The organism is Ferruginibacter sp. SUN002 (assembly GCF_050611725.1).
Classification (GTDB): domain Bacteria; phylum Bacteroidota; class Bacteroidia; order Chitinophagales; family Chitinophagaceae; genus Ferruginibacter.
In genome coordinates, this window is sequence record NZ_JBODJB010000001.1 from 1,470,343 (window position 1) to 1,528,013 (window position 57,671).

The window sequence follows — 57,671 nt, forward strand, 5'->3', positions numbered from 1 at the left end:
CAACTGCTGAATTATTTGCTATTGCAATACGTAACGCATTGGAAAACAAGAGTATCAATAGCCTTTTCCTGAGAAGTAGGATTGCAAATAAAAAATAGTCCAACAAATTAAAAAACTTCCAACTAAGAACTAAAAACTCAGAACTTCTTTGTACCTTCGCCGCTCATAAAAAATTAAATAATGAAAACGATTACAATCGAAGGACAAATCAGGACCGATTTTGGCAAAGCAGCCACCCGCCAACTTCGCTCTGAGGAAAAAGTGCCAGCTGTAATTTACGGAGGTGCTACCGAAATCAATTTTGCTGCTCCTGCAACAGCTTTCAAAAATGTAGTGTACACGCCAGAATTTATGGTTGTTGAAGCTAAAATTGATGGTAAATCTTACAAATGCGTTTTGAAAGATTTGCAATTTGACAAAGTATCTGATAAATTGATACATGTTGACCTTTTAGAATTAGTTGACGATAAAAAAGTAACGGTTACATTACCGCTTAAATTTGTAGGTTCTCCTGCAGGTGTTAAAGCCGGGGGTAAACTGGTTACTAAAATCAAAAGTCTTAAAGTAAAATTATTACCAAAATATCTTCGTGAAAATATCGAAATGGATATTTCTTCATTGGAATTAAATGGTAATGTAAGAGTATCTGATGTTATTGCTGAAAATATGGAAATCATGAACTCTCCACGTATTCCTATTGCATCGGTTACTATGACGCGTCAGTTGAAGCAAGAAGAAGCTGCTGCTCCTAAAGCTGCTGCCGGTGCCGCTGCTCCAGCTGCTGCTGCAAAAAAATAATCTGAACAGATTAATATATTTGAATGCTCCCCAATATATTGGGGAGCATTTTTTATAACTATACCCCCCAACAACTATAAACTTTACATACCTTTGCCACCTTAAATTTATATTATGGGAATGGATAGAAATACGGTTATTGGTTTTGTGCTGATTGGTGTACTGATGATGGGGATGTTTTATTTTAATAGCCGCGGTGATAAGGCAAGACAAGCAGAAGCTCAAAGAATAGCCGATTCGATCGCTAAAACTAAGCCAAAAGTTGATACAGCTTTAGCAAGAGTTGAAGCAGCGAAGTTAGATACAGCAAAGAAAATTCAGCAAGCAGGAAATTTTCCACCTGCAGTGAGTGTTCCAGAAGCATTAACAGTTCTTGAAAACGAAGTAGTAAAGATATCTTTTACAAATAAAGGTGGCCAACCTAAAATTGTAGAATTAAAGAGCTTTAAAAAATTTGACGGTAAACCGCTAATCTTACAAAGTGGCGACTTTAACAAGATCTCTTATAAAATTAAATCCGGGGATCAATCAGGAGTAGCTGAAACAAACGATCTGAGTTTTGCAATATCTACCAAAACAGAAAATGCTGATAAAAGTCAAACGATTATTTACAGTATCAAGGACTCTTCAGGTAGAGAGGTGCAGCATAAATATACATTGTACCCCAATAAGTATCTACTCGATTTTACAATCGCTATGAATGCGGTTGATAAATTGGTAGATCAAAATACAGTTACTATTAACTGGCAAACACAAACACCGCAGGTTGAAAAAGATATTACTTACGAGAAGGAACAAACGCATCTTTGTCATTTAGTGGAGGATAAATTTGACTACAATATGCTTGGTGTTGCAGGTGATGATAAGAAATTTGATAAAGCTGTTGATTGGTTAGCGATAAAGCAACAGTTTTTTATATCTGCATTGGTCAATAAAAATAAATTTCAGTCTGCAGAAGTAAAATGGACTAGTCCTGATACTGCTACTCACATACTTGCGCAAACGGTTTCTACTTGCCGGGCAAATATTACTGGTGGCGTTGTCTCAATGCAATTGTACTATGGTCCCAGTGATTACAATATCTTAAAGACCTACAATAACAAAATGGAAAATATTGTACCTTATGGTACGGGTGTTTTTGCTTTTGTAAAATATATCAATCGTTATTTTTTATTACCGGTATTCGATTTCTTACGTGCCAATGTAGCAAGTTTGGGTATTGTTATTTTATTACTTACTCTTTTTATTCGTTTGCTTACATCGCCTATTCTTTACAAAAGTTATGTCAGCGGAGCAAAGATGAAGGCATTGAAACCCGAGATAGATAAACTGAAAGAGAAATTCGGTGATGATAAACAAGCTTTTGGGATGGAGCAAATGAAGCTTTGGAAAAGTGCTGGTGTAAGTCCTTTAGGAGGATGTTTACCGGCTTTATTACAGATACCGATCTTTATGTCTCTGTATTATTTCTTTCAATCAAACATTGATTTAAGGGGGCAAAATTTTCTGTGGGCAAAAGATCTTGCGGCTTACGATTCAATCTATAATTTACCTTTTAATATTCCATTCTATGGTGATCATGTAAGTTTATTTACACTTACAGCTACACTTACAAGTTTACTTATTTCTATCTATAGTATGAGTAGTATGCAGGATAATTCAAACCCTGTTATGAAATATATGCCATATATCTTCCCTGTGTTGTTATTAGGTGTTTTCAATAGGTTGCCGGCCGCATTAACATGGTACTATACAGTTTCAAATACGATTACACTTATTTTGCAGATCGTTATTCAGAAGTATATCATCAATCCGGATAAGATATTGGCTCAAATTGAAGAAAACCGTAAGAAACCTGTAAAACAAAGCAAACTACAGGAAAGGATACAGGCAATGCAGGATGCTAATCAAAAAGTACAGGACCTGAAGAAAAAAAATCAGAAATAACCTGTTAAAAATAAAGTTAAATTAAAAAGGCCTGCAACCATATTGACAAGTTGCAGGTCTTTTATATTACATACCATCAAATTTTGGCATGAGATTTTATTATCTTTAGCAAACGAAACAGTAAAAAATGAAAACGATCAAAATAATAGCTCTCATTGCAATGCTTCTTGGCACACAATTTTCAATGGCACAGAAAGTAATGTCAGAAGGGACTATTGTATACAATATTGTAATTCAAACAAATAATAAAGAGCCGCAAATGGCAGATGCCTTGGACGGTGCTACATCAACCGTTTATTTAAAAGGTGCTTTAAGCCGAACAACAATGGTTAGTGCATTGGGTACAGAGTCAACAATTCACAATAGTCAAACTGGTAACGCTGTCATCTTAAAGGAATACAGTGGCCAAAAATTGCTTATAACACTTACAAAGGAGAATTGGGTTGCGAAAAATAAGAAATACGAGGGTATGGAGTTTAAAATAACTGATGAAAAAACTACCATTGCAGGTTACAATTGTTTGAAGGCAACCGCTCAACTTAAAGACGGTACAAGTTTTCTTGTGTATTATACGCCGGATATCAATGTTTCAAATAAAGAATATGATCAAACATTTAAAAACCTACCGGGTTTGGCTTTGCAGTATGAGTATGAATCGGGAGATATAAAATTCAAATACACTGTTTCTAAAATTGACATGAGTCCGCTATCGTCAAATTTGTTTGAGTTCCCTAAATCGGGGTACAGAACGATGACCTATGAAGAAAGTCAGAATAAAAAGTAAAATATTAGGCTAATAAAAAATCCCGATTTTAAAATCGGGATTTTTTATTATATAAATTAGATGATTATTTTTTAATGATCAATTTAACTCCTGAATATCCTTGCTTGATATCTGGCATCATTACTTTACTTTTATAAGGAATGATATAAGTTGTATTGCCTTTTTGATAAGTAACCAATGATGTATTCATCATACCAGTAGAAAATCTTTTACTAGAAGATAATAATGTACCTCTGTAAGAAAGCCCAGTTTTAAGATTATAAGACATTGCATTCCTTAACGAAGTACCATTGGTATTAACGTTAATTACGGCCTTAGTTTTGTTCCTTTTTCCAAATCCTCTATCAGCCAATACGGCATTAGCGGACCCAAAGAGAACGACCAAAATAAGCAATCTTTTAGCGAACTTGTACATTTTACAGTATTTACGTTACAAATATAACAGTTTTTTTTACAAATCAACAAACCTTGTACCAAGATTTTTGACATTTTCTTAACTATTTTTCAAAAATTGGGCCAAATTCTTGACTTTTACTTTAAAATGGTGTACTTTACAGAAACCCATTAGCACATGAGCAAATATCCAAATCGAGAAAACCGGGACGAATTACGAGAATTGTTGGAACAATACGATAACCTCAAATCCGGAAGAAATCACTCCTTTATAGACGAAGATGCTTTTGAAATGATTATCAATCATTTTGATGAAAAAGACGAACTCCTCAATGCATTGGAGGCTGCTGAATTTGCAGTAGAGCAATATCCCTATTCTTCCTCACTTTTATTGAAAAAAGCAGATCTGCTGATTGCTGATAAACAATACAGAGAATCATTGAATATTTTAGAACAAGCAGAAATATTAGATAGTAGTGATATTAATTTATATATTTTAAAAACGGATGCTTATTTGGCATTAGATCAGCAGGAAAAAGCAGCTGCAGTTCTTGAAACAGCATTGGATTATTTTGATGGTGAAGAAAAAATTGAATTGTTATTTGAGTTGGCAGATGTATATGATGACTATGAAAATTTCGATAAAGTATTTGATTGTTTGATGATGGTATTGGAGTTAGATTCCAGTAATGAAGAGGCATTGTATAAAATTTGTTTCTGGACAGATTTTACCGGAAGAAATGAAGAAGGCATTCGTTTACATCAAAAAATAATTGAAGAAAGTCCATTTAATGAATTAGCGTGGTTCAATCTGGCAGCAGCTTATCAAGGGATAAAATTGTATGAAAAAGCAATTGATGCTTATCAATATGCAGTTGCAATCGATGAGAAATTTGATTACGCATATCGCAATATGGGAGATGCTTATTTGCGTTTAAGAAAATACAAAGAAGCAATTGAAGTGTTGCAAAAAGTTTTAGAATTAGCAAGACCTGAAGATGTTATCTACGAAGCGATTGCACATTGTTATGATAAATTAAAAAATTACGCACAGGCCAGATTTCATTACAGAAAAGCAACCCATCTTAATCAGGATGATAGCCAGTTGCATTATAAAATAGCCTGCACATACATGAACGAAGGTGTTTGGGATAGTGCTATAAAAAACCTGCAAACTGCTATGCGTATTCATCGCATGCAACCCGAATATAATCTTGCTATCGGTCAATGCTATATGCAGATCGGTAAAATTGAAGAAGCCATTCAGTATTTTGGAAATGTTGTGCGTACGAAACCAAAAAACAGTAATGGATGGGTAGAGTTATTGAAATGCTTATACAGCGTAAACTGTTTTGAAGAGGGATTGGAATATGTAGAACATGCCATTCAGTTAACCAACGGTAAACTCATCTTTCATTTTTACAAAAGCGCCTTTTTATTTGCATTGCGAAAAACCAAAGAAGCCGTGATCGAATTAGAATCAGCTATGACCCAAAACCCTAAGCTCATAAAAAAGATGATCGAGTTGAATCCAGCTTTATTGCAAAATCAATCTGTAGTTGATGTTGTTGCCAGATACAAACAGAGTAAAAAATCCTAGCAACAAAATTTCAAAGTTTTTAAAAACTTCGGAAGTCTGTTGCGCTTTCATATATACTCTACATTGCCAAATTCCTTTTATCTTTGCAGCTATCAAAAAAAGTGAGCATGAATTTCAATCTTACACAAATTCCTGAAAGAGTAAAAAAACCACGTGTACATGGTATAACGATGGTGATGGATAAGGGCCTGAGTATTCAGGAAGCAAAGAATTTTATGAGCATTGGTGCTCCACATGTGGATGTAGTGAAACTGGGCTTTGGTACTGCATTTGTTACACCAAATCTTAGAGAAAAATTAGATGTCTATGCATCTTACGATATTCCTGTATATTTTGGAGGTACTTTGTTTGAAGCCTTTTTAATTCGTAATCAGTTTGATGATTATATCAGCGTTTGTAAAGAATTTGGGATAAAGCATGTAGAAGTGAGTGATGGTTCAATTTCTATTCCACATGCTGAAAAGTGCGGCTATATTGAAAAGCTTACTAAGCATTTTACAGTGTACAGCGAAGTTGGTAGTAAGGATGCTGCACATATCATTCCCCCATACAAATGGATCGAATTAATGAGTGCCGAATTGAGTGCAGGCTCAACATACGTAATTGCTGAGGCAAGAGAAGCCGGAAATGTAGGTATTTACCGCGGTAGCGGCGAGGTTAGAGAGGGCTTGGTACAGGAAATACTTACACAGATACCTGAGGAGCAAATTTTGTGGGAAGCTCCGCAAAAAGCCCAACAATTATACTTTTTGGAATTGATCGGTTGCAATGTAAACCTAGGAAATATTGCACCTACAGAAATCATAGCACTTGAAGCAATGCGTATCGGTTTAAGAGGAGATACGTTTGAACTTTATCTGAATAAATAATTTCAATGAAACTTTACGGCCTGATCGGTTATCCTTTAGGACATTCTTTTTCAAAACAATACTTCACCGAAAAGTTTGCGAAAGAAGGTATCACCGATTGTGTATTTGAAGCATTCCCTATTCCTTCAATCAATGAATTTCCTCAGTTGCTAAAAAACAATCCAAATCTAAAAGGATTGAGTGTAACCATTCCGTACAAGGAGCAGGTAATGCAGTTTGTAACTGAATTAAGTGATGAAGTGAAAGCTATTGGTGCAACCAATAGCATAAAAATTTCAGGCGATAAATTAATTGCTTACAACACAGATATAACAGGTTTTGAAAGATCTTTTAAGGAGTTAGTAAAACCTTCTCATCAAAAAGCGTTAATACTCGGTACCGGCGGGGCTTCTAAAGCGGTACAATATGTTTTTGGAAAGATGGGAATCGATTTTCTCATTGTATCACGAGTAAAGAATACAGCAAAAAATATTATTGATTATTCTATGATAGATGCCAATCTTTTGACATCACATACTATTATCGTTAATACGTCACCGTTAGGCATGTCTCCTAATGAACATACTTTTCCGGATTTACCATACGAGCTTTTAACTACGGAACATTACTTATACGACCTTGTTTATAAACCTGACGTTACACTTTTTCTGCAAAAAGGAAAAGCTTCAGGAGCTACCGTTAAGAACGGTTATGACATGCTGTTGTTACAGGCCGAAGCAAGCTGGGAGATATGGAATAAATAAATTATTTCTTGTCAGTGCAGAAAGTTCATTTTAATTATCGCTTACTCAATATATTTTTTAATGCATCCGGAACGGGCATTAATTTTTTGTTTTTATAATCGAAACAAACCATATCGGTTTGAGCATTGGCTACCAAAATGGTTGAGCTGTTTCTTTGAGTTGTTATCTTGTAAAATAATTCAAAGCCAATTTTAGATATTTCTCCACCTATAATATCGATGGTTAAAATATCTCCGTAAAAAGATTCGCTTTTGAATTCAATTGCTAATCCACTCATAATAAGCGCTGATCCGGCTACATCCAATTCCGAAAAATTATTTTGTTTCAGCCATAAAACCCTTGCCTCATGAATGATTGATACAAATGAATCATTCCCTACATGATTTCCATAATTTATATCGGTTATACGTACAGGTATTGTTATAGATGTAACAATTTTCTCCGGACTAACTATTTTGATTCTTGCCATTATTCTATTTAAAAATAAAATTATAGAATTAGATCGTAGGGATAAAATAAAACCCCACACCAGTGGGGTTTTTATGCTGATGGTAAAATAAAATCTATTCTTCTGAGAGCAATTTACTTAATTCTACAATATCCATAAAATTTGAAGGGGATGGAGCAATATTGTTATTGATCATTTTGTTTCTCCAGTTTTTAAATTTGCTTCTCCAGAAATTACTTTCGCTTACAACTTTATCTAAATACTCTTCAGCCTCAGGTTCTTTCCCATCCATATAGCCTAATAGGTTAGAAAATTTTGAAGATACTTTTACTTCTTGTCCGTTAGGTCCTATAAAACTCACATAACTATTGGGTGCATTCATCAATGATATATCATTAATAATTTCTCCGGTTGTACCCACTAACTTTTCTTTTTTATTTAATGTTGGGTCGCTGGCCAAGGGTTTTACTATTTCAGCTTTTGCGTACTGTAATTCAGGAATAATATCATCAGTATCAACGGTTGAGTTGACAATATTATCTTTTTGAATTCCAATTATATTCTTATCTGTTGGTATTGTAGTGATTTCGGTATTTTTATTCTCCGTTGAGTTATTTATGGAAGGAGCACTGGCGATACTGTTCGGAGAAGCTTTTTTAGTATCATTGTTTAACCATATTGCCGTTGTTGTAATAATTGTTAGAATACAAGCGGCTGCAGCTATTCTCCAATAAATAACTGTTGATTTTTTAGTTATGGTAAGTGCTGGTTTGTTTTTATCAATTGCATCTAATTGCTTGGCAATATTCTCCCATGCATTTATCGGAGGAGTCTCCTCATGGTCATACATTTTATTTTGCCAATTATTAGACATTATACTGTTTATTTGTGTAATAAGTTTGTTTCAATTACTTTCTTTAAAATCGATTTAGCCCTTGCTAATTGCGATTTACTAGTACCCTCGCTGATCCCTAATATTTCACTAATTTCCTTATGCGAATATCCTTCAATTACATACATATTAAACACTTGCCTGTAACCGGGGCTTATCTGCTGAATGATTTTTACAATATCTTTTTCAGCAAAATTTTCTAATACATTCCATTCTTTATCCTCAATGGTGTTCTCCTGGCTTTCAGTTACAGGGGCAAGCCTAACTTTTCTTCTGAAATACTCAATTGCTGTATTCACAAAAATACGACGCATCCAGCCCTCAAAAGAACCATCGCCTCGATATTTTTCAAGATTACTAAAGACTTTTACAAAGCCTTCTTGTAATAAATCCTGAGCATCTTCATTATTTCCACTATAACGCATGCACACAGCATACATTTTGGGAGCAAAACGAGTATACAATAACTCTTGCATTTTTCTGTTCCCTTTTATGCATTCCTTTATTAAGTCGTTTTCCGGTACAATATGGTTGCTTGTGCTACTCAATTTTTTTTAATTATTACAACAATTCGTTATAACATCAATGTTTACACATGGATTTATACACTTTGTAAAAAGCTGATTAGTTGTTTTATCGCTTTTTTCCGATGACTGTATATGTTTTTTTCCTCAATAGTCATTTCGGCAAATGATCTAAAGCTTCCTTCGGGCATAAAGACAGAGTCATATCCAAAACCCTTGCCTCCACGACGTTCTTTCAAAATTGTACCCTCACAGGTAGCCTCAAACTGATTCTCTTTCCCATTAATTATCAATGAAATGATTGTCCTAAACCGGGCTTTCCTGTCCTCTATATCAACCATCTTTCTTAATAGTTTTTCAATATTGTCTTCATTACTTGCTTTTTCTCCTGCATACCTTGCACTTCTTACTCCTGGCTCTCCATTTAATGCAAATACCTCCAGGCCAGTGTCTTCGCTGAAACAGTCGCCTTTTGTAAGTCGATAAATTGTAGAGGATTTTTCTAAAGCGTTTGCTTCAAGGGTTTCATGCGGCTCAGGAATGTCAATGTTGATTCCTGCTTCTTTTAAAGATAAAATATTAAACTGATTGTTTAATATTTTTCTTACTTCTTCAATTTTATTTTGATTATTTGTCGCAAATATTAATGTATTCATTAATGCAAAAGTATTCAAATACCGAAAACCTGCTTCAAACAATTCCAAAGTTTAACCTTTTCAACTTTATCTTTTTCCAATGCACTAAGTGTTGGTGCAGATAAATACACCTGGTTATTATAGCGTTGTATCTGATAATCAGGAAATTGTATCGGCAGTTCCAAACTTGCTGCGGTAACGCCGAAAAGCAATACCGTATTAGCTTTTAATTCCGATGCAATGGACTGATAAGTAACTTCTTTATTTTTTTCAACATTTAAAATAGCTACATCTTCCATACTTAATTTACAGGCCGACAATATTCCTAACAAAAAATTCAATGCCTCATCAGGTAAATGAATGGCTTCTTTACTGCTAATAACTATTGCTATTCCTTTTTTGTTATTACCCAAAAAAGAAAATGTTGCTTTGGATGAAACAGTTTTCTTTTTTTCGATATTGATATCAACCAACGATCTTTTATAAAGTTCTTGTACCAAAACAGGCTCCAATTTTATATCATTTAAACTCATATTTGGCCAGGTTTACCTTGCGTTTTTTTTGTACATTTGTAGCAAAAATAAGGATTATGATTGCAGCGGCAGATTTTAATATCACACTTACAAAAGAAAGCAGGTTAAAGGATTTCAATGTAAAAGAAATTCCGTTTGGAAAATATTTCACTGATCATATGCTGGTGGTCGATTATGCAGATGGCGAGTGGAAGACCCCTCAAATAATGCCTTATGGACCGTTGCAAATGTCTCCTGCATCGTCTGTGCTACATTATGGTCAGGCAATTTTCGAAGGTATTAAAGCGTACAAGTTCGCTGATGGTAATGTTTATATTTTCCGTCCGGAAGATAATTTCAAACGTTTCAATATTTCTGCCGAAAGAATGATGATGCCAGAAGTTCCAGAAGAGATCTTCATGGAAGGAATGCGTAAACTCATCAGCATCGATAATAAATGGATACCACAAAAAGCAGATCATGCTTTATACATTCGTCCTTTTATGATCGGTACAGAGGAGGCACTGGGGGTGAAGCCGAGCAGTTCGTATAAATTTATGATCTTGTTGAGCCCTACTGGTCCGTATTACTCTGCGCCAATGCGGATTAAAGTAGAAGAATATTATGTACGAGCAGTTAAAGGCGGTGTAGGTTCTGCAAAATGTGCAGGTAATTATGCTGCATCGTTGTATGCTGCAACTGAAGCTAACAGGCAAGGGTTTGACCAGGTTTTATGGACAGATGCCCATGAACACAAATATGTACATGAGTGCGGAACAATGAATGTGTTTTTTATTATTGGAAATACAGCCATTACTCCTGATTTAGAAGAAGGAACAACATTGGCCGGAGTTACCAGAGATAGTGTTATTACCATGTTACGTGAAGCAGGTTTGAAAGTAGAAGAAAGACCTTTAAATATTGAAGAAGCCGTAGAAGCCTATAAAGCGGGAACACTTAAAGAGGTATTTGGTACAGGAACTGCTGCAACCATTTCACCTATTAAAGAATTGGTTTACAAAGGGTTTTCTATGCAATTCGATCTGGCAAAATGGACGGTTTCACCGGAATTAAAGAAGAAATTAGACGGAATCCGTAACGGTGATGTGCCGGACACACATGGATGGCTTTATAAAGTGTAGTTTTCAACATCAAAAATACTCCCGAAACCGCCTACTATGGCGGTTTTTCGTTAAATATTAAGAAAATCGCATTTTTTTTAATTTTTAATTTTTAGTTTTTAATTATTTCCCTACCTTTGCCGTCCTAAAAATAAAGGGTTTACAATGCCTACAATACAACAGTTAGTAAGAAAAGGAAGAGAAATTATTAAAGCAAAAAGCAAATCAAGAGCTTTGGATGCATGTCCACAACGTCGTGGTGTATGTACAAGGGTGTATACAACTACGCCTAAAAAACCAAACTCGGCTTTGCGTAAAGTTGCTAAAGTACGTTTAACCAATAAAATTGAGGTTATTGCCTATATTCCGGGTGAAGGACACAATTTACAGGAACACAGTATCGTATTGATCCGTGGTGGAAGGGTAAAAGATTTACCGGGTGTACGTTATCATATTGTACGTGGTAGTCTTGATACTGCTGGTGTAAAAGATCGTAAACAAAGCCGTAGTAAATACGGAACTAAAAAAGCTAAAAAATAATAGCACATAAATTTTTAAAAAACGGTTGAGTAAAGTTTTAATACTTGAAGAAAATCAGCCTAAAATCAAAATTAAACAATGCGTAAATCACAACCGAAGAAGATTCCTTTAGCACCAGATCCAAAGTTTAACGACAAATTGGTTACCCGTTTTGTAAACAACTTAATGTGGAATGGTAAAAAAAGTGGAGCTTATATCATTTTTTATGATGCTTTAGATAAAGTAACTAAAATAACCAACGAAAACGGTTATGAAGTTTGGAAAAAAGCATTGGCTAATATCACTCCGGGTGTTGAGGTTCGTAGTCGCCGTATTGGTGGTGCTACTTTCCAAATTCCTGCTGAGGTTCGTGCCGACAGAAAAATCTCTTTAAGCATTAAATGGATGGTACGTTACAGTCGTGAAAGAAACGGACGTAGCATGGCTGATAAATTAGCAAATGAGATCGTAGCTGCAAGTAAAGGTGAAGGTGCATCTTTCAAAAAGAAAGAAGATACACATCGTATGGCAGAAGCTAACAAAGCGTTTGCTCACTTCAGAATCTAAGTTTACAACTAACTACTTATAAAAAATCCTCCGGTAATTATCGGAGGATTTTTGTTTTACGAATTAAGAATACATTATTTCAAGGTAAATATTCCTGAATAATTTTTGGGTTCAGAATAAAGTGTCAGACCAAACGCTTCCCATTCTAATTGTCCATATACAGAATACTTAAATTGATTTATACTATCTGTAGGATTGACCATAACCGCAAAGGGAACCCAATGGTTAAAATAACTGCTACCTTCTGTGACTGAAAAAGCTTGTACAGGAACATTGGTTTTATTCGTTTTTTCTTTCCCGTACTGAATGCCTAATTTATATTTTGACTTTTCTAAATCTACAAATAGAACAGACATTGTGCCAAAAGCAATGCTATCCTGAGAAATAAAATTCCATTTATTGGGTTCAGCTTTTGCAGAGGTATTATTAATACGTGTAGTAAATAACACGAGCCCAAACACAAAAACTAAAGCATAGAATAATCCCCATTTTGCTTTTATAACTTTTGCTACACAGTAACAGAAATAAATAAAGCAAAATGACAAACCAATTGTTAGTATCCATAGTATAAAAAATATGTATTGCATAATAATTTCATTTTTATTGGATTTTGCGTCGGTGGCATCTCTTTTTCTAACGTAAGTATATTAGACGTGTGTGACTATATGGTTCATTCATTCACAATATTTTCCCATTCAGTAAGCTTTTTTTCACTGATATGATGAGTATCTCCCTCTCTAGTTAAAATGCTAAAAAAGCCTCCGTAGTGACTAATTTTTATCGGAACCTTTGTTCCACCTTTTAAAATCAGTATTCCAAATTTATGTCCCTTCCATAATATCATTTGGTGCTTTATTCCGACGTCACTAAAAACATTCTCATCATCAGCATCCTCAGCAATTTTATAGCAATTTCTAAATGAAAATTCGGTATATCGCTTAACAAAATCTTCTTCTGATAATATATCATTTGTTGTATCAGTTTTATTTATTCCTACACATATTTCAGAAACTATATCAGATAGTTTTCCCAGCGAAATTTTAAATTTCGAAGACTCCATACTCTGTGATACAAATTTTATCCATTCTTGGTGTTTCTTCTCATTTAATAAGTAAAGATTATTTTTATCTAAAGTAAAAAAGCAAGGAGATGAACTAACAGTAATGGGTATCTTCATCCCATTTTTCAAAACGAGTACTCCATAGTAGCCGCCAATCTCATTTAATGAAAAGCCAGGAGTTGTTTCCATGTCATTCAATAAATTATTTGAGCTATCAATTGTCAAACAATCTCTAAATGAAAATGAGGCGTAATCCTTAGTGAATTCATCTGGAGTTGTAATATGATTTGTATCTTTTGGTATCAGGCCGATACAAATTTTTGAAACCATATCTGACAATAGCTCTCCTTGATTTTGAGCATTGCAAAATAAATTAGGAACAACTGATAATAATGCTAATAACATTGCTTTCATAGTTGCCAATTTAATTATCCTCTATGCCACGAACAGGAATTTTTATTTTGTATTTTTTTCTTGCAATTTTCAATTCGCCTCTAGTGCAATTTAATCTGCAGTTATTGCTTTTTTCTGTTTTTCGAGTAACTAAAATCGCTTTAAATCCATGACCGGAGAAAATTTTCTGTCGGTCTCCATTTTTTAGTATTTTGACTTGCATTTGCTTTAAATAGATATAATCATGTTGATCTTTCAGTGCAAAAAATGCAACTTTCTTTGAGCTAATAACAAATATTCTTTCAAGTTGATTTTCTGGAATACTATCATAGCTGTAAAAAGAACAGCTGCCGTCAAGTTTAATTCTATAATCTTTTATTGTGTCAATAGTAAAAGAATCAGTAATTGTATTTTTTATTTGACAATAAGTACAATTATTAATTAGAACCAATAAGGTCAATGTTTTTATTACTTTCTTCATATTATATTAATTTAATTTCCAGAGTACAATTTTCTCGACTCCACCCTCCGCATCAAAATAGTCGCTATAATGCGAACAATCTGAAGATTTTATACAGTGAGCACCATCATATAATGTACCATGTCCTAAAGCTCCAAATTTGGATGGCCATGAAGCCTGCATCATGTATATTCCTTTTTTACCGGTAAGGTATGAATTAAAATTTGCTCCATTTGTTCCTCCTTGTGATTTACTAACCGATATTGTAGCTGGGCCAAAAGTTTTCGTCATCCAATTAAATAACTTTGCAGAACTTATAAAATAATATTTCCCATCCGCACCTTTTGATGTTTGACCGCTGATAAATGGAATAGTTACTCCAGAGTAATTTAATGCTCTTGAAACTCTTAAAGCGCAGGCATTAGCATACTTTATAGGGTTGCTATTATATGCGGTTAAAAGGCTTCCGCCAACTAATTTGTAAACATCAGGAGCCGGCATGTCACAACCAGTGATGGGGTCTTTTGGATAATTATTAAAAACATCTAACCATTTTGGTAAAGCCTGAGGTGGAAAAGTCGTTGTATTATCGTTCCACCAGTATATATCTGGATCATAATCACTAATTGTAAAATCCGGTTCCGCGTCTGTAGATGTAATAAATATTACAGGCTTTACTGGAGGCAATGTTGGATTAGCTGGTAAACATTTACATCCACCACCTCCTCCTGTCGGAGTTGTCGGAGTAGTTGGTGTTGTTGGTATTGGGGTAATTGGTGTACCTGGAGAGTTATCAATTATTGTAGGCCCACAACTTAAATCCCCGGATGTAGAAACTACCGTACCACTTTGCATATACACCACACCTGTACATTTTTTTAAAACTATTGCTGAGGTACCAGTGGTGGTAATTCCGGTTGTAGTAAGCTGTTGTGAAGCAGATAGGGTATTTTCTATTTGCGGCCTTGCACTTGTAGTAACATCATGTGTTGTTAACCTTATCTCTAATGGCCCTTTACCTAGCTTTGTTTCAACTGATCCAATATTGAATACATTTTTGTTAGTTGCTACAAAATCAGTTGCTCCGAACACGGCTGTATTTAATTCCATGAATTTAATAGCAATTAGATCCGCCGCATAAGTGTACTTATCGTAATTGCCGCCTTGTACTAACTGTGATGTAATCTGTTCGTCCTTTATTTTGAAAAGAATAAAAGAGTTCACATATTTTTTATCTTTTAGTACTAGCGGTAATAAAACAACCGTGGTGTTATTTTTTGTTTCAGATAATGTTTTATTCCAAACCGGTATACCTTCTTGATTGGCTATATCTTTAACAAAATGCCTGCTGGCATTGTGTTCCTTTAAATGGTCAGCTAATCGCTTGACGAGACCACCGGCATTAGAACTTTCATTAAAAAAATCGCTTTCAACACCTTCCGGTAAAGAAGGAGAGACTAATTCAGTCTTTTTACATGAATTAAAAAGGAGAATGATGGATGATAGGATAAGTAATTGCCATTTGTAAATAAGAATGACTTTACTTTTAATCATAATTCTGGATTTAAAAATTATTCCTCACCTGTCTAACGCCATGGATTGGATGTTCGGCGCATACGAGTTTTCATGTGTTAGTATGAAACACTTTTTCGGAATTTTAATTGAATAAGGTGGGAAAGAAGATTGAGAAGAGAATTTCAATCTGTATGTAATGTAGTAATATTTTTTATTTGAAAAAAAATATTTTTTAATGTGTACTTAAGCGATGAGAATAAATGAAAATTAAATTTTATTCTTCTTCAACTGCTGCATCAATGCTCTAATATCTTTTGGTAACTCTGCAGTTAGGTCGTGAGCATTACCCTGCTCATCTTTAAATTTTAATTGATAGGAGTGTAACGCAACTCTGTTTACAATGGGTCTTTCTTCTTCATCATGCTTACTCAGTTTGAATTTCTTTTTAAAAGAAGAAAGTAAGATTGGTTTGCCATCGCCATATAATGGGTCGCAGGCAATAGGATGGCCGATATTTTTTGAGTGTACTCTGATCTGATGCGTACGTCCTGTATGTAATTTGAATTTTACTAAACTGTATTTGCCAAAATCTTCAACCACTTCATAATCTGTTACAGAAGGCTTACCTTTTTTATTAATGACCATCTGACCTTTAAAAACAGGATTCTCCATAATACCGGCATCAATGGTACCCGATTTATTTGCCGGTGAACCATGCACCAAACCCATGTAATATTTCTCTACATCTCTTTCTTCAAATTTTTTAGAAAAATATTTATGCGTTGCTTCATCTTTTGCAAATAAGATAATGCCACTGGTTTCTCTATCTAGTCTGTGAATAGTAAATATGCTACCATATTTTTCTATTAGCTTATCTTTTAGAGAGGGCTGTGATTGTTCTCTATCGGGAATGGACAGCATTCCTGCAGGCTTGTTTACTGCAAGAAAAAAATCGTTCTCGAAAATAATATCAATGATATATTTTACAGGACGACCGACATTTTTCTGATCGTTAAAATCTTCTATCATTTTTTAGATTCAGGAGCTTTTTTATCTTTTGGTGATATCTTTTTCTGTGCCGCATTCAGGTATTTTAAAAGCCTCACTTCTTTTTCGCTTAGATGACGCCATTTACCTCTTTCAACATTTTTTTTGGTAAGTGTAGCATACATCACTCTGTCCAATCCTTTCACATCGTAACCTAAATGTTCAAAAATGCGGCGTACAATTCTGTTGCGACCACTATGTATTTCAATGCCTATAACAGACTTATCTTTTGAATCTACATAACCCAATGAATCGGCTTTTATTTCTCCGTCTTCTAATTGAAGGCCGCTTAATATTTTGTCGAAATCAGCCTTGGTTAAGGCTTTGTCTAACTTAGCTTCATACACTTTTGTGATGTTGTAACTCGGGTGAGATAATTTTTGTGTAAGATCTCCATCATTCGTTAATAATAATACGCCAGATGTGTTTCTATCTAATCTGCCAACAGGGTATATCCTTTCTGTTGTTGCATTCTTGGTAAGCTGTAAAACTGTTTTTCTACCTTGAGGATCATCGGTAGTTGTGATATAATCTTTCGGTTTGTTTAATAGAATGTAAACCAGGTTTTTGGTAACGAATAATTTCTTTCCGTTAAAAAGAATATCATCCTTTTCGTTTACTTTAAAAGCGGGCTCAAGAATGATCTTGTTGTTTACTTTTACTTTGCCGTCTTTGATAATAGCAACAGCATCTCTTCTGCTACATACCCCACAATGCGCCAGAAATTTATTAAGCGGCATTTCATTAAATTTTGCCCCTGTAGCTTGTGTTTTCTTTTCAACTGATTCAACTTTACTCTTTTGTTCAGGTTTAGTTGCACCAGTTTTGGTATGCGTTGTTTTATAACTCACCGCTTCGGCTTTCAATTTTCTCTTTTCTTCAAATCGCTTATTGATAGCTTCTGCTTTTTCTTTTTTTGCTTTCTTTTTTGATTGCCTGTATTCTTCCTTTATTACGCTATTCTTTTTGGCGTTAATAAATTTTTGAAAATTATTCGAGGACTGGCTCATAATTGTAGTAGTTTGCTGTTTTTCCAACAGTAGTGAGTTGTAAAGGTAAATTAAAAAAGTGAACCCGAGGGGATTCACTTTTTATCATCATATAACTCTAAATATAAACCTATGCTGCTTTTTTATCGCTTTTTTTCTTTTTTGATGCTTCCATTTTTTTGATCTGATCGGCTGTAAGGTGTTTTTTAATGCTGTCTTTATTTTGTGCTTTCAACGCATCTAATTGTTGCTTTCTTTCGCTACGTGTAAGATTGTCATTGTCTTTAATTGCTTGTTTTTTTGCATGAAAAGCGGCTTTATCTGCTTTGATCTTTGCAACTTGATCATCAGTTAATGCCAGATCAGTTTTCATTTTTTCTAATTTTGCAGCTGCTTTTTTATCGTGTTCTGCTTTTTTATCCTTTTTCATCTGCTCCATCTTGGCTTTTTGATCAGCAGTAAGCAAATTCATCATCTGTGCTTTTTCTTCTTTCTTAAGTGCTTCTTTTTTGTCTCTGTATTCTTTAACAGTCAGATTTTCATTTTTTGAAAGTTCCATTTTTTTAGCTTTCATCGCTTCTTTGTTGGCTTTCATCTGTTGTTTCTGGGCATCTGTAAGGTTCAGGTCTTTCATCATGCCTTTATTATTATGCATGGCATGTTGTTTATGACCGCCTTTCATCTTTTTGTCACATCCTTGCTTCTGTGCGTTAGCAGCAACTACAAAAGTTACAACTGCTAATAAGCTTAAAAGTATTTTTTTCATCGTATTTAAATTTTGTACGAAATAATAGACGGAGCATTAGTCCAAAGGTTTAACAGAGGACTTTAAAAAAATGTTAATAGGATAGGAGATTATTTTCCTTTGTTGGCAAGTTGTCCGCAGGCTGCATCAATATCTTTGCCACGGCTACGTCTTACTCTTACATTCACCCTGTTTTTAGCAAGGTGATCGGTAAAATGTTGTGTGGTATCTTCATCTGGTTTTACAAAAAGTTCGCCTTCAATAGAGTTGTATTCGATCACATTTACAAGATGTGTAGGTACCTTACGGTAGATCTTTATCAGGTCATCTGCATCTTCTATTGTATCATTTACACCCTTTAATAAAATGTATTCGAGGGTAATATCGTTCTTTGTTTTTTCGTAGAAATAATTCAATGCACTTACTAATTCCTCAATGTTGTTTGATTCATTGATGGGCATGATCTCATTTCTTTTTTTATCATTGGCGGCATGTAACGAAAGCGCTAAATTAAATCGTACGCCATCATCACCCAATTGACGGATCATTTTTGCGACTCCTGCTGTAGAAACGGTAATTCTTTTCGGGCTCATACCAAATCCGTCAACTGCAGTAATTCTTTCAATTGCCTTTAGTACGTTTTTATAATTTAGTAACGGCTCCCCCATACCCATAAAAACAATATTGGATAGTTTTTTATCGAAACTTTTTTCCGATTGTTTATTGATAAGGGCTACTTGATTGTATATTTCATCAAAATCCAGATTACGTTTACGATCCATTTTGCCGGTGGCGCAAAATTTACAGGTGAGACTGCATCCGATCTGCGATGATATACAAGCCGTATTTCTTTTTTCAGTAGGAATTAAAACGCCTTCGATCATATGGCCATCAATAGTTTCAAATCTCGATTTGATCGTTCCATCACTGCTGAATTGGGTTGCATTTACTTTTAGAGGAGTTAAATGAAAATTTTCAGTCAATTTTTGACGCAACTCTTTTGATAAATTGGTCATTTCGTCAAAGCTCTGCACATTCATCTTCCATAGCCATTCATATACTTGAATGGCACGGAATTTTTTGTCTCCCATTTTTTCAAAATACTCTTTCAGTTCGGGAAGAGAAAAATTACGAATGTTCGGTTTTGTAGCTGTGATCATATAGCTGCAAAGATACGAAGGGATTGGCTTTAGTTGCTATTTAAATAGTCATACAAATTGTCTAAAATGACCAATTCCTGTATGCCGGTGGAGAGATTTTTTACTTGGCAATAATTTTGTTCTATCTCTTTGCTGCCGATAATAATGGCGTATTGAATATTTTTTTTCTCTGCATAGCTGAATTGTTTAGTGATCTTGGCAGATTCATAAAATAATTCGCAAGCAACGCCTTTGTTTCTAATGTTTTGCATCACATTATAGGCAAAAATACTTTCGGTTTCACCCATATTAAAGAATATAGCTTTAACAGTATTTCCGATATTTTCAGGAAAGAGATTTAGTTCTTCTAATACATCATAGATCCTATCTATACCAAAACTGATACCTACTCCCGGAACACTTTCCTTCACCCCAAAAAGGCTTGTGAGGTCATCATATCTTCCTCCACCGCCAATACTGCCAATGCTTACTTCTGAGGGGGCTTTAACCTCAAAAATAATACCTGTATAATAATTTAATCCTCTGGCTAATGAAAAGTCTACTACAAGGTTTGCTGACGAAGCTTTTTTTATAACATTAGTTATTTCCTCTAGCCCCCTGTTGGCTTCGGCATTATCGGCAAACAAGGCAATGGCTTGTGCTATTTTTTCTTCATTTGTACCAGTAATATTCAAATATTGTTCAATGATATCAATTTGTTTTTCAGATAACCCTCTTTCAGATAATTCTATTTTTACTTTTTGGATGCCTATTTTATCTAATTTATCAATGGCGGTTGTGATATCAATGAGGCCATGTGGCGAGCCGCAGATATGCGCCAGAGCGGTTAGCATTTTTCTGCTGTTTATTTTCAGACTATAATCATATAGGCCTAAAGTTGTAAAAGCTTCATGATAGATATTGGCCAGTTCAGCTTCAATGATCAAAGAGTGGCTGCCTACCACATCTGCATCGCATTGAGTAAATTCACGGTAACGGCCTTTTTGAGGCCTGTCTGCCCGCCAAACAGGTTGTATTTGATAGCGTTTATACGGAAACGTTAGCTTTCCGATATTCATAGCCACATATCTTGCAAAAGGGATTGTAAGATCATATTTTAAAGCTCTTTCGGTTAACTCATTGGTTGTTTTTCCTTCCAGTAGCTTTTCAAATCCGAGTTTAGCTTTATCAATATTCTTCGGGTCGTTAAGGCCGTTGTTTAAAACTTTAAATATAAGTCTATCTCCCTCTTCGCCATATTTCCCCATTAAAGTATCAAGGTTTTCCATTGCTGGTGTTTCTAAAGGCTCAAAAGCATATTTTTCAAATACATTTTTTATAGTTGTAAGAATAAAATTACGTTTACGAATGGTGTTCGCATTAAAATCTCTGGTGCCTTGTGGAATGCCTGGCTTATTCATTCTTTTTTGTAGGGTTTAAACAGGTTGTTTTTTGAATTTATTTATGATCTGATCACAGGTTTTGTTGAGCAGATCGAACACTTTATGATATTCAGTTTCCGGCTTACTCCATGGGTCAGGAACTTCTTTGCGTTGACCCGGAAATACTTCATCTAACAATAAAAGTGCTTTTTCGTCATCAAATTTTTCTTTTGCAATATATCTAATGTCTTCCAACACATCACTCGCCATTGCATATATTTTATCAAATCTGTCAAAATCTTCCTTCACAAATGATCTTGATATTTGTTTGGTGATATTAATGCCATGTTGCATGGCTACTTTTTGTGATAGCGGATGCGGATGTTCCCCGTTATGATAACCATTCGTTCCGGCACTGTCTATTATCCAGTCTAATCCTGCATCTGCAGCTTTTTTCTGTAATATTCCTTCGGCTAAAGGACTACGACAAATATTACCAAGACAAACCATTAAAATCTTCATGTTGCAAAGATATGGTTCGTTCAATTTCAAATATTATTTAATAGTATATTATGGATTTCCGTGAGCCCTGCATCTCATTACAAACGGCGCCGGTTTTGAATTTTATTCTTTAACTCAAAACCAACCACAATGAAAAGTGAATTAATTCTGAAAAGTGATGTGCTTGACATCCTTTTTGAAGACAGAAACAAAACCTATGGAGCCTACATCTTGCGAAAATTTTATCCTAATCGAATTAAATATTCGTTGCTAATAATGTTTAGTACTGCTATTGCTTTATCATTATTCGGGTTTATTTCAAATGAACGTGCAGCAAAAGCAACCTATGCTGACAAAATTACAACGAAACTCGGCAGTATTGCTGCAGATGCCGAGCCATTGCATAAAGAGCCTCCCAAAAAAGAGAAGAAGGCTTCTGTGGTAGTGAAACAGGAAAAATTTACTGATAAGTTCGAGATAGTAAAGGATAATAAGAAAACAGATAAACTCCCCGAGGATCTTGCCAATTCGAATATCGGCAACAAAAACATTGATGATAAATCAAACAAGGGAGGGTTGGTAGGGCAAAATATTGATTCTGTTGAAAACAGCAGTTCAAATAAAAAAATAGAAGAAAAGATCGATGTTAATATTCCAACAGAAAATCCTGATAACCCGGCTATTTTTCCTGGAGGGATGAGCGCTTTGAGAGAGTTTCTAAGAAAAAATCTTGTGAATCCAAGTGAGATGGAAAGCGGAGAAGAAGTTCCTGTAAAAGTAAGATTTGTAGTAGGATTTGACGGAAAGTTAAAAGAACTTAGTATCATTGAAAGTGGGGGTAATTCATTCGATGATGAAGTACTACGGGTTGTGAAAAAAATGCCACAGTGGACTCCCGGAAACCTGAGGGGTACAAATGTTTCTACTTATGTTACCATTCCGGTAAAGTTTGTTGGTCCGGAGTAAGATATCCCTGATAATTGTAGTAATTTGCCAACTCAAAAAAAATAATATGGCCTTGGAAGAATTTGAAAAAGAAGAAATGAGTGAAAGGGAGAAAGGAATCATTCGTATGCGTACTATTACAAATTATAGTATGGGAATATTTATGATTGCTGTTGGATTCTTTTTTATGTTTCCAACAAAATATACTCAACAATATATTGATCGATACGATCCTGATATCATTAAAGTATTTGCAGTGATTTGTTGGTTGTATGGATTGTTTAGAATTTACAGAGGATACAAGAAAAACTATTTTAGAAGTTGAATCGATTAATTAAATATTTTACCATCATATCATTTTTGGTGCTATTGGTATTTGTTGTATCCTGCAATGATAGTGATGCAAACAAGGTAACGGATTCCCCTACATCAGGAACAATACACATTAGTGTGGATGAAAGTTTCCGACCTGTTATAGAAGAACAGATAAGTGCATATGAAGCTTCTTTTCCGGGTACCAAAATAATCGCTCACTACAAACCGGAAGCAGAATGCTTTAACGATTTGTACAATGATTCCTTAAACAGAATGGTAATTGTAACACGAGGGCTTACAAAAGAAGAATCCAAGGCTTTCGATGCAACATTAAATTACTCACCACTTACTGATAAAATTGCATCCGATGCTATAGCTGTAGTGGTAAATAAAAATAGCAATGATACCGTGTTTACGCTTTCGGAACTTAGAAACCTGCTTTCTGGAGCAAAGGGAAAAGAAAAAAAAGTAGTTTTTGATGGGTTGAGTGCAACCAGTTCAGTTCGATTTGCAATTGATAGCATATTGAAAGGAAAGCAATTTGACACTTCGGTTGTCAAGGCAGCAAAAAACAGTAAGGAGGTACTCGAGTATATAGCAACCGATGAACAGGCTATTGGAGTAGTAGGTATAAGCTGGATTGGTAATCCTGAGGATACCGCACAGGTAAATATGCTTAAAAAGGTAAAAATAGCATATATACAATGTAGTGTCTGTGACGAGATGCCCTATGTTAAGCCTACACAAGCGAGTATAGAAAGCAGGCGTTATCCTTTGGTACGTGGTTTGTATTATATCGTAAAAGAAAATTACAGCGGACTGGGGTCAGGTTTTGCTGCTTTTTTGCATTATGAGCGAGGACAGTTGATTTTTAGAAGGGCATATCTGGCACCAGTTATGAAGTTTGGAATAAGAAGTGTAAAGATTAACGAAACATTAAACAACGATTAGACTTTTTTCTCGTCTATATATAGGCAATATTAAATATCATTGCAAAGTTAAAAAAACAAAAAATGAGTAAGATTAAATCGGGATTATGGATTGCAGCTTCACTGTTTATTTTAAGTACGGTAAAAGCACAAAGTTTGGAAGATGGTAAGAAAATGTTCTTTTATGGAAAGTATAAAAGTGCAAAAACTATTTTTAATAAGATCAATAATGCGGATGCAACCTATTGGCTAGGGCAGATTGCTATTGCAAATGGTGATATTGCCGGAGCAAAAGCAATATATCAACAGGCACTTACAACTGCATCAAATAACCCCCTACTTATTGTTGGAATGGGGCATGTAGAACTGGCTGAAGGTAAAACGCAGGAAGCCCGTCAACGTTTTGAAACGGCCATCAGTTTAAGTAATGGTAAAAATGCTGCTGTACTCAATGCAATTGGTTTTGCGAATGTAGATATAAAAGAAGGTGATGCTGCTTATGCTATTGAAAAGTTGAAACAGGCAACAGCATTGAAAGGAATGAAGGATCCGGATGTATATATCAATTTAGGTGATGCTTACAGACGAATATCTGAAGGGGGTAATGCACAGCTTTCTTATCAAGGAGCTTTGAATTTAAATAAGAATTATGCAATAGCTTCTTATAAAATTGGTAAAATATACCAAACGCAAGGAATTAATCAGGAAGATATTTATCTTCCTAAATATGAAGAATCTATTGCAATGGATCCGGCATTTCCGGTTGTATATTACAACCTTTATAGATATTATTATGAAACCGATATCAATAAAGCGGAAACATACCTTGCCAAGTATCTTGAGGCCCAAGGGACTGATGAAGAAAATTCATGTTATTATACTGCGGCGATGAAATTAGCAGCCAAAAAATTTTCCGAAGCTATAACGGAATCCGATAAATGCATTGCGACCTCGGCAACGCCTTATCCATATATCTACCAGGTAAAGGCATTAGCATATTTTAACATGAATGATTCTGTAAACGCTAAAACTGCCTTTGAAATTTATTTCAGTAAACAAAACCCTGATAAAATCGTAGGGCAAGATTATGATAAATATGCAAGAACGCTTTTGAAGCTTCCAGGTAACGACTCAGTAGCAGCTATCTATTTTGATAAGGCAGTTGCAGCAGATACAACCGAAGCCGGAAAAGTGGCGTTATTGAAAACAGCTGCTACCACTTATGAAGCGCAAAAAAAGTATAAAGATGCAGCTAAATGGTATAATAAGCTATTGGCAGTTAAAAAATCTCCAAATAGAAATGATCTGTACAATGCAGCCGATAATTCTTTTAGATCGGGAGACTATGCCACTGCTGTAGCTGTATTTACTCAATATACTCAAAAATATCCTGAAGAAACTTATGGCTTTTATACATTGGGTAAATATAGTCGTGCTCTTGATACCAGTATGGTACTTGGCCTGGCTTTTGCTCCTTTGGAAAAAACAATTCAATTAGGTGAATTGGATACAGCAAAAAACAAGTCTTATCTTATTTATAGCTACAAGTATATGGTAGAATACTATGTAAATATTAAAAAGGATAAGGCCACAGCTATCGCATATTGCGATAAGATATTGCTGTTAGAACCTACCAATACCGAAGCAATTTCTAATAAGGCCGCAATTGGATCAATGAAAATGACACCAACAACACCGGTACAAACAACACCTACGGCACCTAGGCCTGAAATAAAGCCTGAAACTCCAAAAGTGCCTATAACAAAGGCAGTACCTAAAAAAGCAGCTCCCAAGAAAAAAACTAAATAAAATAATACAATCCCTATCTTTTAAAAGATAGGGATTTTCTTTTAGATTGTAAGTTGTTTTTTGATATACCTACCTTATTTTTGCGTATTAATTACATATATGGATTTTTTCTTACTCCAATCATCTCCGGCCAACAGTGCAGCAAATTATTTGCCAATTGGTATTCAATTGTTTTTTGCGATTGGTTTTATTGCAACAATGATGGGACTTACCCATTTTTTTGGTCCAAAAAGAAATTCAGCAGAAAAGCTTCAAAATTTTGAAAGCGGTATAGAAGTTAAGGGTAATGCCCGTCAGCCGATGGCTATTAAATATTTTTTAGTAGCCATTTTATTTGTGTTGTTTGATGTGGAAGTTATTTTCTTTTACCCATATGCGGTAAACTTTAGAGAGTTAGGGTGGGAAGGTTTTTTAGCAGTTGTGATGTTTGTTTCTGCCTTTGTAGCAGGATTAATATATATCTTTAAGAAAGGTGCTTTAAACTGGGAAGATTAAAACTTGATTAGTTAATTAGCCGATATGCTAATGTGCTGATTAAAATAGAAGGAGGATTGAAATAGCACTAATGAATAAAAAAAATCAGCAGATTAGCACATTAGCAAATCAGCACATTAAAAAATATGCGTCCGGTACAATATAATACTAAACTTAAAATGGTAGAAGCTCCAGAGAGCTTCATGGGTGATGGCTTTATGGCAACTTCTTTAGAAAAAGTTGTAGGCCTTGCTCGGAAAAACTCCATCTGGCCTTTACCGTTTGCCACCAGTTGTTGCGGAATTGAATTCATGGCAACCATGGCAAGCCATTACGATCTTGCAAGATTTGGAAGTGAACGGGTAGGGTTTTCTCCACGCCAATGCGATCTTTTGATGGTGATGGGCACAATTTCAAAAAAAATGGGACCGGTTTTGCGTCAGGTGTATTTGCAAATGGCAGAGCCACGTTGGGTTTTATCGGTTGGTGCTTGTGCATGCAGTGGTGGTATTTTTGATACTTATTCTGTATTGCAAGGCATCGATCAGGTAATACCTGTTGATGTATACGTGCCGGGTTGCCCCCCAAGACCGGAAGCAATTTTGGATGGTTTTTTAAAGATCCAGGAATTGGTAGGTAATGAAAGTTTACGTAGAAGAAATGGCGAGAAGTATAAAGATATGTTGGCAGAATACGGAATACAATAGATTAAAAATTAAAAATTAAAAATTAAAAATTTACATTCATTAAGTTCTGTAAGTTTTTATTTTTCGAATTTATTTTATGGGGTTAAGCAATGATTTTATAAAACAAAAACTAACTGAAAAGTTCGGAGATGTATTAACTGATTGGCAGGAGCCCTATGGTATGCTTACATTCACTGCTCCGAAAGATCTGAACTTAAAAATTTTACAGTTTTTGTTTGATGATGCTGAATTAAGATTTCAATTTTTAACCGATCTGCAAGCAGTGCATTATCCTGAAAGAATTGGAGAAGAATTGGCAGTAGTTTATCACTTGCATAACCTGATCGATAATGTACGTATTCGTTTCAAAGTTTTCACTTCAGTAGAAAGTCCTGATGTGTATAGTGCTACTGCATTGTATCAATCAGCAAATTTTATGGAAAGAGAAACTTACGATTTCTTCGGAGTAAATTTTGTTGGTCATCCCAATTTGATAAGAATATTGAATGTTGATGAGATGGATTATTTCCCAATGAGGAAAGAATTTCCGTTGGAAGATCAGACGAGGATTGACAAGGATGATGAGATGTTTGGAAGATGATTTGGTAATTTGGAGATTTGAAAATTTGATGATGTGTTGAGGAGGATGAATAAAGCGATGCGGTACAAGAGAGTGACACAACGATGTTGCCATGGAAAACAAATGTTGGCAAAATAAAAACAACAAAACATAATCAATACCCCTTTAGGGGATAGGGGTTAAAAATAAAAATTAATGGTAGAAACAGGAGATCATATTTTATTACCTGAAGGCTCGATAGAGAAACAAACCACCACGCTAAACCTTGGACCGACGCATCCTGCAACGCATGGCGTATTCCAGAATATTTTGGAGTTGGATGGTGAACGTATCATGAAAGCTACATCCACTGTGGGTTATATTCATAGAGCCTTTGAAAAATTAGCAGAACGCAGACCACTATATCAGATCACTCCTATTACAGACAGGTTGAATTATTGTTCATCGCCAATTAACAATATGGGATGGCATTTAACCTGCGAAAAATTATTGGGAGTGCAAACGCCAAAACGTGTTGATTATTTACGCATCATCATCATGGAGTTAGCTCGTATTAGCGATCACTTGATCTGTAATTCAATTGTAGGTGTGGATAGTGGTGCTTATTCAGGTTTCTTATACCTGATGCAATACCGTGAACTAATATATGAAATATATGAAGAAGTATGTGGGTCCCGTCTTACTACTAATATTGGGCGTATTGGCGGTTTTGAAAGGAATTTCACTAATACAGCGTTCGAAAAACTCGAAAAATTCTTAAAAGAATACCCAAAAACTTTAAAAGAGTTTGAAAACCTGTTTACCCGTAACCGTATTTTTATGGAACGTACCATTGGTTGCGGTCCTATCAGTGCTGAAAGAGCATTGAACTATGGTTTTACGGGTCCAAACTTACGTGCAGCTGGTGTTGATTACGATGTTCGTTTACACACACCGTATAGTAGTTACGAAGATTTTGATTTTACTGTTCCGGTAGGTACTACGGGTGACTGTTATGATCGTTTCTTAGTGCGTAATGATGAAATGTGGCAAAGTTTGAGCATCATTAATCAGGCATATAAAAAGGTGCAGGAATTCAAAGGTGCGGAAGCAGAGATATACCATGCTGATACACCAGCTTATTATTTGCCCGAGAAAAAAGATGTGTACACAAAAATGGAAGCGTTGATCTATCACTTTAAAATTGTGATGGGTGAAACGGAAATTCCTGCAGGTGAATTATACAGTAGTGTTGAAGGTGCAAATGGTGAGTTAGGTTTTTATTTAATTAGCGATGGCGGCCGAACGCCATACAGACTGCATTTCCGCAGACCATGTTTTATTTACTATCAAGCATATCCTGAATTGGTACAAGGTGGTATGTTGAGTGATGCTGTTATAACAATGAGTAGTTTGAACTTGATTGCGGGAGAATTAGACGCATAAAAAATTTTGAATAAAGAATTATGAGTGTTGAGTTTTCAAAAGAAAAATTAAATAAAGTAGCGGAAATTATTTCCCGTTATCCTCAGGGCAAACAAAAAAGCGCTTTGTTGCCGGTATTGCACATGGCACAGGATGAATTTGGTGGTTGGTTGGATGTGCCTGTGATGGATTATGTAGCATCTTTATTAAGTATCGAACCAATTGAAGTATATGAGGTAGCAAGCTTTTACAGTATGTATAATTTGAAACCTGTTGGCAAGTATTTATTTGAAGTGTGTCAAACAGGCCCGTGTATGCTTAATGGCAGCGACAATATCATTGATTACATCAAACAAAAGCTAAACATAGGTGTTGGTGAAACAACTGCCGATGGAATGTTTACTTTAAAAACGGTTGAATGCCTTGGTGCCTGCGGTTATGCGCCAATGATGCAGTTGGGGAAGTTTTATAGAGAACATTTAACAAAAGAAAAAGTAGATGCGATAATTGAGGAGTGCAGAAGTAAAGCGAATTAAAAAATTAATATTGATTCGAATAAATAAATATGTTGTTTTTATAATATTCTCTTTCATATTTGTTGGATGTATGCCTTTAACATCAATGCCAACTTTGAAAGGCAACGAAAATGCAGGAGAACAGAGTGGAACAGATTTTATTGAGTTGAATGATGGTAGAATTGTAATGGGTACTATTACTCAATTCAGTTTAGGTGATGTTTTAGCAAAGAGAAGAGGGAGTGTGCTTGTTGATGGTAAAAAGTATTGGTATAAGGAAGTTGCCGCAGCCCAATATCTTAACAAGTATTACCGAAAGGATACAAAAAATGGGTTTGACGAAAGAATTGTAAAAGGTAAGATAAACGTTTACAGGTTTCTTGAAATAACAAATGAAGATGCAAAAGGGGATGTTGTAAAAAGTGTATTTGATTGGTATTTTCTTCAAAAAGGAGATAAATCGCCGGTTGTGGAATTTGAGATAAAAGTGCTTGAGCAAATGATAGCAGATCATAAACCTGCTGTTGATGAAATGAAAAAATACAATGCACTTAGTAAACATGACAAAGCATCTAAAGGCGATCGGTATTTAAATAATGTTATTTCGATCTATAATAATCAATAATTGAGTGTACATGAAAATAGGGTTGTTTTATATCGCAATGATGCTTTTTACATCTACAATTTTTGCTCAGACTCCTGCTGTTGAGGCTAAGGTTTGGAAAAATGTAGAAGCTTTGAACAAGGCCATCTTTGTAAATAAAGATAGTGTGGCTTTGGCTGAGTTGGTTGCTGCTGATGTTACTTATGGTCATTCAGGGGGTAATGTAGAAGATAAAAAAACTATGATCACAAAGGCATTGGCCAATGTATCAACTTACAAAGATGTGAAGACGGAAAAAGTAAGTATCAAAGTTGTTGGAAATACAGCGGTAGTACGACATATTTTGTCTGCAACAGAAAATAAAGAAGGAAAAGAATCTTTGTTGAAATTAAATGTATTGCAAGTTTGGCAAAAATTATACGGTAAGTGGAAGATCATTGCAAGACAAAGTGTAAAAGTTCCAACGAATTAAAGAAATAATTATCAGGATCAATGGGTAGAAAATTATTATTAGATAAAGCAAATGTTCCGGGCATCCGCAGCTTCGAAGTATATCGTCGTGAAGGAGGCTATAGAAGCGTAGAAAAGGCATTGAAAATGTCAGAAGCCGATATCGTTGAAGAAGTTAAGAAAAGCGGATTACGTGGTAGAGGCGGTGCAGGTTTCCCTACAGGAATGAAATGGAGTTTCATTGCAAAACCTGAAGGCGTGCCTCGTCATTTGGTGGTGAATGCAGATGAAAGCGAACCGGGTACTTTTAAGGATAGATATTTAATGGAATTCATTCCTCATATTTTGATCGAAGGAATGATCGTTTCTTCGTTTGCGCTTGGCAGTAATGTTAGCTACATTTATATCCGTGGAGAGTATGCATGGATCGTAGATATTTTAGAAGAAGCCATTGCTGAAGCAAAACAAAATGGTTTCTTAGGTAAAAATATTTTGGGTTCTGGGTTCGATTGTGAAATATATGTACAACGTGGTGCAGGAGCTTATATCTGTGGAGAAGAAACTGCTTTGATAGAAAGTCTGGAAGGTAAAAGAGGCAATCCACGAATTAAACCGCCATTTCCTGCTGTTAAAGGTGTTTGGGAAAGACCAACTGTTGTAAATAATGTTGAAACGATTGCAGCTGTTGTTCCGATCATCAACGAAGGGGGTGAAGAATATGCAAAGATCGGAGTTGGGAAAAGTACAGGAACAAAATTAATTTCTGCCTGCGGAAATATTAATAAACCGGGTATTTATGAAATAGATATGACCATCTCTGTTGAAGAATTTATTTTCAGCGATGAGTATTGTGGAGGTATTCCCAATGGTAAAAAATTAAAGGCTTGTATTCCCGGCGGATCATCGGTTCCTATCTTACCGGCTAATTTGTTATTGACCACAGCAAAAGGAGAGAAAAGAATGATGAACTATGAAAGTCTTGCTGATGGTGGTTTTGCAACAGGTACGATGATGGGTAGTGGAGGCTTTATTGTAATGGATGAAGATCAATGTATTGTTCGTCATACATTGAGTTTAGCAAGATTCTATCATCATGAAAGCTGCGGACAGTGTAGCCCTTGCCGTGAGGGTACAGGTTGGATGGAAAAAATATTGAAGAAGATCGAATACGGAAAAGGTGAAATAAAAGATATTGATCTGTTGTGGGACATTCAACGCAAAATTGAAGGCAATACAATTTGTCCTTTAGGTGATGCAGCGGCATGGCCGGTTGCAGCAGCTATCAGGCATTTTAGAGATGAGTTTGAATGGCATGTATTGAATCCTGAAGAATCACAAAAAAGGAATTATGGGTTGGCGCATTATGCAGATCCGATTCATATTCCAACTGCGGTTTAGTTTTCACGCTAAGGTCGCAAAGGAGCGAAGGCGCAAAGAGAATATCTATGACTGAGAATGAAATATCAAAAATAGTTTTTGATTTGTGCATAATGATTCACAGAAAATACGGTCCGGGTTTATTTGAAAGTGTGTACGAAGAAATTTTTTGCTATGAATTGACTAAGATTGGAATAACATTTACTCGACAACAAGGAGTACCATTGGTACATGAGGAGATTAGGATGGAAATAGGTTTTAGGGCAGACATAATAATCGAAAATAAAGTTATTCTTGAATTGAAATCAGTAGAAGCTTTAGCTGATATTCATTACAAACAATTATTAACTTATTTGAAATTGACAAATATAAAATTAGGAATGTTAATCAATTTTAATGTTCCTCTAATTAAAGATGGGATTCATAGAATCGTAAATAAATTATAATTTAAACTTTGCGCCTTCGCTCCTCAGCGATCTTAGCGTGAAATAATAATTATGGCAGAAGAAATAAAAACTTTTAAAGTAACTATCGATAACATCACTATAGATGTTGCGCCTGGTACATCAGTATTAAATGCTGCTCGTCAAATAGGCGGCGATGTTGCACCTCCTGCAATGTGCTATTACAGTAAGTTGCAAGGTAGTGGTGGTAAATGCCGTACTTGCTTGGTGGAGGTAGCTGCAGGGTCAACTGCCGATCCAAGACCAATGCCTAAATTGGTTCCATCATGCAGAACGAATGTGATGGATGGAATGATCGTAAAAAATATTACCAGCGAAAGAGTGATTGATGCAAGAAATGGCGTGGTTGAATTTTTATTACTGAATCATCCGCTGGATTGCCCGATCTGCGACCAGGCAGGCGAATGTCACTTGCAAGATTTAGGATATAGTCACGGTAAAGAAGGAACCCGTTACGAATTTGACAGAAGAACGTTTGAAAAAGAAGATATCGGTCCTTACATTCAATTACACATGACAAGATGTATTCTTTGTTATCGTTGTACATATGTTGCCGATCAATTAACAGATAAACGTGTCCATGGCATTTTAGACAGAGGTGATCATGCAGAAATATCTACCTATATTTCCAAAGCAATTGATAATGATTTCAGCGGCAACATGATCGATGTTTGCCCGGTAGGCGCATTGACAGATAAAACATTCCGTTTCAAAAACAGGGTTTGGTTTACTAAACCCGTAGATGCTCACAGAGATTGTACCAATCCTGATTGCTGCGGTAAAGCAACGTTGTGGTTACGTGGAGAAGAAGTGTTTAGAGTTACTGCCCGTAAAGATGAATGGGGTGAAGTACAAAGCTATGATGGTAAGTCTGGTTGGATCTGTAATACCTGTCGTTTTGATACAAAGAAAACAAGCGATTGGGTAATTGAAGGACCAACAAAAGTTAATCGTCATTCAGTGATTTCTCAAGGTCATTATGTAAATACCATAAAACCTAAAGAAACAGTACAAGCGGTAATGGGAGGCAGGGCACCTAAATTATTGATGGATATACATAATGTTAGCGAAGTAAATAAGTTGGATGTTGAATTGAGCAAGATCAATGGTCCTGCTCATTCTGATACATTTAAAAAAGATTAAGAGAAAATTTTAATAAAAGGATATGCTTTTAGCAATTGATTGGATTTTAATTATTGAAAAATTAGCGCTGATAGTAGTGGTGGTAATGTCATCATTAGTAATTGCTATGTATGCAACCTGGGCTGAGAGAAAAGTAGCAGCGATTATGCAAGATAGACGTGGCCCTAACAGAGCCGGACCATTTGGTTTGTTGCAACCTGCTGCAGACGGGTTGAAATTATTTTTCAAAGAAGAGATCATTCCTAATTTTTCATCCAAATTTCTATTCATCCTTGGGCCGTGCTTGGCAATGCTAACAGCAATGATGACAGGCGCCGTTATTCCATGGGGAGATAAAGTTCATTTCTTTGGCAGAGATATTTCCTTGCAGATCACAGATGTGAATATTGGAATATTGTATGTGTTTGGTGTTGTAAGTATGGGTGTGTATGGAATTATGATCGGTAGCTGGGCAAGCAATAATAAATTTTCCCTGATGGGTGGTTTACGAGCAGCATCGCAGATCATTAGCTACGAATTGGCAATGGGAGTTGCATTGATTGCCTTACTAATGGTAACGGGTACGCTTAGCCTAAAAACAATGGTAGGTTTTCAAATGGACGGTTACTGGAATATTTTTAAACAACCACTTGGTTTCCTCATATTTTTGATCTGTGTTTTCGCTGAATGTAATCGTACACCATTTGATTTGCCTGAAGCCGAAAATGAATTGATCGGCGGATATCATACAGAGTATTCTTCAATGAAACTTGGCTTCTTCTTGTTTGCAGAATACATTAATATGTTCATCAGTAGTTCGGTAATGGTGAGTTTGTTTTTCGGTGGCTATGATATTCCTTTTGTGAATGATGTTCATTTGGCTGAGCAGATAGGAACTAACTGGACTGCCTTGTTGCATACATTCTGCTTCCTTGGTAAAGCAGTATGTTTCCTATTCTTATTCATGTGGGTAAGATGGACGATCCCGAGATTTCGTTACGATCAATTAATGAATTTAGGTTGGAAAATATTATTGCCTTTGGCATTGGTAAATATGTTGGTAACGGGTGCTCTTGTATTGTTACAACAAAACAACTGGCATTTTTAAACAATAAAAGATATTTGCGCAACTTTAGTGTTGCTCTAATAAAAAATATATGCAAGCATTAACGAATAAAGTAAAGCAGGTTAATCGAAAGCCGATGAGTTTCATGGAGCGACTTTATCTGCCTGCTATTTTTAAAGGAATGGCCATTACTTTTGGTCATATGTTTAAAAAGAGGCCAACGGTTAACTATCCTGAAAAAACAAGACCCTTTAGTCCTGTATTCAGAGGATTACATATTTTGAACAGAGACGAAGAAGGAAGAGAAAATTGTACTGCTTGTGGATTGTGTGCAGTAGCCTGTCCGGCAGAAGCCATTACTATGGAAGCTGCAGAAAGAAAAGTTGGGGAAGAAAATTTATACAGAGAAGAAAAGTATGCAGCGAAGTATGAGATCAATATGCTGCGTTGTATATTCTGTGGTTTGTGTGAAGAGGCTTGTCCGAAAGATGCTATCTATTTAAGTGAAACTTTTGCTCCGGCAAATTACCAGCGTAAAGGTTTTATTTATGGGAAGGAAGATCTTTTGATACCCCATCCCATCACAGAAAAAGAAGCGTACGAGAAAGCAAAAGGTGGTAGAGTGAGTGTGCGGTAATTCATATTCATAATTTATAATTCATAGTTTATAATGGGCGTAACAGAAATATTGTTTTGGTTTTTAAGTGTACTTGCTCTAGGCTCTGCTATTATGGTGGTTGCTAGTAAAAGCCCTGTACACAGTATTTTATTTTTGATCATTACTTTCTTTGCCATATCCGGTCACTATATTTTACTGAATGCTCAGTTTTTAGCTATTGTAAATATCATTGTATATGCCGGCGCAATTATGGTGTTGTTTTTATTTGTGGTGATGTTGATGAACTTGAATGCCGATTCTGAACCGCCGCAGAAAAATAAATATTTATTATACGGAGGTACCATTGCAGGTTGCAGTTTACTTTTGGTGTTAGTAGCAGCACTCAAACAAAGTGCAATAAGTTATCAACCAACGCAATTGCAGTATGGTAATTCAGGATTGATTGCTCATTTAGGACAGGCGCTTTTTACTGATTATGTTTTTCCGTTTGAAATAAGCAGTGTTTTGTTTCTCAGTGCAATGATCGGTGCTGTGATTATCTCAAAAAAGGAACCTAATTAATAAAAATTATATAGCGAAGATGATTAAAAGGTTTATAGTTATTATGCTTTCGGTAGTTGTTGTAAAAAGCAGCTCGGCACAGATTGATCTAAATAAGATATTGAATGTAGATGATATTTTGGGCAAAGTAATGCATGTAAAAAAAGGGTTTGCGCCAAAATTCTCTTTGGGAAATGTAAGCATTCCAAAGATCAATAAGGTAGGGGAGATATTTGGGTTAAAGAAAAACGAACAGATCAATAAATTATTTAAAACCTTTAAAACAGGACGAACAGTTTATAAGATTGCTTCTTATGCCGGTGGCGCTGTTGCTTTGTACGGAACAATCAAAGCGGTTGATAAGGCATCCATCGCAAAAGATTATAAAGGAGCATTGATTGGAGGATTAAGTACAATAGCTTCAGGGCTAGTAACAAAATTCCTGACTAAAGGAGCTGCTTATAAAGCAACCGATATTTTCAACGGAGTAGTTAAAAAGAAGATTAAAAATATTTTTTCAATACAACCGGCCTCTCAAACTATGGGTATGGGCTTGTATGTAAAACTATAAAATTATTATGCCGGTATATTATTACATAGTTCTAGCGATTGCATTATTCAGCATTGGTATCATTGGCGTATTAACCCGTCGTAATGCTATTATTATATTTATGTGCATCGAATTAATGTTGAACGCAGTGAATTTGTTATTGGTTGCATTTTCGAAAATGCATAACCTTGCAACTACAGCACTTAACCCTTCTGCAGCAACTGATGCTCAGGTGTTTGTTTTTTTTATCATGGTAGTAGCAGCAGCAGAGGTAAGTGTTGGATTGGCGATAATAGTAATGGCTTATAGAAATACACATTCGATAGACGTAAACTTTTTAAATAGATTGAAGAATTAAGCCCCCATCCCCTAAAGGGGAGAAAGGCAACAGAATATTTTAACAAAGAAACTAACGGATTTATTTTATTAAAACTCTTTAAATAACTCCCCTTTAGGGGATGGGGGCACATGAATAATATTTTACAAATAGTTTGGTTGATACCTGTTCTTCCCTTGATCGGCTTTTTGATCAACGGATTAGGCAGAAAGCACTTGTCAAAAACCTTGGTAGGAATTGTTGGGAGCGGAGTTATATTCGGCGCATTCCTCATCAGCCTATATGCGTTTATAAGTGTTAAGAGTGGTAATACACATCTTGCTCATTATTTTAATTTCATCAATACAGATGCTATTAAAGTTGGATTCGATTTTCAGATCGATCAACTGTCGTCTCTCTTTCTTTTGATCATTACCGGTGTTGGTTTTTTAATTCATGTCTATTCTACTTCTTATATGCATGAAGAAGACAGCAAAGACTTCGCAAAATATTTTGCCTACCTGAATTTATTTGTGTTCTCCATGTTGCTGTTAGTAATGGGTGGCAACTATATCATTATGTTCATCGGTTGGGAAGGGGTAGGTTTATGTTCTTATTTGTTAATCGGGTATTGGTTTAAAAACAATGATTATAATAATGCGGCTAAGAAGGCATTCATTATGAATCGTATTGGCGACCTGGGTTTTTTATTGGCTGTTTTTTGGCTGTTTACTAAACTAGGGACAACAGATTATCATCAGGTGTTTGCAAATATTTCTAAACTTTCAACATTTGACATTACGGGTATCACCATGTTATTATTTGTAGGAGCGACAGGTAAAAGTGCTCAGATTCCTTTATATACCTGGTTGCCTGATGCGATGGCAGGCCCAACTCCGGTGAGTGCTTTGATACATGCTGCAACCATGGTTACTGCAGGTATTTATATGATTGCACGTAGCAACGTACTATTTACAATGGCTCCTGCTACACAATGTGTAATAGCTGTTATCGGGTTGGCAACAGCAATTCTTGCAGCTACCATTGCCTTAAAGCAAAACGATATTAAAAAAGTGCTGGCATACTCTACCGTTAGTCAGTTAGGTTATATGTTTTTAGGCTTAGGTGTTGGTGCATATACCGGCGCTGTTTTTCATGTAATGACACATGCATTTTTTAAAGCGCTGTTGTTCTTAGGTGCTGGTAGTGTTATTCATGCAATGGGAGGGGAGCAGGATATGCGTAATATGGGAGGATTAAAAAAGTATATGAGCATAACTCATCTTACCTTTTTGATTGGTTGTTTGGCTATTGCAGGAATGCCTCCTTTTTCAGGTTTCTTTTCTAAAGATGAAATATTAGCCGGTGCTTATGCACACAGCCCACTACTATGGGGAGTTGGTGTGATAGGCGCATTAATGACCGCTTTTTATATGTTCCGTTTATATGCTATGACTTTCTTAGGCCAGTTCAGGGGTACTCATGATCAGGAGCACCATCTGCATGAAAGTCCGTTGGCAATTACATTGCCACTAGTTGTTCTTGCGATCCTGGCTTTTACAGGAGGGTTAATCGGTATACCGGAAGTATTCTTGCATGGTGGTCATCGCCTCGAAGCATTTCTTGAGCCGGTTTTTGCTCCGAGCAATGCTTTGGTTGAAAAACATCATTTATCTCACCAGATAGAGTATACGCTGATGGCTGTTTCTGTAGTAGGAGCACTGGTAGCCTTGATATATGCCTGGAGTAAATTCAGCAAATATCAAAAGTCTGACACAGAAGAAACAGGTATTGGAAAAGTGCTTGCTAATAAATGGTACATCGATGAATTATACAACATTGTAATTGTTAAACCTATGCAATCCATTGCAACATTCTTTGATAATATTATTGAAAAGAAAGGTATCGATGGTTTTGTAAATGGTATCGGTAAAGCGGTTAATTATAGCAGTCGTCAAATTCGTTTACTGCAAAGCGGACAAGTCGGCACTTATGTATTTTTAATGGTACTTGGTATTTTAGCATTATTTATTATTCAATTGTTTTTAGTAAAATAACTTTTTAATGTTTGGAGATTATATAACACTTCCTCATTTATTGATTTTTGTTCCGTTAATTGCGGGGCTTGTAACTTTCTTTCTTAAAAAGGAAAGTTCAGCAAAATCATCAGCTTTGTTTGCTTCTATCGTAACGCTGTTTGTGTCTGTTGCCAGTTTATATTTTGCAGATAATAAGGATCTGAGCGGTGTAAACTTCAGTTATGTTTGGCTTAAACACATTGGAAGTAGTTTTTCAGTAGCATTGGATGGCATGGGAAGATTACTGACTCTGTTGACAGCCATAGCGTTTCCTTTGATCTTTGTTGCAACGTATAAAAATTCTTATAAAAACGCCAATGTATTTTATGGACTAATGCTTTTATCTCAGTCGGGCCTCATGGGAGTGTTCTTATCGATGGATGCATTACTGTTCTATTTCTTCTGGGAGTTGGCTTTGATACCTGTTTACTTTTTATGTAGTCGTTGGGGGGGTGAAAAAAGAATACAAGCGACGTTTAAATTCTTCGTATACACTTTTGCAGGTTCGTTATTGATGTTGCTGGGCATTATTTATACTTATCTGCATACCGAGCCAACTAATGTTTCGGAACATAGTTTTGCTATGCATGCATTTTATAATGCGGCATTAAATCCACATCAGGAAAATTGGTTGTTTTGGTTATTCTTTATAGCTTTTGCAATCAAGATGCCGGTCTTTCCTTTCCATACATGGCAGCCAGGGGCTTATGAACAATCTCCAACATCTGTAACAATGGTATTAAGTGGTGTAATGGTTAAGATGGGATTGTTTGCCGTATTACGTTGGTTATTGCCGGTTTTTCCAAAAGCAGTAATACAATTCGATAATATTGTTATTGGCTTGTCAGTTATTGGAATTATTTATGCAAGTCTTATTGCAATCAAACAAAATGATCTGAAACGTTTGGTCGCTTATTCTTCTATTGCACATATAGGCTTAATGAGTGCTGCGATCTTTGCAACTAAGCAGGTTGGTATAGAAGGTGTAATGATACAGATGTTCAATCATGGTATCAATATCATTGGTTTATGGATAGTGGTAGAACTGATCGAAAAACAAACAGGTGTTCGAAAAATATCCGAGTTAGGTGGTATAGCACATAAAGCACCTGTATTAACTATCATGTTGGTGATAATTGCTTTTGCAAATATTGCATTACCATTAACCAATGCATTTGTTGGAGAGTTCATGATGTTTAATGGGTTATTTCAGTTCAATAAATGGTACACAGCATTTGCCGGTATCAGTATTATTTTGGCCGCAGTATATACATTAAATATGGTGAAAAATGTTTTTTACGGCGAAGCCAATGCACTAACTGCTGGAATGAAAGACATTTCATTGAACGAAAAAATAATATTGGCTGTGATTGTGGTAATGATATTTATTGTTGGTGTATTTCCACAACCAATGCTGGATATGACAAAGGATACTGTAACATTAATTTTATCAAAGTTTAAATAAAACAAATCTCCTTTAGGGGATAGGGCTTATGAATGCAATAATAGTAACAGCAATTTTGGGTATAGTGATGATGTTTGGAGGTATATTCTTCAAATCGAAAAGCACGCCTAAATATGTGGCAATAGCAGGTCTGATATTGGTTTTGATCGTAAACAGTCTTGAGTTAATATCAGGAGAATCTTTCTTTGAAATTAACCTTAGAGATATGCTGACCTTTAACAGTTTTAATCTCACATTTTTAACGGTAATATTTGCTGCTACACTATTGTATTTTTTATTGAACGGACGGGATATAGAAAGAGTAGGCAGCAATGTGTCGGAATATTTTGCACTTATATTTTTTGTATTGTGTGGAGTAACAATATCAGCTACCTATAACTCATTGCTTACTTTATTTTTAGGGATAGAAATAATGTCTATTCCTCTTTATATACTAACGGGAAGCGATAAACGTAATTTGAAAAGCAATGAAGCCGCCTTGAAATATTTTTTAATGGGAGCTTTTTCAACGGGTATTATGCTCATGGGTATAGCTTTTATTTATGGTGGTAATGTAGAGGGCTCCTTCTATATTAACAGTATTGGTTTAGGAGAAGGGCCAATGCCGGTAATGATTGCAGTTGGGTTGGTTTTTCTGCTGATTGCAATGTCATTTAAAGTTTCGGCTGCACCTTTCCATTTCTGGACTCCCGATGTGTATGATGGAGCTCCAACGGTTTTCACTTCTTTTATGGCAACCATTATAAAGGCTGCAGCATTTATCGCATTCATTCGTCTTTTTGAAAATGCATTCGGAAAAGTTCATGCTCAATGGCAACTATTGATTGCTTTAATAACGGCTGCAACATTATTGGTTGGTAATCTTACCGCAGTTTTTCAACAAAGTGTAAAAAGAATGTTGGCCTATTCAAGCATTGCACAGGCAGGTTTTATGTTGTTAGCGATCTTTTCGTTCAACCAGTTTGCAAAAGAAGGATTGGTATTATATACTGCTGCATACTCTTTGGCTTCAATTGGTTTGTTTGCCATTCTTATCAGAATGAATGATTATACGATCGAGGGTTTTAACGGGTTGGCAAAACAACAGCCATTGTTAGCCGTTACTGGAACTGTTTTTTTACTTTCACTTACAGGTATTCCGCTCACTGCAGGTTTTCTTGGAAAATTCTACATGCTGATGGCCGCATTAAAAGACGGACATCAAAAGTGGTTGATCATTCTAGCGGTGCTATGTGCAGCAATCAGTGCCTATTATTATTTCAGGATCATTCAGGCAATGTTCTTTAAAGAAAGTAATAATGATTCAGTTACGCAAGAGTGGGATATTAACACGGCGTTTAAGATTTTGTTAGTGCTCATTGCAGTATTGTTGATCGTTCTGGGTATTTTCCCAACAATTATTACTGATTGGTTACATTACTAAATCTCAACTGAGCCGTATTTGCCGTTTATAATTTTTTGCCGCTTTACTTGATTTACCTTTTTACCTTTAGGCAGAATTCTATTGAATGAATATAAAGGATACCATAAGGATATCATACAGTACCATCAAAAGCAACAAACTTCGTACAGTAATTACCGTTAGTATTATGGCTTTGGGTATTATGGCATTGATAGCTATCATTACTGCCGTAGAAGCTGTTAACGTAAGTCTTACACAAAGCTTCAGTACAATGGGGGCCAATTCGTTCAGTCTTCGTTTTAAGGAAAGGAATATCCGTTTTGGCGGCGACCCCAATCGGGGAGAAACCAAAAAAACAACCCGTAGTTTACTAAAGCAAAGATCTTCCAGCGAAGGAAAGCCTATCAGTTTCGATGAAGCAAGGGAATTTAAAAGTCGCTATATGTTTCCAGCGGTTGTAGGTATTGGCATTTCAGGGCCAAGTGGTATCATTGTTAACGTCGACAATAAAAAAACTAATCCGGATATCCGTGTTATTGGAGGCGACGAAAATTATCTGGCTTTGAACGGATATGAGTTGTCTGCAGGTAGAAATTTTACAGAGGCAGATGTTGAATCGGGTAGTAGTGTTTGTGTGATTGGAAATATAGTTGCACAAAAAATGTTTGGAGAGAATAATCAGCGAGCAATAAATAAACAAATAACTGTTGCAGGAAATAAATACAGGGTCATCGGTGTTACAAAAGATAAAGGCAGTAGTGCATTCATGAACGCCGATAAAATTGTGATCACAACCTACAATAATATCAGACGGGTTTATGGTACTACAGGAAAGTCGTATAATATTGCTATAATGGTATCAGATATGAAAATGATGGATGTGGCAATCGGTGAAGCTAAAGGAGCTTTTCGTCCGGTAAGAAAACTAGATGTAAAAGAAGAAGATAATTTTTATGTTGATAAAAGCGATAGCATTGCTCAATCGCTCATGACCAATCTTGGTTTTTTAAAATATGCCACCCTTGCCATTGCATTGATCACCCTCATAGGGGCGGCCATAGGCTTGATGAATATCATGTTGGTGGCCGTAAATGAACGAACAAAGGAAATAGGACTGATAAAATCACTAGGAGGCAAAGCATCGGACGTAAGAGCTCAGTTTTTGTGGGAATCTCTCTTGATTAGCCTTTTAGGAGCCATAGTTGGCATTTTATCCGGAATCATCCTAGGTAATGTAGTAGCAATTATGTTGAAAACAGGCTTTGTAATTCCTTGGGCATGGATCATTGCCGGGGTAATCATATGTTCCATAGTAGGTTTGCTGGCAGGGCTTTACCCGGCATACAAAGCTTCTAAATTAGACCCCATTGTGGCACTTCGGTACGAGTAAAAAAATACAAATTTCCATACATTTTTGTACACTTTTTTTTGAGAAAATATAATGACGAAAAAAAAACAAATCCGTACATATACTTCCATTTATTTTACTAACTTGTGTCTCTCGAAATATTAACGATAAAATTTTATTGTTGCAACGCTTTTTTTTCTTAGCATTGCGGAATAATAAATTTTTAAAAATCAGAATCTAATTTCATTAATTAAAATTTGAATGTTATGGCAGCGTCTGCAACTGTAAAACCGGCTACTTCAGTGCAAGTAAAAAAGTCTAGTAATTTAATTTCTTTGTTGGCTCCCGTGGTTTGTATAATCGTTGGTTATTTGATCTGGAGGTTTGTGCTTGGAGCTAACTCTGGGTTTACAAAACCCGATACACATGGTGGCTTTTGGCCCGAACACGATGGCCCCAAAAATGCATTAAACAAAATGTATTTGGGTGGTATCATTGTACCAATCCTGATCGGTTCATTTTTAACAATGATCACTTTTGTGGTTGAGCGTTTTTTAACTATAGGTAAAGCAACAGGTAGTGGTAACAATGCAGACTTTATCCGCAAAGTACAATATCATCTTGCAAATAAAAATGTAGATGCTGCTATTGCAGAATGCGATAAGCAAAAAGGTAGTGTTGGTAATGTAATGAAAGCCGGCTTGGGTCGTTACAAAGACATGATCAATAACACTGAGCTTTCTACAGAACAAAAAATTATGGCAATTCAGAAAGAAGTTGAAGAAGCAACTTCTTTAGAGTTACCAATGCTTGAAAAAAATCTTGTATTCTTATCTACTATTGCTTCAGTAGCAACTTTGTTAGGGTTGTTAGGAACGGTACTGGGTATGATACGTTCATTCTCTGCTTTAGGTGAAGGTGAAGGCGGTGGCGATGCTGCAAGTAAATTATCGGTAGGTATCTCAGAGGCCTTGTATAATACTGCATTAGGTATCGGTACATCTGCATTTGCGATCATTTTCTATAACATTTTTACTACTAAGATCGATGGTATTACTTATGGTATCGATGAAAGTGGATTTACTTTAACACAAAGCTTCGCATCTCTATACAAATAATTGTATGGAATAAGCATTGATTTGAATCTTAATTAAGTAAAAAAAATAAAATGGGAAGAGCCAAAATACCTCGTAAGAGTACTAATATAGACATGACGGCTATGTGTGATGTTGCATTCCTCTTACTATCATTCTTTATTCTGGCAACAAAACAAAAACCACCTGAAGCTGTCGCCGTTGCAACGCCAAACTCGGTTTCATCTGTTGCTGTTCCGGAAAACTCTCTTTTGATCACATTAACAAAAGAAGGAAAATGTTTTTTAATGTTGGGTGAAGACACAAAGAAGAAGCAGATCATTGAGAGTGTTAATTCATACAATCAATTAGGACTGTCTGATCCTCAGATAACAAGATTAGCATCAATGCCGGTATTGGGGATGCCTTTAGGCCAAATAAAAGGCTTGTTAGATCTGGGAGAAGAAATACCTCCATCAAGAATGCCGGGAATACCGATTGGAGACAGCACCAATGAATTAACTGATTGGATAAGAGGTATCAATATCGCTTATACCGGAATACCTTTAAAAGAGTTGGAAGATAAAATACTACTTAAAGGAGACCAGCAAGCCTTGTACCCGACGTTTAAAAACATCAAGCAAGCACTGAAAAAGAATAATATTTTCAAATTTAGAATTGTTACTAACGGGGAAATAGCTCCAGTTGGATCGGAGTTGTATAATAACAACAAACTTGGAGTAACAGCCACCGGTGAAAAAAAGAAATAATTCGTTAAAATAAAGAATATTTTATGGCAGAAATGGATACCTCGTCGGGTGGCGGTCACAAGAAAGGCCCCGGCGTCAAAAAATCAAAAAAATTATCTACAAGGGTAGATCTTACCCCGATGGTGGATCTTGGGTTCCTGCTCATCACATTTTTTGTGTTCACCACTACCATGGCTAAACCTACAGCTATGAATATGACTGAACCTAATGATGATGTTGATCCATCAAAACAGATGAAAGTAAAAGAATCGGCTGTGATGACCATTCTGTTAGGTAAGGCTGATAAGCTATATTATTATTATGGTTCACTGACAGCAGATAATATGTCGCAGAAATTTAAAAGCACCAATTATCGTGATATCCGTCAACTGATTCTTGATAAAAAAAGACAAGTGCCGAATGGTAATAAAGGAAAAAGCGACCTGATGTATATTATCAAGGCAGACAAGGAAAGCACTTTTAAAAATGCCATCGACGTATTGGATGAAATGACCATCAATGCTATTCCTGAAGGTCATTATGCCGAAGTTGATATTACTGATACGGAAAGAGAACTGATTAGGTTAACTGAAGTAGCAAATGGTGTTAAATAGTTTATGGAATTTAATGTAATTCGAATCTTAAAATAAAGTATTCACAATGGATGTAAAAAAGATATTGAGCTCCGATGTTCTTGACATCATATTTGATGGCAAGAATAAAGCTTATGGTGCCTATGATTTACGAAAAACGTATAATCAGCGGATGATGAAGGCTTTTGCAGTTACGGCATTGATCATTTTATTGATTTGTGTAGCAGTATATTTTGCAAGTGCTAATAAATCAACTAAGAAAAAATCTGAAACATTAACTACAAAAATGGCAGAGATCAAAAAAGATCCGCCACCACCGCCACCACCACCACCACCGCCACCGGAAACACCACCACCACCACCGGTAAAAAGCATCAAGTTTACCCCTCCGGTAATTGCACCGGATCAGGAAGTAAAGGAACCGCCACCGGATCTTGCAAAAACAGATGCTGCAATTGGAACGGAGGATAATAACCAAGGACCTCCACCTGGCGCAGGAGATGCTGGCACACCACCACCGCCTCCTCCTCCAAAGGAAGAAGAAGATTGGGATAAGAACTTTGAAAAAGTAGAGATCGAAGCAAGTTTCCCGGGTGGAGATGCTGCATGGATAAAATATCTTCAAAGACAGTTGAATGCTCAGGTAGCAGGCGATAATGATGCCCCTCCCGGCAGATATACAGCTGTTGTAAGATTCATCGTTGCTAAAGATGGTTCGGTAAGCAATGTGGAATGTGATACAGATCCGGGTTTCGGAACTTGCGAAGAAGTAATAAGAGTTATTAAGAAAGGACCAAAATGGACACCTGCTCAACAAAATGGCCGAATTGTAAATGCATATCGTAAGCAGCCTGTTGTTTTTCAGGTAAATGAAACAGAATAATATTAATGACGTTTCTGATATTAGATCCCTCTTCTTTCGAAGAGGGATCTTTGTTTTTAACAAATCAGAAAAAGTATGGAAAAGATGCGTTCCTACATCTTACCTTAAAATTATTTTATGGCAGAAATACTATCTGATAAAACAAGTGTAAGAAAAAACACAAAACGGCTCAATAAAAAAAGTACCCGTGTGGATCTAACGCCAATGGTTGACCTCGGATTTTTACTCATTACTTTTTTTGTATTTACTACAACGATGGCAAGACCAACCGCTATGAATGTGGTGGTACCCAATGATAGCGATACAACTACCCGGAAACCGGTTTGTTCAGCTTGTGTTTTAACAGCTGTACTTGTAGAGGATGATAAAATAAAATACTTTGAAGGAGATATTGCAAATACCGTTATCTATGAAACAAGCTATGAAGGCATCAGAAATATTTTAGTAAACAAAAAAAGAAAGGTAAGGGAGGTTAGGGGTAACGAAAAAGAATTTGTACTAATCATAAAACCATCGGAAAAATCGACGTTTAAAAATTTTGTGGATATTACAGATGAAGTAACGATCAATAACATCAGCCAGTATTTTATTGATGAGGCTACCGACAGAGAAATGAAACTATTATAAAAATAAATGAAAGTTTTTATCTAGTAGGTATCTTTGCCACATGAAACTTTCGGGCTGGGATGATACAATAGTTGCGCTTGCTACTGCACCGGGTATTGGTGCCATTGGTGTAATACGCCTGAGTGGTAACAATGCCATCGGTATCATCAATGATCTATTTCCCTCAAAAGATTTAAATAAACAAAAAACACATACGCTCCATGTAGGGTTTATTAAGGAAGGAGAAAAAGACATTGACGAAGTTGTTATTTCGTTATATAAAAATCCAAAAAGTTATACAGGCGAAGATGTAGTAGAGATCAGTTGCCATGGTAGCCCTTATGTACTGGAAGAGGTTTTGCAGGCTTGTATTCGCCGGGGTGCAAGATTAGCTAAACCGGGTGAGTTTACGCAAAGAGCATTTTTAAATGGCAAATTAGATCTAACGCAGGCAGAAGCGGTTGCGGATGTTATCGCCTCGGAAACAGAAGCTGTACATAATACAGCACTGCAACAAATGAAAGGCGGTTTTAGCAATGACATTAAAAGACTGAGAGAACAGTTGATCAATTTTGCCGCTTTGATAGAACTGGAATTGGATTTTGGTGAAGAAGATGTTGAGTTTGCAGACAGAACGAAATTAAAAACACTGATAGATGAGATTTTACAGGAGATCAAAAAATTGATCAACTCATTTCAGTTAGGTAATATTTTAAAGAATGGTGTAACTGCAGTAATTGCTGGCAGACCTAATGCCGGTAAATCAACACTACTCAACGCTTTGCTGAATGAAGAGAGAGCGATTGTTACAAATATTGCCGGAACCACCAGAGATACAATTGAAGAAAAATTAGTTGTCAATGGTATTATATTCAGGTTGATCGATACTGCAGGTATAAGAGAAGCTACTGATGTAATTGAAAAGATTGGCATAGAAAAATCTTTAGAGAAGATCAACAGTGCAGGAATATTGATCTATGTATTTGATGTAAATGCCAATTCTGAAATAGAGGTATTGGAAGATATTCAAAAACTAAAGAAAGATAATCAACCAATATTATTGGTAGCCAATAAAATTGATACAGTTGATAAAGCACATCTGGGTATGTTGAGTTACAGTATCAACGAAATGAATGGGAATGATTATCCCATTTTTGAAGTTTCTGCATTGAACAAAGTTCAGATCGATGATTTGAAAAGCTATTTGCCATCATTAGTTTTATCTGAAAAAATTAACACCAATCAAACCATTGTTGTTAACTCACGTCACTATGCATCTTTAAAAGAATGTGAACTGTCACTGGAAAAAGTACAGGCGGCACTTGGAACAAATGTTAGCAGTGATTTTCTCTCTCTTGACATTCGTCATGCCTTACAATCTTTAGGAGAAATAACCGGAGAAATATTACACGATAGGGATATTCTCGGAACTATTTTTGGTAAGTTCTGTATCGGAAAGTAATTTTAAATCATTGCAATATGAAAAAAATATTCAGTTTAATTATACTGTTAGTTGTTGTGTTCTTGTCAAAAGCACAAGAAGTTAAACCTTCTACAGGTACAATAAAAAGCTTCAATAATTTTCAATCAAAATATATAGCAGCAAGAAATGTAGATGTATGGTTACCTGAAGGGTATAGCCCAAAAAGAAAGTATGCAGTATTGTATATGCAAGACGGACAAATGTTATTTGATTCATCCAACAATTGGATACATCAGGAGTGGGGAGTAGATGAAACAATAGGGAAACTCATCAGCGAAAACAAGATCAAACAATGTATTGTTGTTGGAATATGGAATACAGGTCTTTACCGCCATGCAGACTATATGCCACAAAAACCTTTTGAATCTTTAACTAAGCAGCAGCAGGATAGTATCTATGCCGCCAAAAGGGTTACCGGAGAATCGATCTATAATGGAGCAACAGTGCATTCAGATAATTACTTAAAGTTTCTGGTCAAAGAACTAAAGCCATTTATTGATAGCGCTTTTTCAACCATGAAGAACAGAGAGAATACTTTTATTGCAGGTTCAAGCATGGGGGGGTTAATTTCTTTGTACGCTATTTGTGAGTATCCGAAAATATTCGGTGGTGCTGCTTGTTTATCTACACACTGGCCGGGCATTTTTACTCATATTAATAACCCGATACCAGGCTCAATCCTCAAATATTTAAAAACGCATCTTCCAGATCCCAAAAACCACAAGATCTATTTTGATTATGGAACTCTTGGTTTAGATACAATGTATAAGCCATATCAGTTGCAGGTTGATAAGCTCATGCGATCAAAAGGGTATTACATAAAAAACTGGGTTACAAAAGAGTTTCCGGAAGAGGGGCATATAGAAAGGTCTTGGGCGAAAAGACTGGATATTCCTGTAACTTTTTTATTAAAAAAGATTTCGGGTAAATAAAAACCCATTCATCCGCCGAAGGCAGACAAATGGGTGACCTATTAAATACTTCGTTTATTAGTTATCGTTATGCCGCTTTCAAATCAACTTTAAATGCAAGACTGAAATAAGAAAATGAATCTGCATTTTTATTGTTGTTAGTGAAACGCCATTCCTGACCATTGATAAATGGAGGCTGTTGATGGCTACCAACTGCTTCCCCTACACCAATGTATGTATCACTTTCTAATTTAAAACCGTAAGACTTGCCTTTATTCAAATGAAGTCCGGGTACATTAAATGCTATCCATTTGCCGGCATCAGCTTTTGCAAGTTCTACACTGGCAGTACCTAATGCAGGACCCCAGCTTTTTTGTTGTTCATCAAATGTATGTACTGTCATAACCACTTTACCTTTCTCGGTTACTACACTTGGAAATACTTCGATGGCTTCAAGATCGCCTTCTGAAGTAGCTACAAATGTTTGACCGCCTACAACATCTTTGTTATCACCGGGTAAATGGCCTATCCAACTGGTTGTGTTGTTAGTGATCTGTTCTACGCTCGGGTGTAATGAGGATTTTTTTGTGTGAGTGTCCATGGTATTAATTTTTTTAATGGTAAAAAAACATAGGATTTATATTGGTATCCTATATAACTATAAGCTACGTCAAATATTGTGCATGGGTTCACTTTTATTTGCGAAACCTATGTTAAGGTTTCTATTGATAGAATAACTGTTATCTTTACAGCCAAGTCATTATCAATTAATTAGTATAAATATTTTGAAATTTACAGCATTCGGGTTCGACCAAAGGTTATTAGAGGGAATAGAAGCATCGGGCTATGATGAAGCTACTCCGGTTCAGGAACAGGTTATTCCATTGGTTCTCAATGGATCAGATGTTATAGCATCGGCACAGACCGGAACAGGTAAAACAGCTGCTTTCTTATTACCGCTTATTAATAATATCCTTTCAAGCCCGCTGAATCATCAAAGTATTACAGCACTTGTAATTGTACCAACGAGAGAACTGGCCATTCAGATTGCTCAGCACATGGAAGGACTTTCTTATTTTACTTCTGTAAGTTCAATTGCAGTTTTTGGTGGCGGAGACGGTAATGCATTTGTGCAGGAAAAAAAAGCATTAAGCGCAGGTGCAGATGTGGTGATATGTACACCCGGGAAAATGCTGGCACATATCAATATGGGTTATGTGAAATTGCAAGGACTTCAATATTTAGTTTTAGATGAAGCAGATAGAATGTTGGATATGGGTTTTTATGATGACATCATGCGTATCATCAATGCACTACCGGCAAAAAGACAAAATCTTTTATTCTCTGCAACAATGCCTTCAAAGATCAGAGAGTTGGCAAGAAAAATTTTGCACAATCCTAAAGAGATAAATATTTCTATCAGCAAGCCAAATGAAAAAATTATTCAGATGGCATATGTAGTTTATGATACCCAGAAAATTCCTTTGGTTAAACATATTCTTCATCAAAAAGAATTTTCATCTGTACTTATTTTTTGCAGCAGCAAACTAAGTGTTAAACAGCTCAACCGTGAATTGCAAAGAACAAAGCTAGCGGTGGATGAAATACACAGCGATCTGGAACAGGAAAAAAGAGAATCTGTTTTAATGGATTTCAAAAGTGGTAAATTAAATATTTTAGTTGCTACAGATATTTTAAGCAGAGGTATTGATATTGACAACATCGGTTTAGTGATCAATTATGATGTACCGCATGATGGGGAAGATTATGTACATAGAATCGGAAGAACTGCAAGGGCTGCTGCCGATGGTACAGCCATAACTTTTATCAGCCAAAAAGAACAAAGAAAATTCGGACAGATAGAAAAGCTATTGGGTAAAGAAGTTCCAAAAGCTGAAGTGCCTCAGGAGTTTGGCGAAGTGCCTGAATATAATCCTGCAGCATTTGTCAGAAATATAAGAAGCGGTGGAAACAAAAAGCCTTTCCGACATAAGAATAATGAGAACAAAAACCGACGGACAGACAATCCTAAATCCTAAGTGTTGAGGATGTCTATTTATTGGATTCCTTATCTTCAAAAAGGCACCAATTTTTGGTTATGTATTTGCCATTTTTTTTAGCGTATTCAAGCTCGTCTTTAATATATAACGGGGTCTTCTCAATTCCATCAGGTAAATAGTTTAACCTGGCACCGGAATTCAAAATAAATACGGTATAACCATATTTAGTATTTTTAAAAGCTTCTTTTACAATCAACGAAGAGAAAAATTCAGACAATTCATCTATTTTTTTAAAAAGATCTTGTTTAGTGTAAAAATTGGCATACTGCTCAGCACCAATTGAGTCAATGGTCTTAAATTCCCCTGGAGCTAATATAGTTTGATGCAGGGTATATGTATTAAAACGTTCAAATCTTAGTCGATATGCATATTCTTTTTTCGCTTTTCGGTTAATTCCGAAATCGCTATAAAATGAATCAATATTTCCATCCACACTAACCAAGTTGCCCGGAAGAACGTTTAATGCATAGGCCTCTTCTGCAGAGGCTGCTACTTTATAAAAGGTTTTCATCTCTCTCATATCGTTGTAACTCCAATGATCCAAGATGCCAGCTTTGCTGGTATCCATTATTCCCATGATATTTGCGATGCTTTCATCGTAGGTTTTCTTGGGTTTATCTTTTTGAGGTTGTGAACAGGCACTTAAAAGGAATAAAATGCCGAAGGATAATTTGATCAAATAGGAGGGTGTACGTTCCATATATATCACAAATTAGCAATTCTACTTGAAAATCGGTTTTGAACGTATAGGCTTAGGTTGGTAAAACGCTGATTTTGAATTCCCTAAAACTCTTTGAAAATACAAAAAATGATAGTACCTTTGCCCCCGCTAAAGAGGTATTATATGCAATGCGGTAGTACAATTTAGCATATTATGAGAGCATAAATCAGTCATATCAAACCCCGAACGGCAAAAAATAGCGGTTCAACTACGGGGAAGTTATGCTCTAACAAATCAAAGGTCAAAAGTAAAAACCCAAAAATTGAGGCTTACAATTGACAAAATTTAAAATTTAACATTCAAAATTTAAAATAAAACAAAATGGGTGACTTACGTTATCAAAGAAACTTTGGGATTGCCGCTCACATTGATGCCGGTAAAACCACTACCACTGAGCGTATATTGTATTATACGGGTGTAAACCATAAAATTGGTGAAGTACACGATGGTGGTGCAACAATGGACTGGATGGCTCAAGAACAAGAAAGAGGTATTACTATTACAAGTGCTGCTACTACATGTTTCTGGAACTTTCCAATGGAACAAGGAAAAAAAGTTGCAGATACTAAGCAATACAAATTCAATATCATCGATACTCCGGGTCACGTGGATTTTACCGTAGAGGTAGAACGTTCTCTCCGTGTATTGGATGGTTTGTTAGCGTTATTCTGTGCAGTATCGGGTGTAGAACCTCAATCTGAAACAGTTTGGCGTCAGGCTAATCGTTACAAAGTACCACGTATCGGTTTTGTAAATAAAATGGATAGAAGTGGTGCTGATTTCTTGAACGTGGTAAAACAAGTTCGTGAAATGTTGGGTGCTAAAGCGGTGCCTTTACAATTACCAATCGGAGCTGAAGACAACTTCAAAGGTGTGGTTGATCTGATCACTATGAAAGGTATTGTTTGGAACGAAGAAGATAAAGGAATGACTTTTAAAGAAGTGCCTATTCCTGAAGATATGAAAGAAGAAGTAGATCAATACCGTCAGGAATTGATTGAAGCAGTAGCTGAATACGATGAAAAACTTTTGGAAAAATTCTTTGACGATCCTAATACGATCACTGAAGAAGAAGTACATGAAGCGATCCGTAAAGCAACTATCGATATTTCTATCATTCCAATGATGTGTGGTTCATCTTTCAAAAACAAAGGTGTACAAACAGCATTAGATGCGGTAGTACGTTACCTTCCCGGTCCTTTGGATATTGAAGCAGTAAAAGGCGTTAATCCTGATAATGATAAAGAAGAATTGCGTCATGCAGATCCAAAAGAACCATTCAGTGCTTTGGCATTTAAGATCATGACAGATCCTTTTGTAGGTCGTCTGGCTTTCTTCCGTGCTTATAGCGGTCGTTTAGATTCTGGTAGCTATGTTTTGAATACCCGTACAGGTAAGAAAGAACGTATCAGCCGTATTATGCAGATGCATGCAAATAAACAAAACCCGGTTGATTTTATCGAAGCTGGTGATATTGGTGCTGCGGTAGGGTTTAAAGATATCAAAACAGGAGATACTTTGTGTAACGAAGACAATCCGATCGTTTTAGAATCTATGACCTTCCCTGAACCGGTTATCTCTATCGCTGTTGAGCCAAAAACTCAGGCAGACGTTGATAAAATGGGTATGGCTATTGCGAAATTGGTTGAAGAAGATCCTACATTACGTGTACGTACAGACGAAGAAACCGGTCAAACCATTTTGAGTGGTATGGGTGAGTTACACTTAGAGATCATCATCGATCGTATGAAACGTGAGTTTAAAGTTGAGATCAATCAAGGTGCGCCAATGGTTGCTTACAAAGAAGCTTTCAGAGCAACTGTTCAACACAGAGAAACATATAAGAAACAAACGGGTGGTCGTGGTAAATTCGGTGATATCGCATTTGACCTTGGCCCTGCCGATGAAGAATGGTTGAAAGAAAATCCATTAGGTGGTATGCAGTTTGTGAACGAAATTTTCGGAGGTAGTATTCCAAAAGAATTTATTCCACCGATCATTAAAGGGTTTACATCTAGCATGACTTCGGGTGTGCTTGCAGGTTACCCTGTTGTTGATATGAAAGTTAGAGTACACGATGGTAGCTACCATGATGTGGATTCTGATGCTATCTCTTTCGAACTTTGTGCTAAACAAGGTTTCCGTGAAGCCGGCCGTAAAGCAAAACCTGTTTTACTTGAGCCGATCATGAAAGTAGAAGTATTAACGCCTGATCAATACATGGGTGATGTTACTGGAGACTTGAACCGTCGTCGTGGTATGTTAGAAGGTATGGATAGCAAACATGGTGTACAAGTAATCAAAGCTAAAGTTCCTTTAAGTGAAATGTTTGGTTACGTAACACAATTGCGTTCATTATCTTCAGGTCGTGCTACTTCAACAATGGAGTTCAGTCATTATGCACCTGCACCAAACAATGTATCTGAAGAGATCATTGCTAAATCAAAAGGTAAATTAAAAGTTGAAGACTAATTAGTTCTGCTTCACTTAACTATAAGCCCCCGATAATTATCGGGGGCTTTTTTATTATTTAGTTTAGTTTTTATGGTATAATAATTGATACTTTTGTATCAACCAATCACAATACTTTATGAAATTCATTACCACACTAATACTTGCCATCTCCATAGTAAATATCGGGTTTGCTCAGAAAAGCAAATTGGATAATGATCACGAAGCTTTTTTCAGATTTGGTGTAAAAGCGGGTGTAAACATTAATAAAATTCAAGGTAGCTCATACAAAGAAGGGTATAACTATAACTACCAAGTAGGAGGGTTTATGCAATTTAACTTTAGCCAACGATTGGGAATACAACCCGAAGTAAGCCTGGTACAAACCTCGACTGAGTTTACTGATGATAATTCAAATGTTTATAATGACTTGTTTAGAGACGGTACTCAAAAAAATGCAAAACTCGATTATCTTGAAGTGCCAATCTTACTTAACATAAATGTGGGTCCGAGTAAAAGAGTAAAACTTCAGGTGGGGCCTTCTTTTGGCAGTTTGTTGAAGGAAACAGTCGATAGTTTGAAAACACCAAGTACATTTTTTAAAAAGGCCGATATAAGCGCTATAGGTGGCTTATGGCTTCAATTGCCGTTAGTGAATTTAGGTGCCAGATATAAGATCGGGCTCAATAATATCAACAATACAGAAGTCAGCGATGAGGTATGGCGCAATCAGGCTTTTCAGATATTTATTGGAATTACCCTATAAAAAATTTGGTTTATTAAAGATATTTTCTACCTTTGCTCTACACTTCAACTATCTTAGCTAGCAAATAATTGTCCCCTTAATACAATTTTTGCCTTTAAGTTTATCCGTATCCGTTACTTGGTTCGCTAAGAGTTTCACGTATTTATTTTGGTATAATAATCCACCCATCCTTCGAAATGTCGTATGCGTAGCTATATGCTAACGCAAAAACATCCTCTATTTTTTGACTTACCACAATTTGGTTGAGATAATATTTCTCCGCCTACAACTTAACAAATTTTAATTTTTTAGCAAGATGAAGAAAAATTTGACTAAGGCGATTGTGGTTTTTTTGCTGACATTTTATGTTGGTAACTCATTCGCTCAAACACCATGGAAATGCGACGGCAGAGCCATTGGTACTTACAATCCGGGAAGCAACACTTTTACGGATGACACAAAACTTTACTCCGCAGTATTTGACGCATTGGGTAATGTAACTTATTTAGATAAACCTGCTACTACCGGAATCGGTTTAAATGCATTGGGATTTAGAAAACAAGATGGTTTCGTATATGGTATCCGTTATACCAACTATGATGGAAACCTTAATCACCTTTGTCGTATTGATTCAACAGGTATTATTGATGACCTTGGTTCTGTTTCAGGATTAATTACAAATGTTCAATATTTCGCCGGATCATTTGATCTTAATGGTGATCTATATGCAACATCCGGTAGCGGTAGTTCTCCTTATCAGTTGTACAAAATAAACGTAGCTACTAAAGTGGCTACAGACTTAGGCACCATGCCTTATCGTATCATTGATATGGCATTTGATCCGATCACAAATGACCTTTATGCTACTAGCTCAAATTTAACTAATAATGGCGGCGAGCTTTTGAAAATCGATCTAAGTACAAATCCTGCAACAGTTACCAGTGTTGGTTCATTTAGCGTATTTATGTTCGGGCTTTTCTTTGCAGACGGTAATCAGTTATATGGTTTTGGAAGATCAGCAGAAGATAATACAACTTCATATTATAAATTAAATAAAACAAATGGTTCCGTAACAAGCGCAGGGGATGGACCTATGGCTACTAACGCCGACGCATGTAGTTGTCCGTACAGATTATCTCACTCTTTACTAGGAAAAGCGACTTGTATCAATGTTGGTGAAGATGCTGTATTCAAAGTAGCTATTACTAATATTACTTCGGCTCCACAGAATACCAAGTTTGATTTAACACTTGATAAAAGGTTTAAATTCACAGAATCTGCATCGCAAATTCAAACAAATATTCAAGCTGCATTTCCGGGTTCATCTGCTGTAGTAACAATTAGTAATGCTAACGGAGGTACAAACAATGTAATATCTATCAGTACCATTACCGTTCCTGTTACTACTTCGGTTCCTTCTACAGTTAGTCTTGCTATTAAAGCGGGCGTGTTAGGATTTACTCCCGGCGAACAAATTATATTTCAATCAACCATCAGTGTACCTGGAGATCCCCTTAATCTTGGTACAGACGTATCTGATGACCCTCTTACTGCACAACTTGATGACGCTACTACACTTACTATTTGCTTACCGGATGAAGGTCCGCTCCCTGTTTCTATTACTGATTTTAAAGGTCAGTTAAATCAAGGAACGGCTAACCTTAGCTGGAAAACAAACAATGAGCTGAACACCAGAAAATTTGAAATTGAAAGAAGTTTTGACGGAACAAGCTTTGCACAATTAAATGTTGTTGCAGCTAAAGGCAGCAACGCTTCAAGTGCTTATCAGTTCAGTGATGCAGGCATTCCTGCAAATGCAGTTGTTTATTATCGACTAAAGATCATAGATAATGATGGCTCTTTTAAATACACTTCAATAGTAGTTTTAAAAACAGATGACATAGCTAAAGAAGCAGCTATCTATCCATCTCCATTCAATGATAGAATTGCGGTAACAACCAATGTTGAAACAAAAGGCAAGGTGATTGTAGCGATTACCGATGCTGCAGGTAGAAAGATGACAGAAAGATCAACTACTGTTGAACCGGGTTCCAATACTGTTACTTTAGATGGATTAGGTAAACTTCAAGAAGGGTTTTACTTCATCCAGATCTACAATAATGGTAAATTAATTAGCACTAAGAAAACAATGAAATTACAATAGGTCTCTTGCTACTATTGGGAAAAGGTTGCCCTAAAAATCAACCTTTTCATTTTTCTTTTTCAAGAGCTGATTCAAAAGGCATCATACTTTTTGCGATCATTTAAATATACTTATCCGTACATCCTGTCTAATGCCGCTGTGTCAGCTTTCGTATCTGATGCTATCAATCCCTTATTTCTACGAACCAAGTATTCGTAACCCTATTAAAATAAAAGATCTGACAAGATGAAACAAACTTCACTAAAACAAATTTTAGCTGTATTGCTGTTGCAGCTGAGTCTAACAGCATCCGCACAAACACCATGGAAATGCGATGGCCGGGTAATCGGTACCTGGAGCGCTTCGGAAGGAGCAAGCATTAGCACCAACCTCTACACTGCTTCGTTTACCCCATCTGGCAATGTTAGCTATGTAAACAAACCTGCTACAGCCAACATCGGATTAAATGCCATTGGCTTTAGAAAACAGGATGGCTTCGTTTATGGTATCCGTTATGAAAGCAGCAATGCAAATGCACTCATTCGTATTGATTCTGCAGGCACTATGACCAATTTGGGAAATATTTCTAACATGACAGGAGACGCTTACTAT

The 57,671-nt window shown here is 36.0% G+C and carries 63 protein-coding genes (2 of these 63 only partly in view); 45 read left to right on the forward strand and 18 right to left on the reverse strand.

Annotated elements, in window-relative coordinates:
- From ACQ33O_RS06440 to ACQ33O_RS06455, 4 genes are all read left to right on the forward strand, one after another.
- Positions 1-98 carry the 3' portion of a ribose-phosphate pyrophosphokinase gene (locus ACQ33O_RS06440; RefSeq protein WP_430994743.1) on the forward strand. Its footprint begins 856 nt before the window's first position, so only the last 98 of its 954 coding nucleotides appear in the window; its start codon lies beyond the left edge, outside the window; it ends in the stop codon at positions 96-98.
- Positions 99-180: 82 nt separating this feature from the next.
- Positions 181-798 carry a 50S ribosomal protein L25 gene (locus ACQ33O_RS06445; RefSeq protein ID WP_430994744.1) on the forward strand — a complete coding sequence of 206 codons (618 nt, stop codon included), beginning with the start codon at positions 181-183 and terminating at the stop codon, positions 796-798.
- 114 nt (positions 799-912) lie between these two features.
- Positions 913-2,745 carry a membrane protein insertase YidC gene (yidC, locus tag ACQ33O_RS06450; protein ID WP_430994745.1) on the forward strand — a complete coding sequence of 611 codons (1,833 nt, stop codon included), beginning with the start codon at positions 913-915 and terminating at the stop codon, positions 2,743-2,745.
- A 127-nt stretch (positions 2,746-2,872) separates the two neighbouring features.
- A complete protein-coding gene (locus ACQ33O_RS06455; RefSeq protein ID WP_430994746.1) occupies positions 2,873-3,529 on the forward strand; it encodes a hypothetical protein in 657 nt (218 codons plus the stop codon).
- A 64-nt stretch (positions 3,530-3,593) separates the two neighbouring features.
- Here ACQ33O_RS06455 and ACQ33O_RS06460 read toward each other — a convergent pair whose 3' ends face one another.
- On the reverse strand, positions 3,594-3,944 hold the full coding sequence (locus ACQ33O_RS06460) for a hypothetical protein (RefSeq protein WP_430994747.1): 351 nt from the start codon (positions 3,942-3,944) through the stop codon (positions 3,594-3,596).
- A gap of 156 nt (positions 3,945-4,100) precedes the next feature.
- On the opposite strand from ACQ33O_RS06460, the gene ACQ33O_RS06465 reads away from it, so the two are divergent.
- The 3 genes from ACQ33O_RS06465 to ACQ33O_RS06475 all read left to right on the forward strand — a co-directional run bounded on the left by ACQ33O_RS06465 (position 4,101) and on the right by ACQ33O_RS06475 (position 7,134).
- On the forward strand, positions 4,101-5,522 hold the full coding sequence (locus ACQ33O_RS06465) for a tetratricopeptide repeat protein (protein ID WP_430994748.1): 1,422 nt from the start codon (positions 4,101-4,103) through the stop codon (positions 5,520-5,522).
- 107 nt (positions 5,523-5,629) lie between these two features.
- Positions 5,630-6,391, forward strand: a complete 762-nt coding sequence (locus ACQ33O_RS06470) for a phosphosulfolactate synthase (protein WP_430994749.1) — start codon at positions 5,630-5,632, stop codon at positions 6,389-6,391.
- A gap of 5 nt (positions 6,392-6,396) precedes the next feature.
- Positions 6,397-7,134: a shikimate dehydrogenase family protein gene (locus ACQ33O_RS06475; RefSeq protein WP_430994750.1), complete on the forward strand. Its 738-nt coding sequence runs from the start codon at positions 6,397-6,399 to the stop codon at positions 7,132-7,134.
- Positions 7,135-7,168: 34 nt separating this feature from the next.
- Here the strand turns inward: ACQ33O_RS06475 and ACQ33O_RS06480 are convergent, their stop codons facing one another.
- The 5 genes from ACQ33O_RS06480 to ACQ33O_RS06500 form a co-directional block, all read right to left on the reverse strand.
- Complete coding sequence (locus tag ACQ33O_RS06480) at positions 7,169-7,603, reverse strand: acyl-CoA thioesterase (protein WP_430994751.1); 435 nt, start codon at positions 7,601-7,603, stop codon at positions 7,169-7,171.
- 94 nt (positions 7,604-7,697) lie between these two features.
- A complete protein-coding gene (locus ACQ33O_RS06485) occupies positions 7,698-8,456 on the reverse strand; it encodes a hypothetical protein (protein ID WP_430994752.1) in 759 nt (252 codons plus the stop codon).
- Between the two features lie 8 nt (positions 8,457-8,464).
- Positions 8,465-8,950, reverse strand: coding sequence for an RNA polymerase sigma factor (locus ACQ33O_RS06490; RefSeq protein WP_430994753.1), 486 nt, complete (start codon positions 8,948-8,950; stop codon positions 8,465-8,467).
- A gap of 125 nt (positions 8,951-9,075) precedes the next feature.
- Positions 9,076-9,654, reverse strand: a complete 579-nt coding sequence (gene rdgB, locus ACQ33O_RS06495) for an RdgB/HAM1 family non-canonical purine NTP pyrophosphatase (RefSeq protein ID WP_430994754.1) — start codon at positions 9,652-9,654, stop codon at positions 9,076-9,078.
- 14 nt (positions 9,655-9,668) lie between these two features.
- On the reverse strand, positions 9,669-10,166 hold the full coding sequence (locus tag ACQ33O_RS06500) for a hypothetical protein (RefSeq protein ID WP_430994755.1): 498 nt from the start codon (positions 10,164-10,166) through the stop codon (positions 9,669-9,671).
- Positions 10,167-10,222: 56 nt separating this feature from the next.
- Here ACQ33O_RS06500 and ACQ33O_RS06505 point away from each other — a divergent pair, with 56 nt between their 5' ends.
- The 3 genes from ACQ33O_RS06505 (at position 10,223) to rpsG (ending at position 12,352) form a co-directional block, all read left to right on the forward strand.
- On the forward strand, positions 10,223-11,287 hold the full coding sequence (locus tag ACQ33O_RS06505; RefSeq protein ID WP_430994756.1) for a branched-chain amino acid aminotransferase: 1,065 nt from the start codon (positions 10,223-10,225) through the stop codon (positions 11,285-11,287).
- A 144-nt stretch (positions 11,288-11,431) separates the two neighbouring features.
- Complete coding sequence (gene rpsL, locus ACQ33O_RS06510; RefSeq protein WP_255157446.1) at positions 11,432-11,806, forward strand: 30S ribosomal protein S12; 375 nt, start codon at positions 11,432-11,434, stop codon at positions 11,804-11,806.
- A 78-nt stretch (positions 11,807-11,884) separates the two neighbouring features.
- The gene (rpsG, locus tag ACQ33O_RS06515; RefSeq protein ID WP_430994757.1) at positions 11,885-12,352 is read left to right on the forward strand and encodes a 30S ribosomal protein S7; all 468 of its coding nucleotides are present in this window, start codon (positions 11,885-11,887) and stop codon (positions 12,350-12,352) included.
- Positions 12,353-12,426: 74 nt separating this feature from the next.
- Here rpsG and ACQ33O_RS06520 read toward each other — a convergent pair whose 3' ends face one another.
- The 10 genes from ACQ33O_RS06520 to ACQ33O_RS06565 all read right to left on the reverse strand — a co-directional run bounded on the left by ACQ33O_RS06520 (position 12,427) and on the right by ACQ33O_RS06565 (position 21,604).
- Positions 12,427-12,939 carry a hypothetical protein gene (locus tag ACQ33O_RS06520; protein ID WP_430994758.1) on the reverse strand — a complete coding sequence of 171 codons (513 nt, stop codon included), beginning with the start codon at positions 12,937-12,939 and terminating at the stop codon, positions 12,427-12,429.
- Between the two features lie 83 nt (positions 12,940-13,022).
- Positions 13,023-13,826: a hypothetical protein gene (locus tag ACQ33O_RS06525; RefSeq protein ID WP_430994759.1), complete on the reverse strand. Its 804-nt coding sequence runs from the start codon at positions 13,824-13,826 to the stop codon at positions 13,023-13,025.
- Between the two features lie 10 nt (positions 13,827-13,836).
- Positions 13,837-14,286: a hypothetical protein gene (locus tag ACQ33O_RS06530; RefSeq protein ID WP_430994760.1), complete on the reverse strand. Its 450-nt coding sequence runs from the start codon at positions 14,284-14,286 to the stop codon at positions 13,837-13,839.
- A gap of 6 nt (positions 14,287-14,292) precedes the next feature.
- On the reverse strand, positions 14,293-15,819 hold the full coding sequence (locus ACQ33O_RS06535; RefSeq protein WP_430994761.1) for a T6SS effector amidase Tae4 family protein: 1,527 nt from the start codon (positions 15,817-15,819) through the stop codon (positions 14,293-14,295).
- A 228-nt stretch (positions 15,820-16,047) separates the two neighbouring features.
- A complete protein-coding gene (locus tag ACQ33O_RS06540; RefSeq protein WP_430994762.1) occupies positions 16,048-16,809 on the reverse strand; it encodes an RluA family pseudouridine synthase in 762 nt (253 codons plus the stop codon).
- A complete protein-coding gene (locus ACQ33O_RS06545) occupies positions 16,806-17,837 on the reverse strand; it encodes a pseudouridine synthase (protein WP_430994763.1) in 1,032 nt (343 codons plus the stop codon). Before ACQ33O_RS06545 ends, ACQ33O_RS06540 begins: the two co-directional genes overlap by 4 nt.
- 109 nt (positions 17,838-17,946) lie before the next feature.
- Positions 17,947-18,582 carry a hypothetical protein gene (locus ACQ33O_RS06550; protein WP_430994764.1) on the reverse strand — a complete coding sequence of 212 codons (636 nt, stop codon included), beginning with the start codon at positions 18,580-18,582 and terminating at the stop codon, positions 17,947-17,949.
- 89 nt (positions 18,583-18,671) lie between these two features.
- Positions 18,672-19,721 (reverse strand): 23S rRNA (adenine(2503)-C(2))-methyltransferase RlmN, encoded by a 1,050-nt coding sequence (gene rlmN / locus ACQ33O_RS06555; RefSeq protein ID WP_430994765.1) that lies wholly within the window; start codon positions 19,719-19,721, stop codon positions 18,672-18,674.
- Positions 19,722-19,750: 29 nt separating this feature from the next.
- Entirely contained in the window at positions 19,751-21,121 is a 1,371-nt protein-coding gene (hisS, locus tag ACQ33O_RS06560; protein ID WP_430994766.1) for a histidine--tRNA ligase, read from the reverse strand.
- 15 nt (positions 21,122-21,136) lie between these two features.
- On the reverse strand, positions 21,137-21,604 hold the full coding sequence (locus tag ACQ33O_RS06565) for a low molecular weight protein-tyrosine-phosphatase (RefSeq protein WP_430994767.1): 468 nt from the start codon (positions 21,602-21,604) through the stop codon (positions 21,137-21,139).
- Positions 21,605-21,733: 129 nt separating this feature from the next.
- On the opposite strand from ACQ33O_RS06565, the gene ACQ33O_RS06570 reads away from it, so the two are divergent.
- The 30 genes from ACQ33O_RS06570 (at position 21,734) to ACQ33O_RS06715 (ending at position 48,960) form a co-directional block, all read left to right on the forward strand.
- Entirely contained in the window at positions 21,734-22,549 is an 816-nt protein-coding gene (locus tag ACQ33O_RS06570; RefSeq protein ID WP_430994768.1) for an energy transducer TonB, read from the forward strand.
- A 46-nt stretch (positions 22,550-22,595) separates the two neighbouring features.
- Positions 22,596-22,853, forward strand: a complete 258-nt coding sequence (locus ACQ33O_RS06575; protein ID WP_430994769.1) for a hypothetical protein — start codon at positions 22,596-22,598, stop codon at positions 22,851-22,853.
- Complete coding sequence (locus ACQ33O_RS06580; protein ID WP_430994770.1) at positions 22,850-23,794, forward strand: PstS family phosphate ABC transporter substrate-binding protein; 945 nt, start codon at positions 22,850-22,852, stop codon at positions 23,792-23,794. The genes ACQ33O_RS06575 and ACQ33O_RS06580 overlap by 4 nt, the downstream gene beginning before the upstream one ends.
- Positions 23,795-23,856: 62 nt before the next feature.
- Positions 23,857-25,581 carry a tetratricopeptide repeat protein gene (locus ACQ33O_RS06585; RefSeq protein WP_430994771.1) on the forward strand — a complete coding sequence of 575 codons (1,725 nt, stop codon included), beginning with the start codon at positions 23,857-23,859 and terminating at the stop codon, positions 25,579-25,581.
- Positions 25,582-25,680: 99 nt separating this feature from the next.
- Entirely contained in the window at positions 25,681-26,076 is a 396-nt protein-coding gene (locus ACQ33O_RS06590) for an NADH-quinone oxidoreductase subunit A (protein WP_430994772.1), read from the forward strand.
- Positions 26,077-26,201: 125 nt separating this feature from the next.
- Entirely contained in the window at positions 26,202-26,762 is a 561-nt protein-coding gene (locus ACQ33O_RS06595) for an NADH-quinone oxidoreductase subunit B (protein ID WP_430994773.1), read from the forward strand.
- A gap of 76 nt (positions 26,763-26,838) precedes the next feature.
- Positions 26,839-27,342, forward strand: coding sequence for an NADH-quinone oxidoreductase subunit C (locus ACQ33O_RS06600; RefSeq protein WP_430994774.1), 504 nt, complete (start codon positions 26,839-26,841; stop codon positions 27,340-27,342).
- A gap of 174 nt (positions 27,343-27,516) precedes the next feature.
- Positions 27,517-28,746 (forward strand): NADH-quinone oxidoreductase subunit D, encoded by a 1,230-nt coding sequence (locus ACQ33O_RS06605; protein WP_430994775.1) that lies wholly within the window; start codon positions 27,517-27,519, stop codon positions 28,744-28,746.
- A 20-nt stretch (positions 28,747-28,766) separates the two neighbouring features.
- Positions 28,767-29,261: an NADH-quinone oxidoreductase subunit NuoE gene (nuoE, locus tag ACQ33O_RS06610; protein WP_430994776.1), complete on the forward strand. Its 495-nt coding sequence runs from the start codon at positions 28,767-28,769 to the stop codon at positions 29,259-29,261.
- A gap of 70 nt (positions 29,262-29,331) precedes the next feature.
- On the forward strand, positions 29,332-29,865 hold the full coding sequence (locus tag ACQ33O_RS06615) for a hypothetical protein (RefSeq protein WP_430994777.1): 534 nt from the start codon (positions 29,332-29,334) through the stop codon (positions 29,863-29,865).
- A 10-nt stretch (positions 29,866-29,875) separates the two neighbouring features.
- Entirely contained in the window at positions 29,876-30,316 is a 441-nt protein-coding gene (locus ACQ33O_RS06620) for a nuclear transport factor 2 family protein (protein WP_430994778.1), read from the forward strand.
- Positions 30,317-30,336: 20 nt separating this feature from the next.
- Positions 30,337-31,692 carry an NADH-quinone oxidoreductase subunit NuoF gene (gene nuoF / locus ACQ33O_RS06625; RefSeq protein ID WP_430994779.1) on the forward strand — a complete coding sequence of 452 codons (1,356 nt, stop codon included), beginning with the start codon at positions 30,337-30,339 and terminating at the stop codon, positions 31,690-31,692.
- Between the two features lie 47 nt (positions 31,693-31,739).
- The gene (locus tag ACQ33O_RS06630) at positions 31,740-32,117 is read left to right on the forward strand and encodes a GxxExxY protein (protein WP_430994780.1); all 378 of its coding nucleotides are present in this window, start codon (positions 31,740-31,742) and stop codon (positions 32,115-32,117) included.
- 51 nt (positions 32,118-32,168) lie between these two features.
- On the forward strand, positions 32,169-33,278 hold the full coding sequence (locus ACQ33O_RS06635; protein WP_430994781.1) for a 2Fe-2S iron-sulfur cluster-binding protein: 1,110 nt from the start codon (positions 32,169-32,171) through the stop codon (positions 33,276-33,278).
- Positions 33,279-33,300: 22 nt separating this feature from the next.
- Entirely contained in the window at positions 33,301-34,365 is a 1,065-nt protein-coding gene (gene nuoH / locus ACQ33O_RS06640; protein ID WP_430994782.1) for an NADH-quinone oxidoreductase subunit NuoH, read from the forward strand.
- Between the two features lie 49 nt (positions 34,366-34,414).
- Positions 34,415-34,960 carry an NADH-quinone oxidoreductase subunit NuoI gene (gene nuoI / locus ACQ33O_RS06645; protein WP_430994783.1) on the forward strand — a complete coding sequence of 182 codons (546 nt, stop codon included), beginning with the start codon at positions 34,415-34,417 and terminating at the stop codon, positions 34,958-34,960.
- Positions 34,961-34,993: 33 nt separating this feature from the next.
- Positions 34,994-35,503: an NADH-quinone oxidoreductase subunit J family protein gene (locus ACQ33O_RS06650; RefSeq protein ID WP_430994784.1), complete on the forward strand. Its 510-nt coding sequence runs from the start codon at positions 34,994-34,996 to the stop codon at positions 35,501-35,503.
- Positions 35,504-35,522: 19 nt separating this feature from the next.
- Complete coding sequence (locus ACQ33O_RS06655; protein ID WP_430994785.1) at positions 35,523-36,053, forward strand: hypothetical protein; 531 nt, start codon at positions 35,523-35,525, stop codon at positions 36,051-36,053.
- A gap of 7 nt (positions 36,054-36,060) precedes the next feature.
- Positions 36,061-36,390, forward strand: coding sequence for an NADH-quinone oxidoreductase subunit NuoK (gene nuoK, locus ACQ33O_RS06660; RefSeq protein ID WP_430994786.1), 330 nt, complete (start codon positions 36,061-36,063; stop codon positions 36,388-36,390).
- A gap of 110 nt (positions 36,391-36,500) precedes the next feature.
- Positions 36,501-38,405 carry an NADH-quinone oxidoreductase subunit L gene (gene nuoL, locus ACQ33O_RS06665; protein WP_430994787.1) on the forward strand — a complete coding sequence of 635 codons (1,905 nt, stop codon included), beginning with the start codon at positions 36,501-36,503 and terminating at the stop codon, positions 38,403-38,405.
- Between the two features lie 7 nt (positions 38,406-38,412).
- Positions 38,413-39,891, forward strand: a complete 1,479-nt coding sequence (locus ACQ33O_RS06670; RefSeq protein WP_430994788.1) for a complex I subunit 4 family protein — start codon at positions 38,413-38,415, stop codon at positions 39,889-39,891.
- A 28-nt stretch (positions 39,892-39,919) separates the two neighbouring features.
- Entirely contained in the window at positions 39,920-41,314 is a 1,395-nt protein-coding gene (locus ACQ33O_RS06675) for an NADH-quinone oxidoreductase subunit N (protein ID WP_430994789.1), read from the forward strand.
- An 85-nt stretch (positions 41,315-41,399) separates the two neighbouring features.
- A complete protein-coding gene (locus tag ACQ33O_RS06680; protein WP_430994790.1) occupies positions 41,400-42,683 on the forward strand; it encodes an ABC transporter permease in 1,284 nt (427 codons plus the stop codon).
- A gap of 224 nt (positions 42,684-42,907) precedes the next feature.
- On the forward strand, positions 42,908-43,759 hold the full coding sequence (locus ACQ33O_RS06685) for a MotA/TolQ/ExbB proton channel family protein (protein WP_430994791.1): 852 nt from the start codon (positions 42,908-42,910) through the stop codon (positions 43,757-43,759).
- Between the two features lie 50 nt (positions 43,760-43,809).
- Positions 43,810-44,484 (forward strand): biopolymer transporter ExbD, encoded by a 675-nt coding sequence (locus ACQ33O_RS06690; RefSeq protein WP_430994792.1) that lies wholly within the window; start codon positions 43,810-43,812, stop codon positions 44,482-44,484.
- Between the two features lie 23 nt (positions 44,485-44,507).
- Positions 44,508-45,077, forward strand: coding sequence for an ExbD/TolR family protein (locus tag ACQ33O_RS06695; protein ID WP_430994793.1), 570 nt, complete (start codon positions 44,508-44,510; stop codon positions 45,075-45,077).
- Positions 45,078-45,123: 46 nt separating this feature from the next.
- Positions 45,124-45,939 carry an energy transducer TonB gene (locus ACQ33O_RS06700; protein ID WP_430994794.1) on the forward strand — a complete coding sequence of 272 codons (816 nt, stop codon included), beginning with the start codon at positions 45,124-45,126 and terminating at the stop codon, positions 45,937-45,939.
- Between the two features lie 117 nt (positions 45,940-46,056).
- Positions 46,057-46,566: an ExbD/TolR family protein gene (locus ACQ33O_RS06705; RefSeq protein ID WP_430994795.1), complete on the forward strand. Its 510-nt coding sequence runs from the start codon at positions 46,057-46,059 to the stop codon at positions 46,564-46,566.
- 40 nt (positions 46,567-46,606) lie between these two features.
- A complete protein-coding gene (gene mnmE / locus ACQ33O_RS06710) occupies positions 46,607-48,007 on the forward strand; it encodes a tRNA uridine-5-carboxymethylaminomethyl(34) synthesis GTPase MnmE (protein WP_430994796.1) in 1,401 nt (466 codons plus the stop codon).
- 17 nt (positions 48,008-48,024) lie between these two features.
- Entirely contained in the window at positions 48,025-48,960 is a 936-nt protein-coding gene (locus tag ACQ33O_RS06715) for an alpha/beta hydrolase (protein WP_430994797.1), read from the forward strand.
- Between the two features lie 67 nt (positions 48,961-49,027).
- Here ACQ33O_RS06715 and ACQ33O_RS06720 read toward each other — a convergent pair whose 3' ends face one another.
- Positions 49,028-49,540, reverse strand: a complete 513-nt coding sequence (locus tag ACQ33O_RS06720; RefSeq protein ID WP_430994798.1) for a hypothetical protein — start codon at positions 49,538-49,540, stop codon at positions 49,028-49,030.
- 184 nt (positions 49,541-49,724) lie between these two features.
- Here ACQ33O_RS06720 and ACQ33O_RS06725 point away from each other — a divergent pair, with 184 nt between their 5' ends.
- The gene (locus ACQ33O_RS06725; RefSeq protein WP_430994799.1) at positions 49,725-50,978 is read left to right on the forward strand and encodes a DEAD/DEAH box helicase; all 1,254 of its coding nucleotides are present in this window, start codon (positions 49,725-49,727) and stop codon (positions 50,976-50,978) included.
- A 13-nt stretch (positions 50,979-50,991) separates the two neighbouring features.
- Here the strand turns inward: ACQ33O_RS06725 and ACQ33O_RS06730 are convergent, their stop codons facing one another.
- Positions 50,992-51,699: a hypothetical protein gene (locus ACQ33O_RS06730; RefSeq protein WP_430994800.1), complete on the reverse strand. Its 708-nt coding sequence runs from the start codon at positions 51,697-51,699 to the stop codon at positions 50,992-50,994.
- A 342-nt stretch (positions 51,700-52,041) separates the two neighbouring features.
- Between ACQ33O_RS06730 and fusA the strand changes: the two genes are divergently transcribed.
- The 4 genes from fusA to ACQ33O_RS06750 form a co-directional block, all read left to right on the forward strand.
- Positions 52,042-54,192: an elongation factor G gene (gene fusA, locus ACQ33O_RS06735; RefSeq protein WP_430994801.1), complete on the forward strand. Its 2,151-nt coding sequence runs from the start codon at positions 52,042-52,044 to the stop codon at positions 54,190-54,192.
- A gap of 118 nt (positions 54,193-54,310) precedes the next feature.
- Positions 54,311-54,937, forward strand: coding sequence for a porin family protein (locus ACQ33O_RS06740; RefSeq protein WP_430994802.1), 627 nt, complete (start codon positions 54,311-54,313; stop codon positions 54,935-54,937).
- Between the two features lie 295 nt (positions 54,938-55,232).
- Positions 55,233-57,080 (forward strand): DUF6923 family protein, encoded by a 1,848-nt coding sequence (locus ACQ33O_RS06745; protein WP_430994803.1) that lies wholly within the window; start codon positions 55,233-55,235, stop codon positions 57,078-57,080.
- Between the two features lie 225 nt (positions 57,081-57,305).
- A protein-coding gene (locus tag ACQ33O_RS06750; protein ID WP_430994804.1) for a DUF6923 family protein crosses the window boundary here: on the forward strand, positions 57,306-57,671 show its start. The gene runs 1,455 nt beyond the window's last position; 366 of the gene's 1,821 nt are visible here — the first part of the coding sequence; its start codon is at positions 57,306-57,308; its stop codon lies off the right edge, out of view.

Bases quoted from the DNA above. Each gene is read 5' to 3' on its own strand.
- rlmN (WP_430994765.1), bottom strand. From the start codon at position 19,721: ATGATCACAGCTACAAAACCGAACATTCGTAATTTTTCTCTTCCCGAA.
- mnmE (WP_430994796.1), top strand. From the start codon at position 46,607: ATGAAACTTTCGGGCTGGGATGATACAATAGTTGCGCTTGCTACTGCA.
- ACQ33O_RS06730 (WP_430994800.1), bottom strand. From the start codon at position 51,699: ATGGAACGTACACCCTCCTATTTGATCAAATTATCCTTCGGCATTTTA.
- ACQ33O_RS06600 (WP_430994774.1), top strand. From the start codon at position 26,839: ATGGGGTTAAGCAATGATTTTATAAAACAAAAACTAACTGAAAAGTTC.
- nuoF (WP_430994779.1), top strand. From the start codon at position 30,337: ATGGGTAGAAAATTATTATTAGATAAAGCAAATGTTCCGGGCATCCGC.
- ACQ33O_RS06655 (WP_430994785.1), top strand. From the start codon at position 35,523: ATGATTAAAAGGTTTATAGTTATTATGCTTTCGGTAGTTGTTGTAAAA.
- nuoH (WP_430994782.1), top strand. From the start codon at position 33,301: ATGCTTTTAGCAATTGATTGGATTTTAATTATTGAAAAATTAGCGCTG.
- ACQ33O_RS06520 (WP_430994758.1), bottom strand. From the start codon at position 12,939: ATGCAATACATATTTTTTATACTATGGATACTAACAATTGGTTTGTCA.
- ACQ33O_RS06590 (WP_430994772.1), top strand. From the start codon at position 25,681: ATGGATTTTTTCTTACTCCAATCATCTCCGGCCAACAGTGCAGCAAAT.
- ACQ33O_RS06490 (WP_430994753.1), bottom strand. From the start codon at position 8,950: ATGCAAGAGTTATTGTATACTCGTTTTGCTCCCAAAATGTATGCTGTG.
- hisS (WP_430994766.1), bottom strand. From the start codon at position 21,121: ATGAATAAGCCAGGCATTCCACAAGGCACCAGAGATTTTAATGCGAAC.
- ACQ33O_RS06455 (WP_430994746.1), top strand. From the start codon at position 2,873: ATGAAAACGATCAAAATAATAGCTCTCATTGCAATGCTTCTTGGCACA.
- ACQ33O_RS06485 (WP_430994752.1), bottom strand. From the start codon at position 8,456: ATGTCTAATAATTGGCAAAATAAAATGTATGACCATGAGGAGACTCCT.
- ACQ33O_RS06720 (WP_430994798.1), bottom strand. From the start codon at position 49,540: ATGGACACTCACACAAAAAAATCCTCATTACACCCGAGCGTAGAACAG.
- ACQ33O_RS06505 (WP_430994756.1), top strand. From the start codon at position 10,223: ATGATTGCAGCGGCAGATTTTAATATCACACTTACAAAAGAAAGCAGG.
- ACQ33O_RS06565 (WP_430994767.1), bottom strand. From the start codon at position 21,604: ATGAAGATTTTAATGGTTTGTCTTGGTAATATTTGTCGTAGTCCTTTA.
- ACQ33O_RS06620 (WP_430994778.1), top strand. From the start codon at position 29,876: ATGAAAATAGGGTTGTTTTATATCGCAATGATGCTTTTTACATCTACA.
- ACQ33O_RS06630 (WP_430994780.1), top strand. From the start codon at position 31,740: ATGACTGAGAATGAAATATCAAAAATAGTTTTTGATTTGTGCATAATG.
- ACQ33O_RS06615 (WP_430994777.1), top strand. From the start codon at position 29,332: ATGCCTTTAACATCAATGCCAACTTTGAAAGGCAACGAAAATGCAGGA.
- ACQ33O_RS06605 (WP_430994775.1), top strand. From the start codon at position 27,517: ATGGTAGAAACAGGAGATCATATTTTATTACCTGAAGGCTCGATAGAG.
- ACQ33O_RS06480 (WP_430994751.1), bottom strand. From the start codon at position 7,603: ATGGCAAGAATCAAAATAGTTAGTCCGGAGAAAATTGTTACATCTATA.
- ACQ33O_RS06445 (WP_430994744.1), top strand. From the start codon at position 181: ATGAAAACGATTACAATCGAAGGACAAATCAGGACCGATTTTGGCAAA.
- ACQ33O_RS06700 (WP_430994794.1), top strand. From the start codon at position 45,124: ATGGATGTAAAAAAGATATTGAGCTCCGATGTTCTTGACATCATATTT.
- rpsG (WP_430994757.1), top strand. From the start codon at position 11,885: ATGCGTAAATCACAACCGAAGAAGATTCCTTTAGCACCAGATCCAAAG.
- ACQ33O_RS06470 (WP_430994749.1), top strand. From the start codon at position 5,630: ATGAATTTCAATCTTACACAAATTCCTGAAAGAGTAAAAAAACCACGT.
- ACQ33O_RS06690 (WP_430994792.1), top strand. From the start codon at position 43,810: ATGGGAAGAGCCAAAATACCTCGTAAGAGTACTAATATAGACATGACG.
- ACQ33O_RS06475 (WP_430994750.1), top strand. From the start codon at position 6,397: ATGAAACTTTACGGCCTGATCGGTTATCCTTTAGGACATTCTTTTTCA.
- ACQ33O_RS06540 (WP_430994762.1), bottom strand. From the start codon at position 16,809: ATGATAGAAGATTTTAACGATCAGAAAAATGTCGGTCGTCCTGTAAAA.
- ACQ33O_RS06585 (WP_430994771.1), top strand. From the start codon at position 23,857: ATGAGTAAGATTAAATCGGGATTATGGATTGCAGCTTCACTGTTTATT.
- ACQ33O_RS06670 (WP_430994788.1), top strand. From the start codon at position 38,413: ATGTTTGGAGATTATATAACACTTCCTCATTTATTGATTTTTGTTCCG.
- ACQ33O_RS06575 (WP_430994769.1), top strand. From the start codon at position 22,596: ATGGCCTTGGAAGAATTTGAAAAAGAAGAAATGAGTGAAAGGGAGAAA.
- ACQ33O_RS06530 (WP_430994760.1), bottom strand. From the start codon at position 14,286: ATGAAGAAAGTAATAAAAACATTGACCTTATTGGTTCTAATTAATAAT.
- nuoL (WP_430994787.1), top strand. From the start codon at position 36,501: ATGAATAATATTTTACAAATAGTTTGGTTGATACCTGTTCTTCCCTTG.
- rdgB (WP_430994754.1), bottom strand. From the start codon at position 9,654: ATGAATACATTAATATTTGCGACAAATAATCAAAATAAAATTGAAGAA.
- ACQ33O_RS06715 (WP_430994797.1), top strand. From the start codon at position 48,025: ATGAAAAAAATATTCAGTTTAATTATACTGTTAGTTGTTGTGTTCTTG.
- ACQ33O_RS06595 (WP_430994773.1), top strand. From the start codon at position 26,202: ATGCGTCCGGTACAATATAATACTAAACTTAAAATGGTAGAAGCTCCA.
- ACQ33O_RS06650 (WP_430994784.1), top strand. From the start codon at position 34,994: ATGGGCGTAACAGAAATATTGTTTTGGTTTTTAAGTGTACTTGCTCTA.
- ACQ33O_RS06525 (WP_430994759.1), bottom strand. From the start codon at position 13,826: ATGAAAGCAATGTTATTAGCATTATTATCAGTTGTTCCTAATTTATTT.
- ACQ33O_RS06675 (WP_430994789.1), top strand. From the start codon at position 39,920: ATGAATGCAATAATAGTAACAGCAATTTTGGGTATAGTGATGATGTTT.
- ACQ33O_RS06460 (WP_430994747.1), bottom strand. From the start codon at position 3,944: ATGTACAAGTTCGCTAAAAGATTGCTTATTTTGGTCGTTCTCTTTGGG.
- nuoE (WP_430994776.1), top strand. From the start codon at position 28,767: ATGAGTGTTGAGTTTTCAAAAGAAAAATTAAATAAAGTAGCGGAAATT.
- ACQ33O_RS06535 (WP_430994761.1), bottom strand. From the start codon at position 15,819: ATGATTAAAAGTAAAGTCATTCTTATTTACAAATGGCAATTACTTATC.
- fusA (WP_430994801.1), top strand. From the start codon at position 52,042: ATGGGTGACTTACGTTATCAAAGAAACTTTGGGATTGCCGCTCACATT.
- nuoI (WP_430994783.1), top strand. From the start codon at position 34,415: ATGCAAGCATTAACGAATAAAGTAAAGCAGGTTAATCGAAAGCCGATG.
- ACQ33O_RS06500 (WP_430994755.1), bottom strand. From the start codon at position 10,166: ATGAGTTTAAATGATATAAAATTGGAGCCTGTTTTGGTACAAGAACTT.
- ACQ33O_RS06570 (WP_430994768.1), top strand. From the start codon at position 21,734: ATGAAAAGTGAATTAATTCTGAAAAGTGATGTGCTTGACATCCTTTTT.
- nuoK (WP_430994786.1), top strand. From the start codon at position 36,061: ATGCCGGTATATTATTACATAGTTCTAGCGATTGCATTATTCAGCATT.
- ACQ33O_RS06745 (WP_430994803.1), top strand. From the start codon at position 55,233: ATGAAGAAAAATTTGACTAAGGCGATTGTGGTTTTTTTGCTGACATTT.
- ACQ33O_RS06680 (WP_430994790.1), top strand. From the start codon at position 41,400: ATGAATATAAAGGATACCATAAGGATATCATACAGTACCATCAAAAGC.
- yidC (WP_430994745.1), top strand. From the start codon at position 913: ATGGGAATGGATAGAAATACGGTTATTGGTTTTGTGCTGATTGGTGTA.
- ACQ33O_RS06740 (WP_430994802.1), top strand. From the start codon at position 54,311: ATGAAATTCATTACCACACTAATACTTGCCATCTCCATAGTAAATATC.
- ACQ33O_RS06635 (WP_430994781.1), top strand. From the start codon at position 32,169: ATGGCAGAAGAAATAAAAACTTTTAAAGTAACTATCGATAACATCACT.
- ACQ33O_RS06695 (WP_430994793.1), top strand. From the start codon at position 44,508: ATGGCAGAAATGGATACCTCGTCGGGTGGCGGTCACAAGAAAGGCCCC.
- ACQ33O_RS06550 (WP_430994764.1), bottom strand. From the start codon at position 18,582: ATGAAAAAAATACTTTTAAGCTTATTAGCAGTTGTAACTTTTGTAGTT.
- rpsL (WP_255157446.1), top strand. From the start codon at position 11,432: ATGCCTACAATACAACAGTTAGTAAGAAAAGGAAGAGAAATTATTAAA.
- ACQ33O_RS06705 (WP_430994795.1), top strand. From the start codon at position 46,057: ATGGCAGAAATACTATCTGATAAAACAAGTGTAAGAAAAAACACAAAA.
- ACQ33O_RS06545 (WP_430994763.1), bottom strand. From the start codon at position 17,837: ATGAGCCAGTCCTCGAATAATTTTCAAAAATTTATTAACGCCAAAAAG.
- ACQ33O_RS06685 (WP_430994791.1), top strand. From the start codon at position 42,908: ATGGCAGCGTCTGCAACTGTAAAACCGGCTACTTCAGTGCAAGTAAAA.
- ACQ33O_RS06465 (WP_430994748.1), top strand. From the start codon at position 4,101: ATGAGCAAATATCCAAATCGAGAAAACCGGGACGAATTACGAGAATTG.